A 57,671-nucleotide genomic window follows, 5' to 3' on the forward strand; every position below is an offset into this window, starting at 1 on the left:
GCGGGGCTAGACGGCGGGAAAAGAATGGTTTGGTACGGTGCCCGAACCGTCCAAGACGCAGGCGAAAAACCAAGTCGCGAGCGGGAACGCCGTAAAACACGGGATCAAACGCAAAAAGGCCGATGCGGGTGCATCGGCCTTTGGCGTTAAATGGTGGGCAGCAGCATTTCGCTACTGTCCACGAAGGCTCCCCCGGCAGGAATAGCACGACCACCGAAAGCACGGCAGAAACGGACGTTTCCGACGCAGTGGGTGCAGTCTTGGGTGCAGCAAATCAGAGCGACGATTCGCTTCGCGAATTGATCGAGATTTGGGGCGAGGTTTCACCCGAGATTCAGCACGCGATTCTTACGATCGCTCGACAGAGCAGGACGAGTTGACAACGCTTGTTACGCTCCGCGTTAAGAGCGTTCCGTCGCCAATTTCCAGGCGGCTGCAAGCCCCTCGGTGAGACCAAGTTGCTCAGCCCACTGATCGAGTTACTCTCGATCGACCCGCAGGAATTTCTTTTCCTGTAGGCCGATCCGCTTGTTGCGAATCCGCCAACGCCCGGTCGCAAACAGCGCCGGGCGTAGGCGGGGTGATTCAGTTAGAACCCAAGTGGGGCCAGCACGTGGCCGATCTCGAACTGGAAACCGTCGATCGATCGAGTGACCGCAAGCTAAAACATGTTGAACGGAAGATGAAAACGCAAACCGTCCAATGAGGCCCGGACTCCAGCAAGTCAGTTTCGGATGTACGGCACAATCTGCAATCCGCCGCTCGCTGGTGCTTGACGGATTGCGGCATCAAGTGGAATCGCGAAGGACAATGGAAAGAACGAAAAGATTTCCACGCCAAGCAGCCGCGATTCATTAAACTGCCACCCATGCGATATATATTTTTTTGTCCAACAATCTTATTTGGCTTGATCTGCGTTCCGCTTTTTCCAGCTCATTCAGACGAGCCCATCAGTGTTACCGGCGCACAAACATTCCTGACACGCCATCCGGACGCAGATGCAAACAACGACGGAATACTCACTAGCGAAGAAGAGCGAGCTTACTCGCGTCAGCTTGCGATGGACGCCCTCGGTGGAGACTACCGCTATCACAAAACCATGGTTCCCATGCGTGATGGGGTTCGATTGGCCACCGGTCTTTTCATCCCGACAAAGGCTGTTACGGAGAAGAGCAAACACTCCACCGTTCTTTGCCGTTCGGCATATGGCATTTGGGCTGCGGCGTTATTCGATAGCCAAAAGTTTGCCAACAAAGATCTGATCTACATCTGCCAGGACCTTCGCGGTGACGGGCAGTCGGAGGGGCATGGTACCGCCGATCTTTCCAGCTTCGACAACGAAATCAGCGACGGTTACGACACCATCGACTGGATCATCAATCAAGCTTGGTCCGACGGAAAGGTCGGCATGACCGGCCAGAGCGGCCACGGGTTTTCCGCCTACATGGCCTACCTCGCCAAGCACCCGAATCTGGTTGGTTGTGATACGAATATCAGCGGTGGCAGCGCTCACCTGTATTGGACGTTTCATAATGGAGTCAAACGTGAGATGTACTATGGATGGCTTGCTCAGCGCAACATCCCCATTCCACTCTGGCCCAAACCTAGCGTCGAACTTTTTGACCGAACCGCGTATCAGGAAACCCTGCGAGGTGCCGCCGATGGAAACGATACGGCATTCATCGCCCGCACCGGCTGGTACGACATCTTTTCCGAATCCGCGATCGACTACTTTCAACGATTTGCCCAGCATGGCAAGGTCTTCGTTCAAATCGATGCGTCGGGCCATGGCAGGATGGCCGGCAAGCCCTACCCGGCCAAGCCGATTCCTGTGGAATGGGAGCTGCCGGCGTTGACACGCATCCTTGACGATCCACGTCAAAATACGCCTGAGCGTTCCTATATCGTTTACTACTTGATGGGCGACACGACCGATCCGACGGCACCCGGCAATGGCTACCGGATCACACACGCTTGGCCGGTCCCTCACGAACCGATCCGCTACTATTTGACATCCGATGGGACCGTTGGCACTGAGCGACCAACCGAAGGCCAAGCATCACGATCGTTCCGATACGACCCGCGAGACCCCGTCCCTTCGGCGGGCGGTGATGTTTTTATTCATGAAGGTGTCGGACCGAAGGATCAGCGTGTTCTGAAAGACCGCAATGACGTTCTTCATTTTACGTCGGCGCCGCTGACCGAGCCGCTCGAGATCACCGGCAAGGTCCTCGCCGATCTGTACGTCAGTAGCGATGTCAGCGATACCACCTTCACGGCCAAGCTGGTCGACATTTATCCCGATGGCTACGAAGCCATTGTCCGAGATTCGATCATCATGGCCCGATTCCACCAGGGGTTCGACAAACAAGTCCCGATGCAAAAAGGGAAGGTATACAAGCTGACCATGGATATGTGGAGCACCGCATTGGTCTTCAACAAGGGGCACCGCCTCGGCGTTCAGATCTCCAGTAGCAATCATCCCAAATACGAAGTCCACCCAAACACGTTCGAACCTTCGGAATCATTTGACCAGTCCCCCGTCGCGACCCACACCATCCATTTATCGTCGCAGCACCCATCCAATATCGTGCTTCCCGTCGTCAGCCGCGAAGAGTAGGCCGAGAGAGAAAAGGCGTCGTTTCGAAAAAATGCTTCAGGGATGAATGGCACTGCCCGTTGGTTCAGGTGCAGCGAAAGACGGGTTCCGATTCGTTGGGTGCACGTTCGTGACCTTGATGGTAGGCATCGCGACGAGCACTTCTTCACCACTGATACCTCGATGTCGGCCGGCGAGGTGATCGGGAAACACTTGACTGCTAAGGCGGATCGGCGAGCACCTTTCCCGTTCGGTCGTCGACGCGGTGCATGCGATTGACACCTCCGAACGCACCATCGCCGGATTTCAGCGAGACCAACCAATAGGGGGCGTCAGGCACATTCGCGGCCACCATCGCGCGAAGGACAGCCAGATCATGCACACCGTTCTCGCTATACAACTTCGCATAGAACTCTTTTTCCCGACGAATCTTCGCCGAGTCAAAAAATACCGCCGAACACTTAGTGCCGGGCGGAATTTCACCAAGGTGTTCAATGACAATCATGATTGCCGCCTTCTGGTCGATTTCCCGTTTCGTCAACTCTTGCTCCCAACCCTTGACACTTGCATCGCTGAAAACCATCGCTTGCCGCACAATCGATGCGGACTCGCAGTCTACCTCAAAGCGATTGTTCGTTTCCGTGGATCTCGTGGATGCGTCCACAGTAAAAAAGTATCCGCTCGGTCAACGTCGTTTTACCCGAGTCGATATGAGCTGAGATGCCGATATTTCGAAGGCGTTCAATTCTGGTCATGAGAACATTCTCTATATTCGGTTTTGTCAGATGTGTTGAATGAATCGCAGCCAAGATGGTTCTCGTTCGCAGTCACACTGATTTTGCGGTAGCGAAACGCAACCTGCCTGCGATTCAGCGCGCTAGACTATCGCGGCGCGATCAGCAACCATTTGAGTGGCGCCACCACCGAAAAGAGAATTGCAATTGCTATAGAACCGCACGGCCAAATCCAAAAAAACGAGAAGGTTCCACAAGAACCAACCTGCTAGATACACCGGTGACCAAAAAGTTCGATAGCTCTCGGAGACTTGCACGAACCACGGCTGTGTCGCGTCGACGTTCACTTGCGCTTCGCAACTCACCAATTCATCAAACCGATCGTGCCGTTACGCTTATTGGTTGTCGGTTACATTGTGTACCCAGCCAATACGAATCACTCCCGAGAGCGAGATTCCGAGGTTACTTCGCGGAATGCCAGCGGGGCAACAGGCGTTCTCTCGCCTTACAAAAATCATGAATCCATCCCAACCCAACAATCCACTGCACGGTGTCACGCTCAAAGCGATCCTTGAGTACTTGGTCGCGGAGTACGGTTGGGAGCGGCTAGGCGAACGGATCAACATCCATTGCTTTACCTACGAGCCGAGCATCAACAGCAGCCTGAAATTTCTTCGCAAGACCGACTGGGCCCGGGCAAAGGTCGAACGACTGTACTTGGACTCGATCAGCTACGACAAGCGGAAGGGCAAGCACAAAACGAGCGACGGTGACGAAAAAAACGAAATGGGCAGCGTTTGGGATCGAGCGCGCAGGGACGAATGAAGATCGCCGGAGGCCTTCATGACGTTTCGCAGACACATGAACAGGATCGCAGGGCGAAGGCGGAGGCAATCCGGCTTTCGTGCCGGCAGAGGCAAGGCCAGAAAGAGTTTGGTGGTGACAATGTCCTTTCCGGTGGTGGTAAACTCTTTGGCGATGCGAGTACCGTTTCAATTCTAAAAGCTGCCGCGAATAACGTGATCGACCGCATTGCCATCTCCGGATACCGATCAATCCGTTCGATCATCCTGCGGCTTGGACAGTTGAACGTGGTGACGGGCGCGAACGGGTCGGGCAAGTCAAATTTGTACCGGGCGTTGCGTTTGATCGCGGATGCCGCCGATGGACGGCTCGCCGAATCGCTGGCTCGTGAAGGTGGGTTTGGTTCGGTGCGTTGGGCGGGACCGAAGAAGAGTGGCAATGATCCGGTGAGTCTGCGATTGGGTTTTACCGCTGATCCACTGAGTTACTGTTTCGACCTGGGGCTACCGCAACCGAGCGAATCGATGTTCGGCGGCGATCCGGAAATGAAACGCGAGTGCCTTTGGCGCGGCATCGGAATGGACGCAAAAAATCTTTGCGCGGACCGACGCGTGGGAACCCTTCGGTGTCGTGGCGCGAAGGGCAAGTGGCAAGACATTGACGTCCCATTACCCCGCCAGTCGAGCATGTTGTCGGAGTACGCCGACCCGTTAGCCGCGCCGGAGTTGATTCTGATACGCGAGACGCTTCGCCGTTGGCGTTTCTATGACACATTCCGTGTCGATGCTCTGTCACCGGCTCGGCGAGCATGTGCCGCGACGTTCACTCCGATCATGGCCAGCGATGGTGCCGACGTGCCCGCGGCCATTCAGACGATTCGTGAGATCGGTGATCGCGCGAGACTCGACCACACCATCGGTGACGCCTTTCCAGGTTCGGAGATCCGCATCTTTGGCACCGATGCCGGGATGCAATTAAGCCTCAAACAATCGGGGATGCTTCGCGATCTATCAGCCGCTGAACTATCCGATGGAACACTTCGATTTCTGTTGCTTGCCGCCGCTCTGCTGACGCCTCGGCCGCCGGAGTTGATGGTACTGAACGAACCCGAAAACAGTTTGCATCCCGATTTGATTGCCCCGCTTGCCCGCTTGATCGCTCTCGCCGCCGAGAACAGCCAAGTGATCGTGGTCAGTCACAACGCAGTCTTGGTCGACGAACTGGAGGCCGACGAAATCTGCGTTCCCATTCACCTGGAGAAGTCGGCGGGCGAAACGGTCTTACAAGACGCCGATTTGCTGAGCCAGTACGGGTGGAAATGGCCCGGTCGATAGGGGTTTTCGCTTGTAAATGCCGGAGTGATTTCCGAGCAAGCCCAAAGCCTCCTCCGATCCTTTCGCAGAAAAATCCGAAATTCTTAGTCATGAATGGGCTCGCCCGGATAAGTACAGATAGCGAGCATTCTTTCGATGGAGAAACGTGTGGACGAGACGACCCGACAGGCAACACGGCAATGGACGCTGGCTCAGCCGGCGGTTTCGGCATTTGTCACGTCGGTTGTCCGCGATTTTCGTGACCGCGACGATGTGCTGCAAGACGTCGCCGTGGCAGTGATCGAATCCTTTGACTCCTACGACCCAAACTTTCCGTTTGTTGCCTGGGCGATCGGCGTCGCCCGCAATCAGGTGGGACTGTATTTACGGGGAAGACGGCGCGACCGATTGGTGTTCGATGACGATACAGTGGCGTCGCTCGCGATTGCCATTGCTGACGTAGCACACGAAGAATCTGCTCGCATGGAACACCTAGACGACTGCATCCATTCCATGGAAAGCCGGGCGCGGTTATTGCTTGAACTGCGATACAAGCACGACATGAAGCCGGCCGCGATCGCAGGTCGCGTTGACATGACGGCGAATGCGGTCGCCAAGGCACTGCAGCGAGTTCGCGACCGGTTGCGCGAGTGTGTCGATCAAAAACACTCACAGGCGGGTGCTTCATGAGCCCCGACGTTCACAATCTGGTCGACGGGTATTTCGACGATTCGCTGTCCGATCAACAGTCGCAGCAGCTTAGTCGTTGGATCAACGCCGACCCCATGCACGCTCGACAGTTTGCGTCGGCTTTGATGCTGCATGACCGGTTGCGAAATCAGTTCAACGCTAACGACGAACATGCGGGCCAAGAACTCGGTGAGCCACCTGTTGTCTCGCTGGCAAAAAGTTTCGATGGCGGGTCGCGAATGAAACCACGACTCGTGTGGGCGACGACGGCGTGCCTTGTATTGCTATCCACATTCCTGTTTTGGCAAACCTTGGGAACGTCAACTGCGTCCGCAGCTATCCTTGAGCTCAATCGAATCATGGCTGCGAACGACCGTTCCCTGGATCGTACGTTTGCGATCTCGGTCCAGACGACAAGCATTCCTCTGCGAGACCCAGGACGATATTCTCCAGAACATGGACGTCCACCAAAACCTTCGCTCGACCAAGCCATCTTGGATGTGCGTGGTTCGGATCAGTTCGTTCTGCAGCGGAAGACCGTGCAAGGCGAACGGTTCATCACCGGAAGCAACGGCGTCACCAGTTGGGCCGTTCGACCTGATGGCCCCGTTCGATTCAGCCATGATTTAACGCGATTCAATCGAGACGTACCCGGACACGAATACGCGTTGCCAATCAACAACCTTCACGATGGTCTGGGTGCATTGCGGACCGCTTACGACCTGGAATTGCTGCCTGCGGACGCGGGCGAACCGGATGGCGGCCAGACCCGGCGGATGCTTGCTGTGAAAAAGCATGGGTATAGGGGGCCTGCTGAAGTCGAAATCACTTACGCCGCATCGAGTGGTCAGATCCGCCAAGTACGGTTCTTCGAGATGCCCTACGGGCCCGAGGATGTCACGCTGACGATGACTCTGGTCGACGATCATGCACTTCCCGCAGATCATTTTGATTATCAATCCCATCATGAACCCCATCGCAACGTGGAATTCGAGTAGATGACAAAGAAACAAACCTCGGTCTTGATTGTTGGAGTCGCCACCTTTGTTGGCGCGGTGGTCGTGGCCCAATACGCATGGCTATCGCCCGCGTTCAGCCAAGCTCCTGGAGGTAAGATTGGCAAGCCGCGAATCAGTGACACGGTGAAAGCGAACATGTACGCTGACAATTGGTTTGTCTTGTACATCAATGGCGAACTGACGGCGGTCGACTCGATCAAATTCATGCCGCACAACGTCGTCTCAGTCGACATCCTTCCGGCATATCCGATGACGATTGCCGTGATGGCGAAAGACAACGCGGATGCCAAGACCGGGATGGAATACGCCAACACCAACATCGGGGATGCTGGTTTCATTTTGAAGTTCGGCGATGGCACGGTCACCAACGCCAACTGGAAAGCCAAAGCGTACTCTCGCGGGCCAATCGATCACGACATGAAGAACCCGCGTGTCGAAACATCGCCAATCCCCGAGGACTGGACCACCGTCGACTTTGACGACACTTCTTGGGGAAACGCCAAGGTGTACACACAGCAGCAAGTGGGGCCCAAAGAACCGTTTTTTGAACACGACTTTCAAGGTGCTCAATTCATTTGGACCGACGACATCGAACTCGACAACACGGTCATCTTTCGGCACGTCGTGACCACACCGCCCGACGGAAAATCACGTCCCGATTTCACGAACCTCAACAACATCGTTCCCGACGGACCGCCCAGGAAACCACGCTCATGAGAATTCATTGCTTTGCGAAGGTCGGGTCGAAGATCATGAATGCTCAGTTGATTCTCGTCGTCGTCGTTGCGTACTGTTTGCTTGTCACAGCGGCGTCGAATTTGTCGGCGCATGAAGGTGGGCATCATGACGACTCTGGCTCGGCGACGGCAACTCGTACATGGTCGATCGTTGGGCGAAGCGAACACGTGCATGGGTCGTTCGTCTCGGCGACGGATGACCACGTCCAGATTCGCAACGACAACGGCCAACTCACACGCATCGCGATCGATCACTTGGTGTCATCGGACCAAACGTGGATCAAAACTCGAATGGCAGAGCTGCAAATGCTGAATCGGCAACAGGGCGTGCGGCTTGTCATGCAAAAAGAATCGGCGCCGTCCGATGGCGAAAATTCCATGCCAAAATTGGGACAGGACTTCAAACCCTTCGAGAAACTGCTTCAGCTTCGTTGGGACGACGACTATTTCTACGTTGGATCCAACGGACTGCCGGAACACACCATGATGGTCGGCATTCGCGCGTGGCAACAGCAAGTTCCGATTCCACAGAAGTACCTCGGTGCCAACGCTTGGCGAATTCCGCTGCACCCGGTGCCAGCGAAGAATCCGATGTCGACCAAGAACGATTTCCTGCGCGGGGCCATCGCGTTGGCAGTTAATGGCGTGCCGATCTTCAATCCGCTGAACAATCGAGGCGACGACGCGTTTCTGTTCGGTGAATTGGACGAGTACGGTGGCCACTGCGGCCGCGCCGATGACTATCACTACCACATCGCGCCAACGCATTTGGAAGAAGCAACAGGATCGGGCAATCCGATTGCCTACGCCTTGGATGGCTATCCGATCTTTGGTTACCAAGACGAGAAGGCGGCCGACTTCGCATCGCTCGACAATCTCGGTGGGCACAAAGATGCGTCAGGCAACTATCACTATCACGCGCAAAAGACTTATCCCTATCTCAACGGTGGCTTCTATGGCGAAGTTACCCGACGCGGTGGGCAAGTGGATCCGCAACCGCGTGCCGAACCCGTCCGCCCCGACTTGCGACCCCTGCGCGATGCAAAGATCACTGGCTTCAGCAGAATCGGCAACCGATTCGAATTGCAGTACGACGTGCAGGGCCGTCAAGGAACCGTGACCTATGTCTTGCAAGATGACGGCGGAATTGATTTTACGTTCAATGAACTGTCCGGAAAAACGCGAACCGAGTCTTACCGCAGCAGAATGGGTAAACCGTTCTTGCCGCAATCCAATGACTTGGGAGTCAATCTTGATTCGGACGGGCAACCTGTAAAGGCAATGCCTCGGTTGAGTGTCACCAGCCCTGCGTTTGCAGCGGGCGATGAAATGCCTATCGAGTTCACGGGTGATGGAGCCGGGGAATCGCCGCCCATTGCTTGGACGAAGGGGCCGCCGGGAACGCAGTGCTATGCAATCAATCTCTGGCATATCCCCGGCCCGGATGATGTGAAATCCTATTGGCTGCTGCACGGTATCCCGGCGGATGTGACGAGTTTGCCGCAGAACGTTCGCAGTGTTGGGACGGTGGGCACGAACGACAAAGGGAAACCGGAATACGACCCGATGAAATCGAAGGGCCCCGGTGTCAAGCAATACCACATCACGGTCTATGCGTTGTCGGAAACGCCAAACTTCCCATCCGCAAACGTCACACGCGAACAGCTACTGAAGAGCATCTCGGGAATCACGTTGGCCGAAGGCACATTGGACTTTCAATACACCCGAAACCGAACTGTTTCGAAAATAATCGTTCCCGGCGCGGTACTTTCCATGTTTGCCGCGGTTTCATTGTGGGTCGGTTCCCGTTGGCTCAGCTCTTGAGGGTGAACACGTGCGCCTGCCTGACCTCCCGCACAAATCTAGTGTCGGCTTGCTTCTCTGGACTTTATTCTTTTCAAAGGTTGCGTTTATGTCTCGACGTGTGGCTTCACTCCTGTTCTTGGCCGCCAGCGTAACGGTGTCGTCCCAAGTTTCGTACGCCGACTGGTCTCGTTTTCGAGGGCCGAACGGCTCCGGCATCGCCGAGTCGGATGCTCCGACGGAATTCGGTGCTGACAAGAACGTCCGTTGGAAACTGGAGCTACCTGGTCGCGGAATTTCCAGCCCGATCGTGGTCGGCGACAAAGTCTTTGTCACTTGCTATACCGGCTACGGAATGGGAGACGGCCAAGGCACGGTCGAAGATCTGATGCGTCATCTCGTCTGCGTTGACCGCGCATCCGGAAGGACGCTATGGACCAAAACTGTGAACGCCAAAATGCCGGAAGACGAGTTTCGTCCGCCAGGCGTGACAACCCACGGTTACGCAAGTAACACGCCGACGAGCGACGGCACGCTCGTCTATGCGTTCTTTGGAAAGTCGGGCGTCTATGCGTATGACATGGATGGCAACGAAGTTTGGAACCAGAGCGTTGGCGCAGAACCTAGTTTCAAGGGGTTCGGTTCGGCGGCAAGTCCGATTGTGTTCGAGGACTGTGTGATCGTGAACGCCGCTGACGAATCGCTGTCGATCGTTTGGTTGGACAAGGCGACCGGAAAAGAGAAGTTTCGCGCCACGGCCGAAGGGCTGGGCGAATGTTGGACGACGCCAATCGTTGTCAATCAGGGTGGCATCGACCACGTCATCGTTTCGGTGATCGGCGAAGTTTGGGGGCTGAACAACGCGACCGGCAAGCTCGCTTGGTACGCCAACGGAGTGAATTCTCGCAACGCTCAGGTCAGTGCGGTCGCCGGAAATGACGGCATCGTTTACGCGACGGGCGAGGAAGCTGTTGCGGTTCGCGTTGGCGGGAAGGACGACGTTTCGGATTCAAATACTGTTTGGGAAGGTCGTGTAAGGCCTCGCTATGCCACGCCCGTCGTTCTGGACGGACACCTATACTCGGTCAGCGGCTCGGTCTTCGAGTGTCTTGATGCTAAGACCGGCGATAGGGTTTTTCAGGAACGTCTGCCAGGCGCACCAGCGGGCGGTGACGAAGGTCGTCGCGGAGGCGGCGAATCAGGCGGTGGTCGTGGTGAACGAGGCTTCGGCGGACCGGGTGGCGGCGGTGGATTTGGTGGTGGCGGTGGCGGTGGCGGTGGTGGTGGTGACTATGCGTCCCCCGTCGTTGCAAACGGAAAAATCTACATCACCACCAACGCTGGTATGATTCATGTCGTCGAAGCAAAGCCTGAGTACAAGCTGCTGACATCGAATGATATGACGTTCGACGAAAGCGGTTTCGGTGCCACGCCAGCGATCAGCGATGGGAACCTATTCGTACGATCCAATACCCATCTCTATTGCATCGGCTCGGCTGAATAGGAATCGATCCGAGTGTCGAGAACGTGCCGACGAAGCGATCATGGATTCGCCGGGTTTCTAGCATCGACTTCGAGCAGGAGATCCTGGCTGAGGAATCTTAATGGCCAATCACGGCTTGCCGACACAGATCAGCTTTTTTGACGTCCTGTGGAACAGCTTGCCGTCGGCGAAAGTCGGGGTATTCATTGACCAAGTTTCGCCGCGCGGACCCAAGGGGTTCAAGGCAACAAAAGCACTCTCATCGAAATGTTTGGTGTTCGTTTTGAACGCGTAGCAATTGCCAATCATCGTTGTGAAAAAGAGTGTGTCGTTCACCTTGATCGGATTTCCGTTGAAGCACCACCACCAACCGTCCCGCTTTGAGCGAACATCCGAAATCAGATCCAGTCCTTTCGAATTGAGGCCCGTCGTCTTCAGTTCTTCGTTCCAAAGGTAGTCTCCGCGATCATTGAAGTGTACGGGGACTTCCATGATTTCTACTTTGCCAGTGATCAAGTTGACACGAGCAAAGCAATGCACCGGAAGCAGATCACGCCAACGTTTCATCAGCGGTTGCTTCAGATCGTCATTGAAGCACATGAAGTACAGGTGGTTGTCTGCGATAATATTCGTATACCAAGCGGGAAAGATACTCGATTTCGGCAGTGCGGTCAGGTCAAAGTTTTCGCGTAGGACGTACCGACCTAGGACTTGGTTGTAAACACGAAGATCCACGTTGGAACGCAAGTCGATTGTTTTCTGGATCTTACCGCTCGACGAGTTTAGAACCGTCAACCGGTTGTCGTCTTCCGAAATCCACACAGCAAAGTCTTTGTTGAAGCAGGCATTGCTCAGTGCGGTGTCGCCCTCGCCATCGAGGACCGTCTTCCAAATTCGTTTTCCGTTCGCCAGATCGATCATTGAGTAGCCACTGGGAGATTCCGGCACGTCGTGGTATCCACCGCGTCCAATCAAAACGCTTGGTTTGCCGATGGCGTCGAACGAATAACCTGGTGTGTTGTATTGCGTGATCGAGTCTTGGGATATCCATTTTTCCTTTCCGGTCTTCTTTTCGAGTCCGTACAAATAGTGCCACCCCGCTTGTCGATCTGCATCGTCGCCTTCGTACGGTTCAGCGTGAACCAGAGTGTCGTCGACGATGAACGGCTCGAACTGTTTGTTAAAAGGGAACGCCTTCTCCGGCTTCAGAATTTCATTTTCCGAACGCCAACTTCGCTCCCAAACAAACTTTCCCTGCCAGTCGAGACAGACCAGCTTTCCTCCCGCATTGGTAAACCAAACGAATTCTCCATCGGTTATCGGCGAGGGCGAGGTCAGGTCGCTGAATCCACCCATGTATCCCGTTTCGACGGCGCTGTCGATTCCATACTCCCAAACGGTCTCTCCGCTTGACGCGTCAAGACAAAGGGCTCGGATACTTGACGTCCTGTTTTCCTTTGGGTCGTCAGACTCCGATTTGCAAGGCTCCAAGATCGTCAGGAATAACCGGTCGTTCCAAACGACGATTCCACTTTGCCCGCTTTCCTCCATCGTCCTGGTCCATAACACATTGTCGCCAGTTGCGACGTTGAACGATGAAGGGACCTCTGCCTCCGTACGAGTACTCCAGTCGCCGTGTGGCCCGGCTGCTTGAGGCCAATCCTGGGCGATCGCGACGTTGCAGCAGAAGCAATCCAAAACGACAAACAGAGACAATGTGATCGTATTCATTTGCATCATTGCTAGTGTGAACCAGTTTCCACGGGGCCCGTGAATCGTCCCCGCGAACGAATCAAACATCGGAAATGGTGCCGGTGCTGCCGGCAAACTAGGTGGGCAGTCCATTCTGAAGCATCTTGCTACCGAGCGTTTTCCACAAAGAACTGCACGGTACGCTCGACAATCGCTTCTCGCGATGGATTGATGTCTGCGTCAACCCTGCGCCAGTTATGACCGGCGTTCTTGATGATCATGATCTCAACGGGTGCCTGAACGTCGTCTGCTTTTTGCTTCATGTGGTAAGCGTGCTTGACCGGAATGGTCGTGTCCTTGTCACCCTGAATCATCAGCAACGGCGGACTGGCTTTACTCAAGTAGTTGATCGGACTGATTTCCCGATAACGTGCCAGTTTATCAGTCGCATCTGCATCGGATCCGAGAATGCGGTCGGCAAACCGATCCTTGAAACCAGGACGGTCATCGTGATTGAACAGTTCCGTCTTTTCGAAATCACACGGGCCATACCAGGACACACCGGCGACCATACGGTACGGAACGTCGGCAAACGCTGCGTCGCCCGGCAATTGTTCGGGCGATGCCAGCAGGAGCATCTGTGTAATATGCCCGCCTGCGGAATCTCCCATCACAAAAATTTGCATGGGATCAATGCCGAGCGATTCACTGTTCTTTGCCAAGTAGCGAACGGCGTCTTTGCAATCGATGACGCAATCGCGCATCGTCACGCCGCTGTCTTTTTTTGCCAGTCGGTACGTCACGGGCGCTACCGCAAAACCTTCCTTGATCAACTGATCAAAGACAATTGCGAAAGACCCACTGGCGGCCTTGTATCGATTGCCTGCGGCCCATCCGCCACCGTGAGTAAAGACAATCACCGGACATTTGTCGGGGCGTTTGGTCGTCGGGTAGTACAGGTCGAGCGAGAGGTCTTTTCCCGAAATCTTTTTGTAGACAACTTCCAGCTTGCGTTCGCCGCCGGTCTCAAGATACTTGGCTCCCTTGGGCGCACGGGAAGCGTTGCTCTGACGCTGTGTTTCTTGAGCTGTGATTCCGCTGGTTGCCGTAACAGCCAACAGGATGGCAACGATCGTCTGAATTTTCATTATCTTGTATCCGTTAGGGACTGGCACGAGCTGATGACCCGCAAGACCATCTGGTTGGTCGTGAATCTACAAACATTTGCGGATCTGCGACTCGCCACCGACAATTGGCAGCGTTAACTGTGTCGTATCAAGATCGATCGTCAGTTCGGTTCCCGGTTCTGGCTGTAACGTAAAGTTGCGATCACTCGAAAAGATCATCAGCCCAATTTGTTGCCCTTTGGCGATCACTTGGTCGTCCGGTTGAAAGTCAAAAGACAATTCATAGAACTGGCCAGGGACCAGCGGCTCGCCTTCGGTAAGCGATCGGTGATTCTGTGGATCGGCCCAACCGCGTGTGATGATGTTGTCGGTGATCTTGGCGTTCTTGCTCTCGTCCCACGGCAACGAGACAATCCACGCAGATAGATTCGCAGCCGGCTTGCTGGATGCCATTCGAATTTTCAGACTCGCTAGCCCTGACAGGTGAACGGAGTCTTTCAATTCGGGCGTCACGTACATCAACCGATGTTCCGTGGTCTCAGCTTGCGAGAGTGACTCTCCGCTGAACGAAAAATTATCAATGAGCTTCTCTTTGCCGCCGCCCGCCTTGCGATCGAGCGACAGGTTCCCTCGTTTTGGCGAATTGCCAGAGAGATACAGTGCTATCGGCGACGCTTCCGGGTTTGGGTAGTCGTCGTAGGCCGTCGGCTTGTCGGGCTTGTCACCCTCGCGAACGATCCAAGCCTTGGCATCTTTCTCGACTCCGTTGTCGATACCCAGTAGATAGTGCGTGAACCAACGATTGATCATCGTTAGCGGAGGCGGTCCGCCGTGGCCGTCTTGGTGATAATAAATCTGAGTCGGGACTCCATTCTTGTTGAGCGCGTCATAGATTCGATAACTGTGCTCGGGCATAACGTTCCAATCGTTGAATCCGTGAGACATCAACACGGCCGCTTTCACATCATCAAGCTGATTCAAATAGTCTCGTCCCGCCCAGAACTCATTGTAGTCTCCGGTGTCACGCGCCATTCCTTTCGCCATCTCTTCATCGCGCACCTTGCAGTCACAGAATTCATCGCGATCGGGGTTGCCGCTATGGATGTAGTCATAGAGCACATCGATGTCCTCGCCCTGGTATCCACCGGGCGCCCGGACCAATCCGTTGCTGCGATAATAGTGGTAATAGGACGTATTGGGTGCGACGGGTACGATTGCTTCGAGCCCATCGACTCCCGTGGTCGCAGCCGCCAAAGGGATCGTGCCGTTGTACGAGGTGCCTGTCATGCCAACTTTTCTGGTCGACCAAAATGCTTTGACTTCGTCATCACCATCGACGCTGGTAAAACCCTTCGCGCGTCCACACAACCAATCGATGACAGCTTTGGGAGCAAGCGATTCATTCTTGCCACCAATCGTGGGACAGCCGTCCGACAAACCGGTCCCCGGTGACGACGAGTGAACCACGGCAAAACCGCGCGGAACCCAATCGCTGGTATGTCTCTTGGAGATGACCAAGCGATTGCTCTCACGTTTGACTTCCGGCCCAACCGTTCGCTGCGTCGGTTTCTGACCTATCTCCTGTCGCGGGTTCCAGAAAAAATCGGTTCCCGGCGCCGTTCCCGCAAAGTAGGGACTCGACACATAAACGACCGCGACTTTCAGCCCCTCGTATTCCGTCTGATACGGACGCGTCACATCGACATGCATCCGGTCAAGTTTTTCGTCGCCATCGGAATCAAAATCCGTTTCCACCCACAAGTCATGACGAATCCAACGGTCGGAATCCTTGAATGCGTCTGCGATCTGCGCTTCACCGTCTTTGATGACAGGGCCAACGGGCTTCTCTTCATCGTGACCGTTTTGGGCGGCGGCGTCTTGTTGGCCTTGATCGAGCGGCTTCGCGTTCAATGAATCCGTTGCCAATAGCGACAAAAACATGAACGAGACGGCGACAAACGGATGCGAGCATTTCATGGGCATTTCCAAAGTATTGGGCGAGGCGACGCAGTGTAGGATCGCCTGGACGGCCTATCTTGCTGATGGTTGCTGGGTAGAAGCCATGCGAAATGGCACGCGATTCTTTAGCGCACTACGTCCCGACGACTTCAGCTTTGCCAGTAAAGATTGAAGCTCGATCCGTTTGGCTTCTTCCGTGAAATACAAGTTATCCGTTTCACCCGGATCGACTTCTAAGTTGTAAAGCTGGCCCGGTGCGTCAGGAGATTTCTCGGGGATGGCCCACTCTTGCATGTTCTTCACGTCGTAGTTGTTCCCACCGGAACCCTGGTGATCCAAGTACTTCCAAGGCCCCTGACGAATTTGGAACTCGCCTCGAAAGCTCTGCGTCAGCAAGTGCGGGCGAACGGACCGTGATTCATCCTGATGTCCCAACATCACGGGCAACATGTCGAAGCTGTCTGTCGCTGCATCATCCGGCAGCGAAACGCCGACGACCGAAGCCAGGGTGGCAAAGATGTCGGTCGTGTTTGTCATCTGGGCCGATACCTGATGCGGCGGGATGTGTCCTGGCCATCGAGCGATGAAAGGCACGCGGTGGCCACCTTCCCATCCATCTCGCTTCATGCCTCGCCATCCGCCCGACGGATCGTGCTCGTGATCATGCCGCATCCAATTGACGTGAAGCGTTTCCGGTCCGTTGTCAGAATTGAACAGCACCAGAGTTTCGTCATCGATCCCCAGTTCTTTGACTAGGTCCAGCACGCGTCCGACCAATACGTCTAGCTCCCAAACAAAGTCCGCACGCGGCCCAGCTTCCGTTGCCCCATTGAACTCTTCGGCGGGCAAGACCGGCGCGTGAGCGATTTGAGTTGAGAGTACGGCAAAGAAAGGCTTGTCAGGCGTGTGCTGGCGATGGTCTTTGATGAACGCTTTCGTTTTTTCGAAAAACAAGAGGTCAGCGTTGATGAAGTCATAACCCGGTGACATCCATCCGGCATCATTGTCCCATCGCCACTTGCCGCCCGGATTGGGCAGGCGTTTTGGATCGTGCCGCTCGCTCGCAGGCGCCGCGACCTTGCCATTTTCGATGTAAACGTAAAGTGGATCGGTGTTCGGGCAGTTGGGAGTTACAAACGACTCGTCGAAACCGCGCGCGTTGGGACCATCCATCAGCGGCGTGCTTTTCTCGTAGTCGATCAGCAGCGAATTCTCGAAACCGCCGCCGAGACGTTCGCCTTCTTTGTCGAACCAGCTAAGTCCGACGTGCCACTTCCCGAACACTCCAGTTCGGTAGCCCTGTTGCTGCAGCATTTGAGCAACGGTCCGTGTTCCCGGTTTCAGGTAACTCGGTCCACCGGGCCCCTCGAATGCGCCACCGCCTCGGCCAGTAGAACGAAAGATCTGTTGTCCCGAGAACAAACCGTATCGGGACGGTGAACAAACCGTGGACGGGCTATGCGCATCGGTAAATCGGATGCCTTCGGCCGCCATTTGATCAAGTCGCGGCGTTTCGTAAGCAGCTTCGCTGTTGTAGCAGGACAGATCACCAAAGCCCAAGTCGTCGGCATAAATGACGATGATGTTCGGATGGTCCTCAGCCTGACTGATGACTGTCATCAAAAGCAGCACGACGATCGCCAAGGCTTTTCTTATTACTCTCGTTTGATCAAACACTGTTTTCTCGTTTGTGAATGTATTGGTCGATTAGCCACTTCGCTACCGAGGTCCGGGAGGTAGATTCTCGATCAGATATCGCAAAATCAGCATTCGCACGTGGACAACGGTGCCCGGCCCTTCGCGAAGTCCATGATCGCGATTGGGATACACCATGTAATCGAACGGCTTACCCAGTTCGATCAACCGATCGACGAGCCCTTCGATGATTTGAATATGCGTATTCGTTTCGCCGGAACCGGTGACGATCAATAGTTTACCCTTGAGGCCCTCGGCAAAGTTGATCGGCGCAGATCGCTCGTATCCATCGGCGTTGACTTCGCGGGTTCGCATGTAAATTTCTTGGAACCAGGCGTTGTAGAGCCAGGGTTGTGGCTTGGGCACCACGGCGATGCCGACGTGGTAGACATCCGGTTTGCGGAACATGGCGTTGAGTGTGTTGGAACCGCCACCGCTCCAACCCCAAATGCCGACTCGGTCCAAGTCGATGAACGGTTTCATTTCCGCAAGCTTCTGGATGCCGGCCGCTTGTTCGTCGGTCGACAGCGGGCCAAGGCTGCCGAAGATCGAACGTCGCCATGCTGCGCCTTTGGGTGCCGCCGTGCCACGGTTGTCGATGGACACCGTGATATATCCGTTGTCCGCAACGACGCGAAGGAAATCAATCTGCGCGGCGCCCCATTCGTCGAGAACCGTTTGCAAGTACGGCTCGCCGTAGACATATACGAAGACGGGATATTTCTTCGACTCGTCAAAGTCGCGTGGCTTCGTCAGTGATGCGTCCATCACGACTCCATCACCGATGTCGATCTGAACAAACTCGGTGGGCTGCACCTTCCGCTGTTGAAACTTTTCGCGAACCTCGCTGTGATCGTCCAGCACACGAACCACCCTATGATCTGGTAACTCAACCAGATCCACCACGGGAGGATCGTTCAACGTTGAATAAGTATGGATCGCCCACTTCGCATCCGGCGAAAATGCGTAGTCGTGTGTGCCGGATTGGCCTTCCGGCGTGATCCGCTGCAAGGTTCCGTTGCCGTCAAGCGGGACGCGGTAGAGATACTTCTGTGTCGCGTTTTCCGGGGAAGCGTAGAAATAGTACCAGCCACTCGCTTCATCGACGTAAGCTCGATCGATCAGATCGAATTTACCTGGGGTGAGGTTCGTTTCAGTCTTTCCGTCGCGGGAGAGCAACCACGCATGGCGCCATCCATCTTTCTCGCTGATGAAGACGAACGCTTCGCCATCGCCAATCCAATGTGCGCCCGAGTTGATTCCGTGGCTGCCGACGGCCCAAGCGTCATTGACTTCGCTGTAGATGCGATTGAGGTTTCCATCGGCCCCTCCACCAATCGAAGCGATCCAAAATTCGCGTTTGTCACGAAATCGACTCATCGTTTCGACCAGCAAGTCGTCGGAATCGCTAATCCAATCGACCTGTCCCAGATAGAAACCATCGTCGGAAACTTCGATTGGCAGCCAGCGGACTTTTTCGGTTGCCAAGTCGGCCACGCCAACACGCAGGGAAGGCAGCGTTCCGCCGACTCTGGCAAACCGATGTTCCGCAACACCGGGGTAAGATGGATCACCCGGAACAAGAACAGACCGCTGTTTGACGTCGGTGTTATCTGCTTCTACAAATGAAACATACTTGCCACTCGGACTCCAACGCAGATCGTGTAACGAGATATCGCGATCGCCGGCTTCTTCGGTCAAGTGAATTCGCTTGCCGCCATCGACATCACGTACAGAAACTCTGCGATTACGTGCTTCCGCGATACGACTTCCGTCCGGCGACAGGAGCTTTTCTTTGTCAGTATTCTCGACAAAGCTGCGTGTTCCGGATTCGACATCGTAGAGAGCGACAATGGGCTTGTTTGTCTTCGAGTCTTTTTCGCGCAGCTTGTATCCAGAGCTATTGGGAAGCCACTCGGGATCAAGGTCGGGAACGCGGAACTCGTTGCGATCGTAAATCGCGCGAAGCCGCTCGGAGGCTTCCGCCTGCCAAGCCGTATCTTGAGCTCGCACTTCGGCGACCAACGTAATGGGTAACGCGACCGCAGCAAGGAGAATGACGGAAGTGAATGGCTGTTTCATTGTGACTGCATGAGGTGTGAATGATCGATCAGGCTATTTGTAGAATTCCGGCTTCCTTGGCTTTACGCCCAGTTTTTGGTAGTTGAAGCCACCGGCAAGCGGTTTGTAATCGCCAACGACTTCGACGGACCGAACCTCGCTGATTTCCCCTTCCATGCCAACGCCCCAGTAGACCGCGTTCACGGTAAGTCGCCGGACGCCTTCGTTGGCAAAGTCCTCCGCCGATCCCATCGTGAAGTGAAAGATTTTCGCCGAACGATCCTGGCTTCCTCTCCAGGTTTTTATCCAAGCGATCGGAAGCGGCTCTTTCTTGGTGTTTGCCGGTGCGTCCGGTTCCAAGTTGACGAGCGGTTGTCCAAGAACCAGTGCCGTGCAGTCTTCAGGAAACGGATGCTGATCCGTGTGGCAGCGGTAAACGTCGGACGTGCCCCAGATCTCGCCGACCCCGGTCAGGATTGGATGATTCTTCTGGTCGTCAACAACAATGCCTCGAGTGGATTCACGGTGCCAACCGCCATGATGTCCCGAAAACGCACCACCAAGCAGTTCACGCAGGCCGACCACGCGATCGTTGACCACGTAGTCTTTCCCAAACTGGAATCCATGGTTGGCGGTGCGCAGCGCGATGATTGGTTTTCCAGAATCAAAGTAGTCATGGAAATGTTTCATTTGATCGTCCGGCAAATGCATGAAGCGGGACATCCAAATCAAACAATCGGCGTTGGATAGTTTATCGAGACCAGGAATATGGTGGCGCATTTCCTTGTCCTTGAATGGGGCCGGAATCGTTGGGTCAACCTCGCCGTTCTCGTTGACAGAAAACAGAACCGTGCAATCGAACCCATGATGCTTGGCAAGCACCTTGGCCAACATCGGCATCGATTGTTCGCTGCGATATTCCTGTTCAGCGGCAATCAGAACGACGTGCTTTCCCTTGCCTGGGCCAACGCCGCCCTTGAAATGCAACCACGGTTTCGACTGGCTTGAATCTCCGGAAGGAACTTTCGGTGCTGAATCAGTGTTGGGAATTTCGTTCAGCGTGTAGTACGCATTCGCATGCAGCAATTTGTCATCATCGCTGGACCGCATGTCGGGCAAGAAGAAGTCATGCACATGCCCTTGAACCAGTCCATTCACTTTGATCACCACGCTCATGGCATCGTCGGCGACATTGACCGCAGACACTTGGGGCTCTGTCTGATCCACTTCCGGACTACCGTAGGCTTGCCGATACATGTGGGTGAATGTTTTCAGTTGATAAGTCTGCGGCTGCGCCGCGATGTCGCGATCGACAGGCTTTGTGAACGCAAGCTCGAAACCTTGCGGCGTCGCCTTGATCTCTTTGATCTCGAACGGCATCAACCCGGTCCAGTCCAGTCGCTGGATGGCGTACGCTTTGGGGCCTCGTACCGGCCAGCCGCGATTGGTTCCTCCGGCGATCAAGCTCCCGTCCGGTGTGAACTGAACAGCCAACAATCCAGTATCGAATCCTTCGCGAAACGGATAGCACGCACCTTGCCAGACGCCGTTGACTTTCTCGGTCGTCGCCCGCATGACGACTCCTAGGCTGAAGTCGCCGATGAAAATCTGATTGGCAAACGGTCCGAACTTTCCGCCGGTGCGATCGACTTGGAAACCGGAAATCGAACGGCCCATCCTGATGTATGGAAAGACGACTGCGTAAGGCACAAGCTGTTTGACTCTTTTTCGTTCGGTTTCCAATCGCGAGGGCGTGTTCGGCTCAACCGGCACCGGTCCCATTTCGGGTGCCAATTCGTACCAGTTGAAGCTGATCGGATGGCCCATGAAACCGCCCGGTTCCAACACTTTCAAGCTGCACGAACCATTCCACGGTCCCTGGCTTTCGGCATAGAACATCACCCCGTGTTCGTTGGGGCCGATCCCGCATGGGCTGCGAATGCCACTGCAAATGGGGATGCTTTTGCCTTCGGGAGTGATCTTCAAGCACCAACCGCGAAACGGTTCATCAGAGTGATAAGACTTCGTCAAGCAAAGTGCGACCCACACGTTCCCGTCCGCATCCGGCTTGGAACCAAACGCAAACTCGTGGTAGTTCCCAAATCCCCAAGCATCGCTGATCGTGTCGAACCGATCGGCTCGGCCATCGCCATCGACGTCGGTGATTCGGCTCACCTCGGCTTGTTGAGTCGCGATGAAAGAACCATCGCGATACGCGAGCCCAAAAATCTCGTCGAGACCTTCGGCGAACTTAAAAAATTTCGGTTCGGGGTGTTCGTCAAACACACCATCGGCAACGAAGATGTCACCGCGCCGAGTCGCGATCGCTAGCGACTTTTCATCAGGCATGACTTCAAAGCTGCCCGCTTCGATCGCAAGTTCCTTTGGCAGCGGAACATCGACCAGTTCGTAGTATGCCGATTCCGCTTCACCGGTTCCCCAGTACTCGCCCAGCGGTTCAGCCTGAGGTGTACACGCAATCGTGATCGCGGCAAGCGTTTTAAACAAAATCGAGAACATGTTCGTCTTGGGGGTAAGCAATCTGTCGTGAATGCAAATTTTCTGGAAGGCCGTTTCGCCGTCACTCCCAGAGGTACTCGATCACGATTTCTTGGGTCTGCTGTGGGACAAGCTTCAACGGCAGATAAAGCAAATCTCCGTCAGCGATTTTGGGCGTCTGCCCTGAAACAACCTTGATCGTGAGACCTTTGCCGATTCGATAACCATCGCCAGTTTCCTTTTCGACCCTGCCACTTTGGGCTAGACGAAACCGAAGCTGGGCGAGTTCTTCGGGCGACGTCAACGAGACTCGCCGTCGCAATTGAATCTGGCCCGTTGTGTCGTCTTTGAACTCACGGAAGTAGTCTTCAACATCAATCGATCCGAATGCATATCGCATCGTTGGTCGCCGCTGCTTGTCGAGAAAATAGCCCTTGAATTGATGTGTAGACGGTCGGCGATTGTCCGTTATTATCGGTTTCGTCGCATCGATCAATTCAGGCCCCTTGGCCAATTGGATGGCCGGCCCCATCGGGCGAACATCGCCGCTGCCTTGTCCATACCACGCCGCTGCTGGGTCGACGAATTCACCTTTCCAAATCGTGGCCAGTCGCATTTGCTGTGCGTCGTAAGCCAAGTTCACTCCGCCCGGATAGCCAACGCCAATACCACGCTTGCCAATTTCCGGATACTGTCGCCGCAGCACTCTAGCTTCATCGGCAACAACAATTTCCAACGGCTCTTTGATGACACCCGCCGGAGCCCTGGCTTGCCGGCCTTCCAACAGGTATTGCCAGATCGATTCGACTTGGTCTTCGGGATCGCCAGCAATATCCGACCGGAGCGCGACCCCACCGGGCCAGTACGAAGGCATGACAGTGTTGGGGCTGAACTTTTGCGGAGCCAACATGTATTGGTAGAACCAATCTTTCTTGAGCCGCTGGGCCATCTCCGTCAGATCGACCGCAGGCATCGTGTCCGACAATTTGTACTGGTACGTGTGGCAGGCAGCACAGTTAAGCCCCTGATCGCCAACCAAATTCAGCCCAGTTTTGCGGCTCTCATTCAGATCGTGGGCGGTAGCGAACTTCGTTTCGGAGAGTTGGTCGGCTGCTTGAAACAGTTCCACTAAATGCTCGATGTTCTTCTCACCATACTTCGGCATTCGAGTTTTCATGTACGGTCGTATTGATCGTCCATTCACCAGGACATCCCGCATCCATTTCGGATTCAACTTGGCGCCAACCCCGGTTAGCGGTGGCGGGATTCTTCCCTGTTCGCCAAGATTCAGGTTGGTGGTTTGAAAGTGTTCATGGCGTTCCTCACTGACTCCGCCAAGGTTGTCGCGACTATGACAGGCAGTGCATCGCAACGACGCCAATGTGAAGTCGATCGTTTGCTGAGAATCCAACACACCGATTCCGTTGCTGAGTGCTGCCCTGATGTTTTTTGTCTCAACTTCGGAAAGACCAAAGTCAGGCCAATTGCCTGGTTCATTCGACAGACAACCCTTGCTGTTGTGTACGTCTGATAGTTTCACGAAACGGTCTGACGCGCTGTTTGAGTCGACAATACCAGCGTGGCATTCTGCGCAATTGAGTTTCGCGAAGAGTTGCTGCCCTTTGTTGGCAAGCTTTGCGTCAACGGCCCACGGTTTACCCATGACGGCGGTTAACATTTCGTCATTTTGAAGCAAGTAGCTGGCAAGAACGCTCGCTTCGCGATGAGTCAACTGCATGTTCGGCATCCGACCCGAAGGCCGCGCTGAGTGCGGATCTTCCAGGAATGCGACGAGGGCTTGTGAACTGTATTTTGTTCGTAGTTCTCCCATCGGAACGGAATCCATTCGAACCGAATCACTGCGCGGTTGCTCAACAGCGTCTTCGTCACGCGGCGAATGGCAGGCAACACATCCGACGCTGTGGAAAAGGCTGCGACCACTTTCAATTGAATCGTGATCAACCTCTGCTGCTTCTTCAGGCACGCGCGCGCCCGAGATCGACAACAGGAAGTGAACGATGGCTTCGGCGGCCTCGGTTCGTCCCGCCTGATCGATCTGCCCCATCAGCGAGGGCATGTTGGTTCCCGGTTTGGTTTGATGGGGATCCGAAATGAACCGAGCCAAGTATTGTGGACTTAGTCGTTGTGCGGACCACTTGAGGTTGGGGCCTTGATGCGCGACCGGTAAGGATTCCATCAACGACGATTCATGGCATGCTGCGCAGTTGCGTGCTTGGATCAGCACCAGGCCCTTCATTTCAGATGTAAGTTCTCGCACCGGAGCGGCTTGAACTTGAGTTGTTGCTTTGGCCGACCCGCGTTCTTTGACGTCGATGACGTATCGCAACAGATCCAGAAATTGCTGCCGACCGGACAATTGATCCGCCAGTCCGCTGGGCATGACGGAGACTCTGCCAGGAATCGTCTGCTCGATGTTCGCTTGTGGGACCCTGTATAGCTTGTCGATATTCTGGGTGTCGCGCAGTACGACCATGTTGTCATCCTGACTGACGACAAGGCCACTGATCACACGACCGCCCGCCGTCAGCACGTTCAAAGTTTCAAAGCCCTTTGAAATCGATTTGGAAGGATCCAGAATCGATTCAACCAGAGAGGCGTCAGCGACGTCTTTTCCTAGTTTGCCAAGGATCGGGGCAAGGCGATCCTTCTCAGACGCCGACTGATGGCACTTGGCGCAGTTAATATTTCCCTGATGAAAGAGAATGGCGCCGCGAACGATGTTCCCCGACTCACGTGCTTCAACGACCAGTTGTTCGGGAGGTTCCTGTTGCAATTGCTGCGTCAGCGTCAGCGGATTTGTCTGTGCCTCGGCGCATCGCAGCACAGAACTGAACACGATCGCGACAATGACGAGTCGATAACAACACCCCAATTTACTTAGCATCGAGCGGGAAACGAATGTACGATGGGCACTCTTGCCCGTCGCTAACATCTTGGGCAAGAGTGCCCGAGTTGCGACAGTTGTTTTCCGCTCAATCCTTGTTCTCCAGTACGACATCTCTGAACATATCCCTTTCGGATCAATCCGCATTTTCATCATAGTATTTGATGAACTTACAAAGCCCGTCGCACACCCTGCCCGCTGTTTCCTCGGTGTTCACACTCGCCGAATGGATTGCGTCTTGATTGTTATCTGGTCGAAAAATCCGGTGCATCGAATTGTTGACGCAGCCTGACAAACTCTGCCTCAAGCTTTTCTCGTGCTTGGCGATACTCTGGATCTGCATGGACGCTCTTCATTTCCAACGGATCCCGCTGAAGATCGAACATGTTCCACTCGCCGGTCTGCGGAATGTAGAACAACTTGTGTGTCTGCGTCCGCACACCGAAGTGCTGCGGGACCGCGTGCTCTCCCAACTCGTAATACGCGTAATAGAGAGAGCGACGCCACTGAGTGGGCTGCCCACGAAGCAACGGGACAAGCGATCTTCCCTGCACATCGTCTGGAATGTCGAGCCCTGCGACTTCAAGAAACGTCGGTGCGTAGTCGATGTTTTGGATCAGATCGTGGGGTTTCGATTGCGGCTGGATTACACCGGGCCAACGAACCAGAAATGGCATGCGAAATGACTCTTCAAACATCCATCGCTTGTCGTACCATCCGTGTTCACCAAGAAAAAAGCCTTGGTCGGACGAATAGATCACGATCGTGTTCTTGGCGAGATCATTATCATCAAGGTAAGCCAGCATGCGTCCCACGCTTTCGTCAACCGCTTTGACGGTGCTCAAGTAGTTTCGCATGTAGCGACGATACTTCCAACGCACGACATCGCGTTGGCTGAGTTTGCCTGATTTGAAATCGGTTAAGAACTGCTGGTTCCTTGGCCCGAAGTGGGCGTCCCATTCCTTCTTTTGTGCGTCGGTCATTCGGTTGTACTCAGGCGTCCCGTACCGATCCGGTCCGGGCAATTCCACGTCACCACGTTCGTCCTTTCGGATTTTTGCGTCGTATGCCCAATCGAAGTGCCGATCAATCTCCATTTCATTCGTCGCCAACGTTGTACTTCGATTCGCGTAGTCATCGAACAGCGTCGGAGGTTCGGGAATTGCGACATCATCGAATGAACCCAGATGCCGAAGCGCGGGGGCAAAGGTACGGTGCGGCGCTTTGTGTTGGCACATTAAGAAAAAGGGTTTCGACGCGTCGCGTGCATCCAACCACGCCACTGCCTTATCCGTTGTCACGTCCGTCGCGTAACCCTCGGATCGTGTTTGCGTCCCATCCATGTGCATGAACATCGGGTTGTAGTAATTGCCTTGACCAGGCAGCACTTCCCAATGGTCGAAGCCAACCGGATCAGAATTCAAATGCCACTTGCCAATCACAGCCGTGTTGTAGCCGCCTTTATGCAGTTCCTTGGCAACGGTCCACTGACTGGAATCAAAGTTGTTCCCGTTGCGCATGAATCCATTTTTGTGGCTGTGCTTGCCCGTCAAAATGTTGGCTCTGGATGGACCGCAGATCGAATTCGCACAAAACGAACTCAGGAAAACGGCCCCCTCGTTGGCGATTCGATCGATGTTGGGTGTGGGTGCAACTTCAGCGAGCGGACCCCCGTAGGCAGAAATCGCATTGACCGCATGATCATCCGAGAACAAGAACAGAATGTTTGGCCGATCATCCGCTTCGGTCGACAAAGCCAGGGGGCCCAACGCGACGACCAGAAGTAGAAATATGCGAAGAGGCATCGAGGATTCTTGGTGAGAGGGTCGATTATGCTGTCGCCGACCGGGCTCGGCGACGACCCGTCCAATCGAGAAATGGTTGAGCGGGAATTTGATCGGTGGATTATAGCTTCGCACGACAGGCTAACGTAACTGAACAACCTTCGAGAAACGTCCCTGAGTCCCTGAGATAATCAAGGATTTGCCTTCGCACGCTCCTCGCATTCGGCTAGAGCATGTGAGGGAACCGACGTTTATCGATCGACGAAACCTTCAACATCATCCACGACCACCTTCGGGCGTTCGTCTGCGTCGCGAACCGTCATCTGGACATTCTTAAATTCAATATTCTTTGCATGACGGATGTAAGCACCCCAAGCCGGCAGCACACCAAAGAAGAACTGCTCCGGATAGCGATCGATGTCTTCGGGAACGGTTCGACGTGCATCTTCTTTCGTTCCGTTTCCTGGGTAAGAGATCTTAATGTTTTCCAAGACAACGTTCTCGACAAAGTGGCCGGGGATGCCCGTGATCATGATCGGCCCGGCTTTCGACTTCTCGTTATCCGTCACGCCTGGGGTAGTATCCACTTTGAGATTTTTATAGACCGCCTCAGCGGCTTTCGCTCGATCCTCGATGATGACCTCGGCCACCACATCGCTGACTCGGATGTTTTTCAGTGTCCCGACCGTAGCGCTGCCTTGTTCTTCGCCAAAGGTGCTGCCCCGATTTCCCAAACGCATGAAGAGGGGACAGCCCACGTCTTTCATTGTGATTCTTGAGATATCGACATTTTCTAGGCGTCCGCCGTCTACTGATTGCAGCTTGATAGCGCCCATAGGGCAGTCATGAAAATAGCAGTTGGTCACCGTTACATCGATGAACCCGCCGCGCGACGACGACCCAAGCTTCAACGCGGCCGTGTTGCTGTCCATCCGGCATCCACGCACGACAATGTTTCGGCAGGGGTTCTTTGAACTCTTCAAGCAGATCGCGTCGTCTCCGGTGCTGAGATCACAGTTCTCGATCAGCACATTCTCACATCCGTCCAGATCAAGTCCGTCATTGTTAAAGTTGTTATTACGGAATCGCACGGTAACGGCACTGAAGTGAACGTTCGTGCAATCGATCAAGTGCAGCCCCCAAAAGGCTGGGCGTGTGTAGGTGACCCCTGAAAAGGCGAGATCATCACAGCTTTCCAAACGCATCAGCCGTGGCCGGATGCCAGAGTTTTTACCGCCCTTCCGGTTCCGTGGAAAATGCTGGTGAGTGCCCCTGCCATCGATGACGCCAAGTCCTTCGATGGTGATGTTCTTTGCGTTTTCAGCGTAGATCAAGCAATGGGCATCGCCCTCTCGCGGCCTGCTGAGGCTCTCGGTTGGGTAGTCAGCCACATCGGTGCTACCAAGCAAACGAGCGCCGTAGTCGAGCGAGAGGGTGATATTGCTTTTCAAAACGATCGTGCCGATTTGAAAATCGCCAGCAGGCACCCGAACGACGCCGCCTCCGGCATCGTGACAGGCATCGATGGTCTTTTGCACCGCTGCCGTCTCAATGGCTACGCCGTCGCCGACCGCGCCAAAGCTCTTGATACTAAAGACCCTGTTGGCGGCCGATTCGTCGCGGTCTGCAAACGTGTTTTGGGTGCCAACAACACATGACAAAACGACCCCGACCAGAATCAAGTTACCGATTCGCATGGCAGGCGATTGATGATGGATCCGTGTTCCCAATGGATTCTGCTTTTGGATTGTCGGTTTCGGAACGAGGTTCAATACTCACACGATGAAGTGAAGCCGAAATGAACGGTATTCGGCAACGAAGCGTTTTCGTTTCGCTATGCATTATCGCAGTGCGTTACCGCTCCTGCGGATCCGCAAGGTTGATTTTTCGTTGATCCGTGCCGGTCGTGTGTACGTCACCGAGTTCCACTCGGATTGTTTCGGCTTGCTTTTGCAAGCGAGCGACGACCTCTGGATATCGATCCGCGACGTTGTGTTTCTCGCTAACGTCGTTGTCGATATCAAAAAGTCGTCGTTCTTTTAGCGTCACGAAACCTCTGCCCTTCAAGGGTTTCTTGGACCAAAAAGGTTGGTCCTTGGCGGTGCGAGGCAGATGCAGCTTCCAGTTGCCTTCGCGGACCGCCTGCAGATTCGTGCCGTTGTAGTAGTAAAGAAACTTGTGCGGCGTTGCGGTCTCTTTGCCTTGCAGAATGGGAAGGATGTTGTGTCCGTCGATCTTACGATCACTCGGTTTCTTCACGCGGGCCAGTTCGCAAAAAAGCGGCAGTAAATCCATGCTGGCCAGCGTGACGTCAGACACTTGATTGGGCGCAATCTTTCCCGGCCATCGAAAGATTGCGGGCACGCGATGTCCACCTTCCATTGTGCAGTACTTGCCACCGTTCAAACCGCCCGTTGAACCAGCCGTGGTCGGCCCATTGTCGGAAGTGAAGACCACCAGCGTGTTGTCGTCGAGGCCAGCATCGCGGATCGCTTGCATGATGCGCCCCGTACTGTGATCCAGTTCATTGATGAAGTCGCCATACTTTCCCTTTTTTGATGTGCCGACGAAGTCTTTACTGGGCAACAGTGGGGAATGCACGATGTGGTGCGAAACATAGATAAAGAACGGACTCTCTTTTTGTCGCTTGATAAAGCTGACGACTTCATCGGTATATCGCTTTGTCAATTCTTCGCACGGGACCTTCAACTGTTCGACCTGTTTGCCGCGATACAGCGTGTTGTAGTTTGGCCCGCGGGACTTTGCGTAGTTGCTGGGGATGCCGAGGTATTCATCGAAGCCGGCATCGATCGGATGGGAACCTTCGACCTCCATCCCCAAATGCCACTTGCCCACCATCAACGAGCGATAGCCGGCGGGCTTGAGCAGTTCGGGGATGGTGATCTCTTCGGATGTGAGTCCGTAGTGATTGTATTTCGGATCTGATTCGTGTCGCGCGACTGGCATTCCGCATCGCATCGGGTAGCGACCGGTCAGGAGCGAGGCTCGCGAGGGACTGCACACATTGGCGGGAACGAAAAAATCTGTGCTGCGAAATCCTTCCGCCGCCAGCGCATCAAGATGCGGAGTGTCGGCACCCGTCGGGCCGTAGCAACGAATGTCACCGAATCCGAGATCGTCGGCGAAGATAACGACGATGTTCGGCGGTCGCTCCGCGGCACTCACGAATGAGCATGCGAGGAATACTAGAACCAGGCTTTGTCCCCAAACAGACGGTCTTCGCGCGGGATGGGCTTCAACGGCCGCGGGAGGCCGGCGCACATGGTCACTGACCGAAGTCATGTGTTTCTTTTCATTTTGAAAGTGGTTTCGGATTTTCAACGAAAGCGGCCGGCCGGCTGTTGTCGGCAATGTCGTTAGCAAACGCTTGCAGGTGCGCGCTGAGTTTCTGCGTGACTTCCGGATTCGATTCGATGACATTTTTCTTCTCGCCGATATCATTTTTCAAGTCATAGAGCTGTGCGGGCTTTCCTTTGTTTACATGAAGTTTCCATTTCCCAGACCGCACCGCCTGCAACTTGTTTCCGCCGTGATAGAAGAACGCTTTGTGCGGTGTTTGGGCGTCGCCGATGAGCGTCGGCCAGATGTCTTTGCCATCAATGACCCGATCGGTGGGGATTGCTGCGCCGGCCAGCTTCGCGAAAGTCGGCAGCAAATCCATCGTCGTCATGAGTTCATCGTTCGGTTTGCCTGACGGAATCTTTCCCGGCCAACGGACGACGGTGGGCTCGCGCATTCCACCCTCGAAAGTGGTCCCCTTGTTGCCTCGCAGTGGGCCGGCGTTGGCAAAGAGGGACTTCTTCGGGGGGCCATTGTCGGACGTGAAAAGGACGAATGTGTTTTCGTCGAGTCCGCTGGCCTTGAGAGTGTCGAGGATCGTCCCGACGGACCAGTCGATTTCGGCAATGGCTTGACGGTAAATCTCGTCCCGCGTCTTGTAGTCGATATTGCCATCCTCTGCTTTGAGCGTCGCCACAATGTCGTCGGAGACGCCTTCCATGAATGGCGGCGAAACGTGAAGCGGCGCATGGGGAATGGGATGCGGGACGTAAAGAAAGAAAGGCTCGTCTTTGTGTCTCTCGATGAATGAGACCGCGTGCTCGGTAATTCGCTTTGTCAGATAATCGGCGTCGGGATCCATCTCGATGACCTGCTCATTTTCCAGCAGCGCCAGCGGCGGGAACTTGTAGTGATCCTGGCGTGGATGAAACGGATGAATGTCGTGACTGAACGGAATCCCAAAGAATTCATCGAACCCTTGTCGCGTCGGCAGAAACTCCGGCTGATCCCCGAGATGCCACTTACCGAACATCCCCGTTTTGTAACCCGCAGTCTTCAGAACTTCGGCGATCGTCACTTCATCCGGATTCAATCCCTTCCGGTCTCCGGCCAGCAGCACTCCGAAGTTAGACCCCATCGCCATGCCGATTCGCTTCGGATAGCAGCCGGTCATCAAAGCGGCGCGAGACGGAGTGCAGACCGGGGCGGCAACATAGAAACTGGTCAGCTTCATTCCTTCCGCCGCCATCTGATCAATGCGCGGTGTGCTAACGTGTTTGCCGCCGAAGCAACTGAGGTCTCCGTAGCCCTGATCGTCCGTGAAGATGACGACGAAATTTGGCGAGCGCGTCGGCGCATCGATGGCCTCGCCCCTGCTTGCCGAGTCTTTCTTCGGTGCCGGCTTACCCTTCCTGGGAACGCGTTTCGGTTTCGGCGGCGCGTAACGGGCAAGCAACTCGCTCATCTCCTTGACCACTTCGGGAAATTCGTTGTACAGGTTGCGAGTTTGGTTCACATCCGCTTCGAGATCGTACAACTGAGCGGGCGGCGCGTCCTTCTTGATCCGGCCGTCCTCGATATCGCTGTTCACGCTTCCGACGAACGATGCACAGACGGGTCCGCCGGCAGCATGCACCCCCGGTTTGCCATTGAATCCTCCCTCGCCTTGAGCACCGATATAGACCCACCTCCCGTTGCGAACGGTAAGGTGAGTGGGTTTATGGGGAGAAACAACCAGGGTGTCTCGCAACGGAGATTCTGGTTCACCCATCATTGCAGGCAGAACATTCACACTGTCGGCAATCTGCTCTTGGCTCAAGGTCTGCTCTGTTAGTGCGGCAAAGGTGGCCAACATATCCACGCTACTGATCAACTGCGTTGAAGTGGTGCCCGGCTGTATGTGCCCGGGCCAACGAGCGATGAACGGTACACGATGCCCACCTTCCCAAGCACCAAACTTAAACCCCAGCAAGTCACCGTTGCCCCGGTGGCCCAATCGGAAGGCTTCTTGGCCGCCGCGATTGAACATCCCGCCGTTATCACTGGTGAAAAGGACCAGCGTATTGTCCGCGACACCTTTCTCTTTCAGCGTCTCCATGACCTCGCCAACGATCCAATCTAACTCGTGGACGAAGTCACCATACAGGCCGCACTGACTGGTCCCCTGAAACCGCCGAGCCGGCGTGAACGGATGATGGATGTTGGTCGTGGAGAGGTAGAGAAAAAAAGGTTTGTCCGACTGCTCACGAATCCATTGAGTTGACCGCTCGGCCAACGTCGTCCCCAAGGTGAAGTCGTTGTAGAGCTTATGTGCCGCAGCGGCGCCGCTAAAGTAGTTGGGAACTCGCTGGCCGTGCTCGTCGGTCAGCGGGGTGATCGCAGTGGCCTTGTCGGTCGGCTTGCGGCCCAAATAGACAAGCGGGTCGTTCGAGTCGCGAGCAAAGACACGATCATTTTCCACAAAGACGTACGGCGGCGCGCTGTTGACCAGCGGCACGCCAAAGAAATAATCGAAACCGAGATCCAGGGGGCCTGGCCGCAACGGTTGCTTCCAGTCGTTCGTCTTCGTGCCGAATCCCAGATGCCATTTTCCGAAAGCCGCCGTGCTGTAACCGCTGTTCTTGAACACATCGGCGATGGTCAGTTTTTCGGCATCAACAAGCAGCGGCGACGTGATCGGCGCGGGACCCCAAATGTTCTTGCGCACCGGATACTCGCCCGTCAGCAGGCCGTAGCGTGACGGGGTGCAGACCGCCGACGCCGAATGCGCATCCGTGAACCGGCGACCTTCGGCCGCAAGCTGATCGATGTTGGGTGTTTGCAGCTTCGTCGCGCCATAGCAACCAAGGTCGCCGTAGCCGAGATCATCGGCAAAGATGAGCACGACATTGGGAGGACTCGGGTTTGCCGAGGCCGGCGGGGCCGGCGGGGCCGACCAAGCCAATCCTGATGAGCATCCCATCACATACGATGCCAGCGCGAATACAAAAACACAGGGTTGGAACTTCATTGTCATCGTGCTCTACGCGAGGTGAATGTTTTGGAGTGAGTGGAAGCTAAGTGCCCGAAAAAAACGAGCAACTGTTTACGGCTGAGCTTCATTTGACCAAGTTACTGACGTCTGGCGGGGACGTGGTCGGTCGGGTAGTCCCTTCGTTCCAAAAAACGAAACGATCGCCGCGTTGGGTTGATAATTCGAGCTGGCCTTCATGCTGGTGCGACGCGGTGGGGTTCGAAACCGCAAACCAGCGGAACTTATTCATCGGCAAGGCTACCGTGACGTCGCCGCCACGGGTCGAAACAATCGACACGCATTGGCACTGGCCGCCGTGGAGTTCCCCGCTGACCAGGAAACCGCCTTCGCCACGGAAGTTTGCAAAGCGTACGTCGGGCCACGCAGTTGGGACGGCCGGAAAAACGGCCAAGCGACCACCGTGACTTTGCAGAACCATTTCCTGCATGGCCGTCGCCCCATGTAGCGGCGTTTCCATCACCGGCAGACCGATCTCGGAATAAAATGTGTTGGGTTTTAAATACGGTCGCAATTGATTGAGATACTCAAGGGCCTGGTCGCCATCGCCAAGCAGCGATGCCATGCACGAACCGGCGGTGTGCGAGTAACCTGCGATGCCGCGCCCGAACGAACGCCAATGCTTCAAGCTCCGCTCGATCAAGTCGCGGTCCTGTTGCAAATCCGGCGTCAGGGTGCGAAGCGGATAAATCGCCATCAAGTGCGACCAATGTCGATGCCCGCCGGTCAACCAAACATCGCCACCAACGGCGCGTCCGGTGTCATTGCTCTGCACAGTGACAAGGTTGTCTCGCAAATCTCGCCAAACTGCCACCAGCGGTTTGTCGGATTCGTTCAAACCTTTCTCGTCGGCAAGTTCCAGCAAGCGACCGATTCCCCAGTGCAACAAATCCAAATCGTACGTACAGTCACTCGCGAGTCGGTACTCGGGACTGTACGTCTTGGGCAGATGCCAGCGATCATCGTGGCCGAGCTGGAGAAAATGTCGATAGTAGTTGACCGCACGCACCAGCAGCGGAAACAGAGTCTCGTCTCGAACGGTCGTATCGTTCCAGTAACGATATTCGAGATCGACGTTGTGCAGTGCCCACAACAGATTGCCGCATTCGGCACCAATCCGTGGGTCCATCCCGACGCGACCACCGGGCTCGCCCACATGAGCGATCAAGTCCCATCCCGACGACGAACGGCCGAGGGCTGACGAATCCATGCGATAGGCTTCCGCGACGTTAAGTCGAAGGTTGCCTTGGTTTCGGTTGAGTTGATAGCGGAGCGCCGACACCGCGCCGCGGCGATTCGCGGTCAGCCCGCCCAGATGCGATAGCTGCGCGTTGAGGTTCCACCATGTTGCGTTCCAAGCCGTCGGCTGAAGCCAGGGACCTTGGTTATCGATGATCCATCCTTCGTCACGCGTGGCGCATCCGAGCTTGTATTGCTGGATCCAATAGAAACGATCCCAAAACGGGTCGCCGGTTTCCAGGAAACTCTGTTGGTAGTAGCGATGCCACCAATGTTCATGCTGGGCGATCCAATCGACAAGGTCCGCCTCGCGAGCTCGGCGCACTGCGGCGATCGCATCTTTCGCCGCTGACCGATCGGGAAAGCTATGTTGCACGCTTAGCCACAGCCGCGTTCGTTGGCCTTTCGATTCGACGAACCAAGCCACCCCGGTTTGTCCGCCCGCAATCAAGTCCTGAACTGCGACATGAACACCATCGTCACGAACCAAAGTCTTGACCTCGGGATGTGGCGGCGTCCGAGGCGTCTTTGCACGGACGGCGCGAGGATTACGAGGGACTTCGGGAACGTATTCAAACCGCGCTTCCGATAGCTCGCCCGTCGTGTTCAGCTCACAAAAAATGACGGGTTCTTTGGCGTGAACGATTGCTTTCCAGGTTGCCTGTCCATGGGGCGAACGCAGAGTCCCAGACGCCTCGGCATTCCATAACGAGACACGTGTTTCCCCGCCAGTCAAATCCGCGGGCAAGTTCAACGTCAAGTGTCCAATGAAATGCCGACCTCGGTTGAGAACCTCGACATGCTTTTCCGACAGATCGTCCTGTTCCCATGGTCGATGGTCGTGCGCGGCCGAACAACCCACATCGAAACGAAGCGTACGGGGGCCCGTTTGATAGACCAGCGTGCCCTGTTCACCGTTTCCAGCGAAGGGTGCCGCGTCCCAACGATCCGGTATGGTTGCAGTTATTAAATCGTGCGAGGAAAGAAACGTTGGCCAGTCGACCGTCCGCCAATTCTGGTCCGCCAACGCGACGCGTGGCGTTGCCAAACCGACACAGCACGCATAGACGCTGAGCAGGCACAGCAACAATGCGAGTTTCTGTCTCATAGAGTCTTCATTTTAAACATGAGCAAACGATGGCGTTCGTCGGGATCGCTCGATGGCCGAAGTCGAACTTCGGATCGGTTGTGAATTTATCGAACGATGCGGCAATACAAGCACGACCCAGGAGTGATGCATTTTAATCCGACAACTCGGATCGTTTGCATCAAAGTCGCCGCGACACAGCGATGCCAATTCGTCTCCACCATAACCGAACCCGGTGCGCCTCATTTGGATTCTTCGACTGTCGATTCTTGCTTGCGGGAGACAGCAGCAAGCGGCCTGACGTGCAAATCGCAACGCCATGTTTGCGCAAATCGTTATCTGGGTGTCGCAAAAGCCGTCAGGCAATCGTGGTTTTTCACTGGGGTCTCGCAGATTGCCGCTCACTATGGAGCCCTCGGGGGATAGACTCGGACGCGGGTAAGAATGTAGCTGGGCGTCATCCACGATTTCTTTTTTGAAACTGAGTCTCGACCAAAGCAAGCTTGGTTACTTACCCACACCGGTTCGAGGTTCGAAATAAATTTTGTTTTCGCTTTCAGGAGCACCGAAATGAAGAACAGATTGAAGCGTGAGGGATTCACCCTCGTCGAACTTCTCGTCGTCATCGCGATCATCGGCGTGTTGGTAGGGCTGCTATTGCCCGCGGTCCAAGCGGCGCGTGAAGCCGCACGTCGGATGAGTTGCAGCAACAACTTCAAGCAACTTGGGCTGGCAATTCACAACTATCATTCTGCCTACAAGCGATTGCCAATGCACCAAGGTGGGACGCATGGGGTGGGATCGTGGCGTGCAGACAATGGTAATAACCAATTGGACCTGTCTAGCTTGGTGGGAATGACGCCGTTCATGGAGCAGCAGGCGCTTTGGGAGCAGATCAGCAATCCGTATTCGGTGACGGAAGGAACGGCTGGTTTGGGCAATATCTACAACCCGATGGGACCATGGCCAGGTCGACCTCTCAACTCAGGGGCCAATGCCAACGGCGGTTTCTATGGTCCGTGGATGGCCAACATCCCAACGCTTCGTTGCCCGAGTGACCCAGGCCAAGGCCTACCTGCCCAAGGACGTACAAACTATGGCCCGTGTCTAGGTGATTCGTTGGACACCACCTGGGGCGGTTATCGGATTCGAAACACGGGCGCTCAGCAGACTGGCGGTAACCCGTTGTACTACGTTCGCGTCAGGGCTTCTCAGCGAGGCTTCTTCAAGAATCAGCGATTCATCCGTTTTCGAGATGTACTTGATGGACTCTCCAACACCATTGCCATGGGAGAGATCGTCACTGACCTAGGTGACCGAGATGTTCGTACCCATTCGGCTGACGGTGCAAACAACCTGTTGGGCCTGAACGGCAATACCTCGTGTGAACAGTTTAGAGATCCTCTGCGTCCAAGGTTTTGGAGCACGACGGCTCCCCTGGTTGGAAACGCCGAGCAACGACGGGGATTCAAATGGGCTTACGGTGGTCCAATCAACCAGCAAGTTAACACCATTTTGCCACCCAATTCTGTCCTCTGCATCAACAACACGAACATCGTTTCCATTGCCATCGCAAGCGCGTCTAGCCGCCATCAAGGCGGAGCGCACATCTTGATGGGTGATGGTGCTGTGAAATTTATCACTGACTCCATCGAAGCCGGCGACCCAAATCGCGGACAAGTTGGTGCGCATCCGGCGCACAATGATCCGCTGTCCGTGCCCGGTGCGGCAAGTCCCTATGGGTTATGGGGTGCACTGGGCACCGCAGCCACCAGTGAAGTTATTGATGAGGAGATCTGATCAATGAAAACGTTCAACGGATTCAAAATAGTTGCCGGGCTCGCCTTGGCAGTTGGCCTGTGTTTCGTTTCCGGATGCGGAAGTTCTGAGCCTGAATTTTCGGCAAGCAGTTCTGAAGTAGAAGCTTTTTTACAAGCGAATCCCGAATCGGCAAATGCGGATATGGAGCCGCCGCCGGACCCAGAAATGTAGGGCCTCTTGCTCATAGCGAGCGAGGTCTCCTGAACTGCAAATCGCAGTTGACGAGGGCCACAACTTCTGTGCTCCTCGCAACTGCGTTATTGCGGGAATGAGTTTGATTGCGATGTTGGCAAACGCTACTTCTTCTGAAACGAATAGCGGACCGTGCCGTCAGGTGCGTGATGATTGAACGTGACTACGGGCTCACCTGTTTCTCGTGATACATTCACGGAAAGGAAGCCGCCAAGGATTTTCAGATACTTGTGGTATTCATTGCGAAACTCTTCGCTGTAGCCGCTTGCGTGCTTGTCTGAACTTGGACCGCAAGAGAACTCCGTGGCCCCTGTCGTTGGATCAACGGAGTGATACTGCCAATGGCGATCACCGCAAATGACAAAGGCGTTTTCCTGGCTACCAAGGAATTCACGTATCTGATTGCCTTCAAATGCAAACTCTTTGTTCGCGTGATTGTCATTCTTCCCTTTGCGATCAGGACCGACGACCGGAGTCGGACTGATGAGCACGCGAAAGGTTGCGTCTGATTCGGCGAAGCTCTTAAAGAACCACTCTTTCTGCTGGGCGCCCCAGATGGACGGCTCTTGATCCGGCCCCTCGGGATGGACGTCCCGGAAATCGCGGCCTTCCATCATCCACACTTGCAAGTCTTTGCCCCATCGAACCGTCTTGTAGGGTCGAGTGCGTGGAAACTGTTCTTCAAAAATGGCAATCCCTTCGTCCCAGGTCAGGGTTCCATAGACATCGTCGGGGTCACAGTCATCCATTAGAGTATCATGATCATCCTTGATGAAGTAGCTGCTAACGTTGTTGTGAAAGCTTCGAATGTACGGCATTGAAAACAGGCGATTCATTTTGTAACGGGCAAGTTCCTTGCTCAGGGCATAAGGATCATCTCGGTCGTAGTATTCAATGTCTCCCGTGTGAACAAAGAAGTGCGGATCGATCTTCTTGAGCATCGTTTCGTAAATGACATGACCATTCTCCGCGTCGTCACGGCGGGGATAGTCGCCGCAGGTTACGACAACGAAATCGATGTCCTGAACATCATCTGCCTTGGGCGCTGTTCGAAAGCCGCCGTCGACCGCGACGGTGCTGCTTGCGTCCTTTCCTTCCGCTTCCAAAACGTAATCCGTATTTGCCGATAGTCCCGTCAGCGAAAATTGACGTGTAAAATCCTTCTGCGAATCCACACGCATCCAGTCTGTGACGGTCTTGTTTCCACGCTGTCCCTTTGGCCAATATCGCAGACGCACCTCTCCGTCAGCCCCAGGCACGCTTCCTTCCATATCCGCGAGCGTCTTTCCGGGTGGAAACTGATGGCTTCCGTCTGCCCGCGCCGGCTCTTCTTTCGTGGGGTTTGTTGTTTTAAGAAACTTGGTGCCCGAGCGTGTTCGTTCGGGCTGTGCCGTCAATCGCGTCCAGACTTTCGCAGTATCGCTGGTCACATCCCCGATCTTCATTCCGTTCGCCATGAAGACGTCTGCGTGAAGAGGGTATGCAGCCGTGATCAAAGTACAAAAGGCAAGCAAGCGTTTGATGCTCATGAGACGGTATCCGCTGGACGAATGAAGGAAATGGTGAGACTTTCAAGATCGCAATGCTTACTTTTTCTTCCGCGGAACTTTGTCGATGGCTTTCTCAACAAGCCAGATGTTCCGGAACTTTACTGGCGATCCATGCTCTTGCAATACGATGGGCGAGAGCGGTTCTTCCGGATAGGCCGCGTACTTGTTTCTGCGTAGCGACAGTTTGAAGTTGTCGTGGATCAGTTTGCCGTTGAGCCGCACGGTGACACGGGCCGCGTCGCTCTCGTTTGCAAAGCCAGCCGCGCCAATTCGAGCGGCTTGAAAATCCAAATCGATCGTCTGCCATTCGCCCGGTGCCAGAGCTGCGTTCACGCTGGGAGCACGGATTTGATAGATAGCGCCACAGTCGGTCAGCCCGGCCCGGTCCTTCGGTGTGGGGTTGAGAATTTGCAGTTCATATAACGGCCCAAAGAAGACGCCACTATTGCCTTGGCCGCCATCACGCGGCAACTGGAACTCCAAATGAAGGTGGTAGTCGCCGAATTTTTCCTTCGTGCAAATGAACTGCTTCCGTTTCTTGCCTCGGAATTCAAAAACGATCTCCATCGCGTTCTCGTCGACCAGTTTCCATTGAACCTCTTTTTGGTCGGCTTTGGGATTGATCGCCTGGAACGAAAACGGTTCCCAGGCATCGAAGTTCGATCCATCGAACAGCACCACCGCCCCAGCGGGCGCGGCGAGACCGAGTGTCGATGCGCCCGACGACTCTTGCGCATTCGTCGGAACGGCAAAGAACAGGACACTCGTTATGCAAACCCAAACGGAATGTAAAAAATCGCGGCGAGGAAGCAGATAGCATCGAAGTTTGTTTAGTTGGTTCATGCGTTTCTCGATTCAATCATGGGGCGTTCTTGGAGCGCTGAGCCACTCATCAAGCTGCGCCGCTAACGAAGCGACCAGTTCTGTGTGGTCATCCAACACATTTCGGTTTTCGTTCGGGTCGGATTCAACATCGAACAACTCCACCGGCTTTCCGCTTAAAGCGAGCATCTTCCATTTGCCTCGCATGACGACTTCGGTCGCATATGGCTTTGGCTTTGGGTAGTGCCGTTGAATGTTTCTATACAAATCGAGTTGCCAAAACACGGTCCCCCTTGTTTCGACAGTCGGTGGACGTTCGCCCTTCATGTGAGGCAACAAGCTCAGTCCATCGATTGGCAAGTCGCTCGGCAGTTCGATTCCGGCCGCATCGCAGACCGTGGGCAACAGATCATTGGTGTGCCCAAAAGTATCTGATGCCTGACCGGCCGGGATCGCTGCTGGCCAACGCACCAAAAACGGAACGCGAAGTCCGCCGTCATGCAAGTCGGTCTTACCGCCCTTTAGATCGCCAATGAATCCTTCAAAGGCGGCTCCATTGTCGCTGGTGAATAGGACAAGTGTATTGTCCGCGATTTCCAGGTCATCGAGCTTGCCCAGGATCTGGCCGACTTTGGCGTCCATGTGCTGCACCATCGATCGAAAGCGATGCTGATCTTCACTGATGCCGTCCACCGCGGTGCCCGACCAATGGGGCTCGGGCGCGGGTTCGTAGGGCTTGTGCGGCACGAGCCACCACATATTGATAAAGAACGGTTGGGGGTCCGCCGAGAACTTTTCGATCAACTCGATCGCAAAATCGCCATTGGCATCGGTCAAGTGCTTTGAATAGTACGGATCACCTTCGCCAACATGCTGGTCGTTGCGAAGCAGCACCGTTCCGCCTTGGCGAAAGAGAGTTTGCTCACGACCCATGCGGCCGCGAATCGGCTGTTGTTCGATCTGAGTTTGATAAAACTCGAAGCCGTGCTGGCGGGGGCCGGGCTGGTCTTCCAGTCGCTTGCCGTCGGCGTCGACATGCAAACCGCCTAAGTGCCATTTGCCGACGTGGCCGGTGTGGTAGCCGGCACCCTTCAGGATTTCGGCAACCGTCGTCGCCGATTCCGGGAGCCATCGATTCACGTCGTTGAAGTGCTTTGTGATTCCGAATCGCAGTGGATATCGACCGGTCAATATCGATGCCCGCGTGGGCGTGCACACCGCCGAACCAGCGTAGAACCGCGTAAACTTCTGTCCTTCCTTGGCAAGCCGATCAAGGTTCGGTGTATTGACGGCAGGACTGCCGAAGCATGAAAGGTCTCGATAACCCAGGTCGTCGGCCAACAACAAAATGATATTGGGACTCTCCCCTGCGTTTACCAAGCCCGTCGTGCCGTTGAACACGAAAACGAAGACCAGAAACTTCGTGATTGAGTGTATCGTCGAGCCCATCGTAGACTGCCTTTCTAGTTTGTCTTTCGTTTCACATATTGCGTAAGGACCTGCAACAATCGCACGATCCTAACTTTTGGTTTTTCCAAACAACGAGTCAATGCGAACGCTTGTACTCGGTTTTTCCGAAACGATTGGAGTTCAGCGGCGCCGCGTTACGAAAGCAAATCGGGGAAATTCCCGGTGGCTCCAGCAAAGCTGTTGGTTTCCATTCCCAATTGTTGCAACATTGTGACGAAGACGCGCGTGAGTGGTTGGTCTTCTTGTTCAATCTTTTTCGTGTACGGTTCGGGGCCCCCACTCCAGGCTCCGCTGATCGGATTGGATCCCGCATAGTTCAGATACTTGCCATGCTTGATTTCCATGTTGCGTCCACCCGCAAGGACGAGCGGATAATTGCGAGAAAGATGAAACGCGCTTGATGCGGAACCGAACAGCAGTAGCGTGTTATCCAGCATGGAGCCGGTGCCGGCTGGTTCCGGAGTTTCCTTTAGCCGGGTCGTGAATCGGGCGAATTCTTCATTAAGAAATCGGCAATATTTCCCAAGGTTTTCCCAGCCACCGGGATTCTTCGTGTCGTGCGTCAACTGATGTGCGAGATTGAACCCGACGGCGCGGGCGAGACGATCGCTGACGCCGGCGCCGTTTTCTCGCCCGATCTGATAAGTCGCAACACGAGTCGAATCGGTTTTAAACGCGAGATAGATCATGTCTAACATGGTCTGCACATACAGCCGTGGCGACTCGGGCGAGATGTCCGCTTCCATTTTGGCCCGGTCGACGGTTGGCAGTGGCCGGTTGACCCACTCTCTTGCTTTCTGGACGCGGATCTCGGCTTCGCGAACGGAGTCCAGGTACTCATCGAACCGCAGCCGGTCATCGGACGACAGGATGCTGCGAAGATCGTTTGCGTCTTCTAACATTTCATCCAAAGCACTCTCGTTGTTCGCCAATCGGCGAGCGGCATCGACGTTGCTCTTGACGAAAAGCATGTCGAAAATACGCTTCGGGCTTTGTTCCGCAGGGATCGCCCGGCCCGCGCGATTGAATGAAAGCGTTTGGGCAGCGCGCGGAGTTCCGATACCACCGTCGGTCGACATCACCAGCGATGAAAACCGCGTTTGATCACCGACGTGCTCGGCGTAAACCTGATCCAGAGAGACCGCGTTCTTGTACGGTCCATCGCGACGAATTTCGGCCGCCGTCAGAAACTGGTCGGCGTTGCGGTGGCCGTGTACTTTGCGAGCACCCGGGTGCGAAAATCCCGACAACACGGTTAAATCGTCACGCAGTGGCTCGAAGGCATCGGTACACTTCGTAAACGTAAATTCCGTTCCCCCACCATGCGGAAACCATGACCAATCCTGGTACGCAGGATCTTCGCGCAGCGGCATCGGGACGCCGTCGGGGAAGTAGATACAGGCCATCCGTTTCGGATTTTCCCGGCCGGCCGAGTTCGACGCCGAAAGAGGCAGATTGGAACTCAGCAGCGGAAGTGCCAGCGCCGCACCAGATCCTCGCAGAAACCGACGACGATCAAGTCGATTGAAGTTGAATGCCATTTGTCTTGTCGTTGTCCGTCGCGAAATTGAATGTTTCTCAGTAGTGGATCAGTTATTGTACATCTTCACTATCTCGTTTGGAAAAGCTCACTGGTCACAAGGCACATCACCAAGGTTTTGATGCCGTCGCCCGAATCTCGAACTCGCCCGGTAATATCCCTGATTCCCGCGCGGTCTGCGAACTCCAGTCGTCGACCCAACGCATACGTTGCCATTTTTTCAACGGTCGCCTTCACAAACTGTTCGTGGCGCTGCTGAATCAGGTGTTCTTTGAGTCCCTTCATTCCGTCCAGGCGGGCGCCGTTGGGCAGGACGCTTGTTGCGTCTACGACCTTCCCGTCGATCTGATCACGCCAGCATCCCATTGCATCGTAGTTCTCGAATGCGATCCCCCACGGATCAATCTTCTGATGGCACGACATGCACGCGGCATGATTGCGATGGTCCTCGATGCGTTCTTTCAAAGTCATCTTTGCGATCGCTGGATCGGTGAGGTCGATCTCGGGGACGGCCGGAGGAGGCGGTGGTGGGGGATCGTTGAGAAGGTTCGTCAACAACCACACGCCTCGCTTGACCGGGTGTGAGTCTTTGCCATCGGAGGTCATCGTTAGCAAACCAGCCTGAGTCAACAGACCGCCACGATCCGGCTCACTTGGCGAGGGAACGCGGCGAAAATGATTCCCCTGAACTCCAGAGATTCCATAGTGCTGGGCAAGTCGCTCGTTGACGACCAAGTAGTCACAGTCGATGAAATCCAGAACGCTCGAATCACGCCGAAGCATATCAGCAAACAGAGCGATGGGTTCTCGCTTCATCGATTCCAAAAGTGCTTCATCAAAACCGTCGTCACCTTGGGTGGGGCTCAAGAATTCAAGCGGCTGCATTTTCAGCCACTGCATGACGAAGTGTTCGGTAAAACGAGTTGCTCGTGGATCGGCCAACATGCGGTCGACTTGCTGACGCAGAATTCCGTGATCGCCGAGACGACCTTCGGAAGCGAGCTTGAGTAGCGTGTCGTCGGGCAAACTAGACCAAAGAAACAACGACAACCGGGTCGCCAACTCATTTTGCGACAGTTGATCTTTCTGTTTGCCTTGCTGTTCATCCTGATCGCCGGGTAACACATAAAGGAACTTTGGCGAAGTCAGAATGGTTGCGAGCACTTCGACGATCGTTTCCTGAAAATTCGTGTTGTTGCGTCGCAAATGCTGGAACAGGCGCAGTTTTCGATCGATGTCACGGGTCGTCGGAGAACGACGCCAGGCGCGCGACATGAAGGCGGCGACAATCTCTCGCGCGTACGCGATTTCGTCATGCGAGTTCTCGCTTTCCATGAAGACATTGCGGTGGGAACGCGGTGGCCAGTCGTCGTAGATCGGCGCGGCAACTTCCACGTAGTCGATCAGAATCGCCGGACTTTCTGTGGCGGTATCGGAACCGTCGTTCCCGATCGTGCTGTTTGTAAAACGAATGTACTCCGACGGGCTCGGTTGATCGCCAAGTTCAAACTCGCCACGATAGGTATTGCGGTGCTCAATCTCGCTAAGCGGGATATCCCATTGGTAAATTTCCGGCTGACCGTAGGGAGCCAGAATGGGAACGTCGTGCCGACTAACACGTTCGATCGATCGCCCTTGATCGGTTGCCTGAAAGCCAAAGTGCAGCTGTAGACTCGGAGCACGCTTTCCAACATTCTCAGCACGCGACGCTCGAACGCGCACGCGCATCGTGCCTTCGTCTGGCAACCTGTCGCCGAGTTCAACGGTCAGTGCTTGCCGCTGGCCCGGTTGCACGACGGCGAAATGGGAACCAGGTTTGGGAATCGACTTGAATGTATCTCTGTGACGGAACGCATAGCCTGCTTTGCGATAATCCCAATCGGTCTCTACTCGCAGCCCTGTTGAAAGTTCTAGGTAATGCGACCTATCGGCAGATGCCTGAAAACGTTGTTTCAGACGTTCGATTTCCGCGACTTGCTTATCCGGCATCTCGGCAAACTTCTTTCTGGCCGCTTCGACGTCACGATCAAGTCGCACCTTTTCGCGTTCGAACGCGGCCTTCATCGGAATCGCCCAGTGCACCACAACCGGCCGGTCACCGCGAACCGTGATTCGGCGCAATGCCTTCAGTGCAAGCTGGTGATAAGTCTCGACTTGCTTCACGGACATGTGCAACGAATCGGCATTGTTCTCGAAGGCGTCGTCCTCGCTAGCTTCCGCCGGAAGATCACCTGCGAATGTCCACGGCACACCAAGCATGTCCTGCAGAGCGTAGTTGTATTCGTAGCGAGTCAGCCGCCGGAACGAAGAGCGATTGCCACTGGCCTTGCTCAGTCTCTCTGCTGCTTGAATCTCAATGGAGAGCCAATCAACGATGCGGATTCGATCATCGTCGGCCAGTTCGCTTGACTCCGGTGGCGGCATCTCGCCTTTGCTGACAACCGAGAACACCTCCAACCACCAAGCGATGTCTTTGCCGCCGACGAGGTCGGGATCCAGTTGGTCCGCGCGAAAGTTCCCTTCGACGTTATCCTCGCTGTGACAATCGAAACATGCTTTCTTCAGAAGTGGCTTGATCGATTTTTCGTAACGCTGCGGATCACGGTTGCGGCTCGCGCTGATGGAATCCAAAACCCGCTCCGTGGCAACGACTGCGTTTGCACCGCTTGTCTTCTCGTTAGACTGGATCTGCGCATCGACAGAACTCTGTGCAACAAGACACAGAGCCACTAGGACCATGGCCCGTAGACAGGGGGATCTTGCCTGGTGCTGAGGCGTGAATCGAGGTAGGAGCATTGCCGCGGAGGAGGGAAGGGGAAGTGGCGACATCAGGGACCCCGATTGTACCACTGGAATCACCCAACATCAGTAATTCCTTCGATCAAAAACCCTATTTCACCAAGAGTTCGATCTTGTCGACGATGCCAACCATGTGCGACCGCAAATCCTTTTCTTGAAGCTTGGCTCCTGGCGCCTTCTTAAGGTATTGATCCAGGAACAGTAGCGTTGCGGCACGCGATACAGCCTGAACATCGTCTTGACGATTGTTTGCGAAATTGAGTCGCCGCTCTTTGCTTCCCGTGGAATCTGAAAAATGCAGGTGCGCCGCGTTGTTGATCCACAGCAGATAGCGATCGCCGCTGGGCCAATATTGAAAGCTGTGTTTGCGATGGATCGGGACAAAGCCTTGCTGTTTGTCCAGGCTTCCAGAAATGCCGAGCAGGGGTACAGCAATGGAACGATAGCTACTTTCCAAAAAGAACGGTTCGCCCGGTCCCTGCGGCGACAATGCGACTCCGCACAGCACTCGCTTGTCTGAAAGATCAGGCCCCAAACCCTGTCCGCTTCCAACTTTCGGATCCAGCCAATCCAGCGCAGGACGGGCACCACAGACGGCGAGCGTGGTATAGGCTCCGAACGAATGCCCCATCATACCAATGCGGTTAACGTCGGACTTGCCCTGCAGACTCGGATGCGTCGTGTCCAATCGCGTCAACTGATCGATGGCGAAGCTAACGTCTTTGGGGCGACCGAGAACTTCACCGGCATTGCGAGTCATTGCGGCGATGGTCTTGCCAACTCGCAGCCCACCAGCAGCGGCCTGTTCCGTATTGCTGCCGAGATGCTCCAAACAAACAGCGAGGTAACCGTGGGTTGCCAGGTGATGCGCCTGAGCAAAATTGGAATTTAGATTTCCGCCGGCACCATGCGAGACGATCACGACCGGAAACGGCCCCGCCCCAACAGGCACGTGCAACTTCATGGGAACGATGCGCCCCGAACGTGCCACATCGGCGAGTTCCAACAACTCGATTTCGGTCGTGTCGTACTCGCCGGGCGCAGGCTGCGCATGCGAGACGCCGGGAAATGCTGCGATGGCAATGAAAGCGACCAGCGAGATTGCGATAGGCTTCATGATGCTTCCTGGTGTGAGATTCGAGGCAATCCGTCACCCGCGATCGGGTTCGCCGTCCTTGTGGATTGTAGTGCGTCCAGCCGAGCGTGAACTTTTCGGGCAACCTGTGTTCCAGCGTTCCGCGAGAGAGACACAAGACGCATGCAAAATCCGCAACGCTCCTTCTTTTCAGTTGCGTCTTCGCGAATGCACTTTGGAAAGTACTGTGTGGCCGACCGTTTGCGCCGCGCGGCGATGACACCATGCCCATTCTAAACTCGAGGCGAGCGAAGCCTTCGCTGTCGATCACATGGTGCAACCAGAATCGTTCACATTGCTTGTTGTTCAAAGCATCAGGTGTATTCAAGGAAATTTCACCACCACGCACCTTCGGCCTCAACCAGAACTCCGACGTGCCCGATCGTCTTGCGGTTGCGGTCCAGGGGTTTCTCCTTGATCATTGGGGGGATCGCTTCACGGCTGCAAAAAATCGTACGCAAATGATGCTTTTGCGTAGTGAACGTGGTGAGCGTGAAGATAGAATCCAGCGCGTATCCGACTTGCTTATCGTTCTCTTGTCAAAACCCTTCTTTCTCAAATCCGTGACACAGACTCTTGAATACTGAGCAAACCGATCAGCAAATCAATCACGAAGCACCGAACAGATTTCCGGGTTCGAAACGCAACTTCACCGTCGGCCGATGGGCCGCCTGCGTTGTCGTTGTCGGATTGGCGATGTCATTTGCCGCTGGCAAGTGGGCAAAGTCGACCGATCTGATTGACAAGATTGCGATCGAACAAACGGTCGAAGACGGCAAATCATGGGTCGTCATCGATATGGAAAAGATCGATACCGAAACCCTGCCGGTTTGGAACGAGACGGATGCCGAAGGCTTGACGGCAGACGAATTGGCCACCAAGGTTTTTCGCGATGCTGATGGTCGGCCGATACGCGTCGTTCGATCGAGCCACTTTCGATGGTGGTCGTTTTTACCCGCGATCATGGCCGTGGCGATGTGTTTGCTCACGAAAGAACCGATGATTTCGCTGCTCGCGGGTGTGGTATCGGGCGGATTGCTGCTCGGGCAATACAACATCGTCGATGAAGTGCTGATGCCGTCGATGGCCAGCGTCAGTGGTGCGGGCATCCTGCTGCTCTATCTTTGGTTGTTGGGCGCGTTGATGGGGATCTGGTCTCGCAACGGCGCCGCAGAAGCGTTCGCAAACTGGGCGACTCGCCATTTCGTTCGCGGCCCCCGTTCGGCAAAATTGGTCGCCTGGGGATTGGGAGTTCTGTTTTTCCAAGGCGGAACGATCAGCACCGTCTTGGTGGGCACGACGGTCCGGCCGGTCGCCGATCGCCAACGAATCAGCCACGAGGAACTGTCGTACATCGTCGACTCGACGGCATCACCGATTGCGATCTTGTTGGCGTTCAACGCCTGGCCCTTGTACGTGCAAACATTGATCTTCGTACCGGGCGTCACGTTTCTGGCGACCGAGTCCGATCGGCTGAGTTTCTTCTTCGGATCGCTACCGCTTAGTTTTTACGCCTGGTTCGCAGTGCTCGGCACGCTGCTGTTGTCCGTTGAAAAGGCTCCGTTCCTTGGAAAACGAATGCGTGCCGCCATCGAACGATCCAGGACGACGGGCCAGCTCGATCGCCCCGGCAGCGACCCCATGCTGTCGACCGAACTGCAAGCCAGCCAGACACCCGAAGGCTACGTCCCATCGCTGCTGGAATTTGTCTTGCCATTAGGAATGTTGACCGGGATCGCGGTCGGCACTTTTTGGTTTTCCGGATCACCGCAAGTCCGCGTTGCGTTTGCCGTCGCTGTTGTGGTGGCCGCGATCACGTCACTGATTCGCGGGATGTCGCTGACCGATTTGATGCTTGGCATCAACAACGGCTTGAAGGGCGTGGTGGTCGCTTCGGTGATCCTGCTGCTTGCCGTCACGCTGGGAAGCATCACACGTGACACAGGCGCGGCGTACTACTTGACCAGCGGACTCGGGGATACCGTCCCCTACATGCTGTTGCCGGGATTGTTGTTCGTTTTGACGGTTGCGATTGCGTTTTCGACAGGCACGAGTTGGGGAACTTACGCGGTCGCGTTTCCGTTAGCGATGCCGCTGGCGATCTCCGTTGCCGCGTCAGCCGACTTAAGCAACCCACAACTGTTTGTCGCAATCTGTTTCGCATCGGTGCTCAACGGCAGCGTCATGGGCGACCAGTGTTCGCCGATATCGGACACGACAGTCTTGAGTTCGATGACAACAGGCGCCGATTTGATGGACCACGTACTCACCCAAATGATCCCCGCCACCGCTGCAGCTGGCATTGCACTGGTCCTGTGGACCGCGCTCGCGTTGACGTGCTAATTGAGTTTTGCACGACACACGCTACTGCAACTGCACACCCACTTGCAGGAACTGTGCATCTGCCTAGCGGAAACGGGTCGAACGAAGATAAAGTTTCAGTCATCTGCAAATGATTAAAATGCAGGAGGAGTGGCCGTTGTCGACCATCGCCTACGATGGCACAACTACTCGGTGCACTCGATCTGAAACAGGTCGGGAAACTTGAGCATCCGAAATGCATCGATTGCGGCTACCGCATGATTCAATTGCATCGGAGTGCGGGTCGACCGAAACTGCTGCGGTGCTTTGGATTGCCAACCCGGCTCCGCTGTCGGCCACGAATGGCACGTAGATAACTTCTAAGCACGACTTTTTCCGTTCGGGCAGCCTGCCTGAACGGATGTCAGTTTGCGCCCAAACAGTACCAGTGATTGGCGCCTCAAACGGTACCAGTTGATCCCACACCCCGGCCCCTTGTCCGATGGTGGGTTTTCATATCCGAAAACCCACCGACGAGGGCCTCATGGCGGATCAACTGGCGATGGACAAGTCCCTTGCAATCAGCAACTTACGCGACGCCGGTTACTCTCAGCGGCGAATCGCAAAGACCCTTGGCGTCTCTCGTGGGGCCGTTCGGCGGCACTTGGCTGGCGAGAGTTCAAACAGGACCATAGCGCCAACGGCTCCCATCGCTCTGGCGCCAACCGGGTCGGCGGATTCAAACAGTACCACAGCGCCAACCGGGTCTGACCAGTCTCAGGCGACCGATTCAGCGGCGGTCGGCAACAGTCAGTGCGAGCCGTTTCGCGACATCGTCATCCAGAAATGCCAAGCCGGTTTGTCCGCCCGCCGCATCCATCAAGACCTCGTCGCTGATCACGGGGCCGATGTCAGTTATTGGTCGGTCAATCGGTTCGTTCAAGCACTCGGCAGAACCACCGAGTTGCCGTTTCGGAGGATGGAAGTCCGGCCCGGCGAAGAGTTGCAAGTCGACTTTGGAACCGGTGCGAAGATCCGAAACCCCGATGGAACTTACCGGCGAACGCACGTCTTTCGAGCTGTCCTGAGTCACTCACGAAAGGGCTACAGCGAAGCGGTCTTTCGACAAGACACAGAGAGCTTCATTCGGGCCTTGGAGAACTGCTTCTGGGCGATCGGCGGAGTGCCCCAGCGAGTCGTCTTTGACAATGCCAAGTGCGCCGTCAAAACGCCCGACTGGCATGACCCCGAATTGAATCCCAAGCTGGTCGATTTCTGCAAGCACTATGGGTGCGCATTCCTGCCAACACGAGTACGAACACCACGCCACAAAGGCAAGGTCGAACGCGGTGTCGACTATGTGCAAGAGAACGCGTTGCGTGGCCGGGAGTTTGAAACACTCGCGGCGCAAAACGATCACCTGCATCATTGGGAGAGCAGGGTCGCCGATACTCGCATTCACGGCACCACGCGGAAGCAAGTTTTGGCCTGTTTTATAGATGTCGAAAAGCCATCGCTTGCCAATCTTCCCTCGACCCGTTTCGAGTTCTATCACGAGGCCAAGCGAAAGGTTTCTCGCGGCGGACACATCTCGATCAACCGTTCCTTTTACAGTGTCCCGCCGGAGTATCTGGGCCGCGACATATGGGTTCGCCATGACAGTCACCTGGTGAGGATCTTCGATGAGAACCTTCGTCACATCGCCACGCACACAATCATCGAGCCAGGTCGTTTTCAAACCGACGCCGGTCACATCGCTTCGCAAAAGATCAGTCCGATCGAACGCGGGATCGCCCATTTACACAACAAAATGCGACTCATTGGACCCTCGGCGAACCAGTGGGCCGATGCCGTCGTGGCGGGTCGCGGTGTCGAGGCCGCCCGGGTGTTGCAAGGCGTTTTGGCAATGAGCCGCATGCACAGTGGCGATGCGATCGACGCCGCCTGCGGCATCGCGGTTCGCAGTGGCGCGATCAACTGCCGGATCATTCGCACGCTACTGAGGCGTCAGCCCGAGACGACGCAAACGACCATGGAGTTCATGGAAGATCACCCGATCATCCGTCCGATCGTTGAGTACGCAAAGTTCATTCACACCAAAGTCCAAGAAGGAATCTATCAATCAATAAGATCATCACCCCCATGCTGACGAAGCTACGACTGAGCGGCATGAACGAATCGCTCGAGGTTCGTCTTCACGAAGCGTCCGCAACTGGCCTGACGCATCTCGAGTTCTTTGAGTTGATGCTGCAGGATGAGATCCACATTCGTGACGATCGTCAGATCACTCGGCGAATCAAAAAGGCGGGCTTCCGAGACGTTCGCAAGCTGGAAGATTTTGACTTCAGTTTCAACCCGACGATCAAGAAAAGCATGGTGTTTGAGCTGGCCACGGGGCGGTTCGTCCGTGAACGTCGTGACGTGCTCTGGCTAGGGCCACCGGGAACCGGAAAAAGCCACTTGGCTCAAGCGATCGGGCTGTCGCTGATCCGTGCCGGGATGACGGTGTATTACCGCAGCATCTTTGATGTCGTTCGTGACTTCCTTCACGACGAAGCGCTCGATGGTCACGAGAGGATCTTGAAGCGTTATCTCGAACCGGACTTGTTGATCATCGACGACATGGGCATGAAGCAACTTCCCAAGCGAAGCGGCGAGTACTTGTTCGAGGTAATCATGCGTCGGCACGACGTCCGCAGCACGATGATGACGAGCAACCGCCCGCTGGAGGAATGGGGCAAGTTGATCGGGGACGTGCCCAGTGCGACGGCGATTCTGGACCGTTTCCTGCACCACAGCGACGTGATGCAAATCACCGGCCGGAGCTACCGTATGGGAAATCAGCCAAAAACTTCAAACAGTACCAAAGCGCCAACCGGGTCGGCGACCGAAGAAGCTTAAGTCAAACAGTACCACCAGGTCGCTTCGCGGCCCGGCCTCACCAACTGGTACCGTTTGAATCGCCAATGAGTGGTACTGTTTCAGGCGCAAATTGACACCACGCCGTAGACTCCACATCCGATGCTGATGAAGGCGGAGCCCAGCCAAGCCACGATAGGCAAAAATGAACGCCGCCGAAAATCGTGTTTCTGTTGGATCACATGGCGGCCCATGATCACGGACGCGACAAGCCAGGTCATCAGTGTCAACAGAATGACGAAGAGAAACCTGATGCTGTTGATCAGGTGCGTCGTCTCATCCGGGCTCAAGGCACGTTGGATTCCCGCGAACGAAATCGGAGCAGCGATGGCCCAAAGGCTCGACACGCACGCGGTTGCAGAGACCGCCAAAGCAGATAGATAAAAAAACAGCCCCGACTTTCGGTGCCAAGCACCGCCCTTGCGAGTGAGTGCCGCAACCCAGAATAGAGTCAGCCCGACACACCCCGTGACGATGTGGGCGGTTCGAAGCAAACCGTGAGCGGAGGTGAATTCCATCATCGTTTTTCCTTTCGCAGACGGTCACTTAGGACATCCAAAGCCCAATTGCACCACTTGATCCGAGTTTCAGTCGTCATCGTGGCCAACCGAAGGCCCAAAGCACCGTGCAGGTCATCAGACGAACGACGTGACAACGGTCGCGCCGACTCACCTTGGTCGATCATCTGAAACGTCAGCAGCGATGCTTCAAAACGTTCCTTGAGCTTTTCAATGAAGCGAAACGTCGTCGCTATATCGGCCGCTTCATGAAGAGAGACCAATTGGGCGATCCAAGCTGATCGCTCGATCGAGAACTCGGGGTCACTCTGAAGCCACCGAATCAATTCACGCTTCCCCTTCGCGGTTCGCGTGAAGGTCTTCTGCGACGGCCCAAGATGCGGCTCCCATTCATCCCGCTTGACCAGTCCGTCGGACTCGAGACTCTTGAGCGTTCGATACAACTGTGCCTGATCGGCCGCCCAGAAATGGCGAATCGTTTGCTCGATAACGCGATTCAAGTCGTAGCCAGAAACGGGCTCGCGGGTTAACGCGAGCAATATGTAGCGAAGACTCATAAGCCTACTACAGGACCTGTCCCATAGTAATGCAAGTCAGATTGCACGACGAATACGAGAGTCCTTCCAATTGACGCAAAAACACGCCGAATTGGCGATGCTGGGCAGCACTCTCACGCCAAAAGGTGAGGCGTGTTGATCACGTTGGCGGTGGCAACGCCTAACATGCTGGCTTTCGACGGTGTGCCGTCGGCGTCCAGCGCGAACAGCATCCACGTCCCAGGGATCATGATGTTGGCATTCAGTGTTGTAACTTGGATCGTGCTATCGTCGATCACGGTGAAGCTGAGATTCACGAAACGCGTGTCGTTGTTGACCGCGTGAGTGGATGCTCCGCTTCGGACCGCAGTGATTCGCTGGATGACACTAGCGTCTTCGACCGTGATCGTGAACGTGTCGCTATTGTCGACGTTCGATGGCGCAGCGGTGATCACTGGACGAACCGCCAACGTGCCGTCAGCGGCGTAAAGATAGTCGGGCGCGTAGAACTCAGCATTCAGATTCTTCAGCGGGCCTGGAGCCCCACCGCCGGCTACCCAGACGGTTCCGTCGGGCAACAGAATATGGGACGAGTGATACAGGCGAGCCAGTTCGACGTCCTCGACCACTTCGACTTGGTTGGTCGTCGGATCCCAGATCTCGGTTGCATAAACGGCAGTGCCAAGAACATTGAACTGGCTGCTGCCACCGGTGATCAAGACACGGCCGTCCGGCAACATGCTCATGCCACCGTCGCGTCGGGCGGAAAGAACATTCGCGACTGCGGTAAACGTTGGGTTCGTCGCGCTGAGGTCCCCGACATAGATCTTTGCATTGGTACCAACGAACGCAATCTTGTCGACGTCGTACATGACGCCGGGGGACCCATTGTGGTGAGGGACACCGGCGGTACCGATCTGTTGCGAGCTGCCGGCCCCGGCAGTGTTGATCCTGTACATGGCGCCGCTGTTGGACATCGTCACCACACTGCTGTCGCTGGTCACCCAAGTCTTGGGATAGTAGTAGTTGATGTTCATGTTGACGCCGGTCAGTGTTCGCCATCCCGTCGTCGCGTTGAACACTTCGGGAATATCTTTTCCGCCACCGGTTCCGCCTAGAACCAGGATCTCGCCGTTGGGAAGCGTGACACTGCTGCCGTACCAGCGATCGTACGCCATTTCGCCTTGGGTCGCGTCGCGTAGGGTTCGATTCGCATAGTCGAACACAAGCACATCGTTGACGGCCGTGTTGACCGTTCCACCTTCGCCTCGTGCGTCACCGCCAAAAATCATAACGTTGCCCGATACCGGATCGATCGACATGTTCGAGCAAAAGATGTCCGTGTCGGTCGTGTTGGGAAGAATCTCTTCAACACCGGTTTCGGGGTCGTAAATGCTGTACACGAACTGAGCACTTTGCATACCCAGTTCGGTCGTACCAAAGCTAAACACTTTTCCATCGGGCAAGACGATGGAGTGAATAGGGACCAATCCGAGCGGCTCAACGTCGCTCCATTCTCCATTGCCTTCCGAATCGGTATCGATCAAGTAGCTCGCGTTGGCGAATTGGAGGAAGCCGGCGCTATGAAGCGTTTCGGACTCACGAAATCCAGGAATGATCCCATCGGCGGCAGTCCATGTTCCGGTTGAGTAAACGGCTGGGCTCTCGGTTTGATAGGCCTTTCCGTCGACCGAGATGTAGTCGACATCCAAATTCTCGTCGATTCCCAAAACCGGATTCCACTCGTCGCTAATGAATTGAACTCGGATATCCGCAGCATCAACGGTGGTGGAATGTATATAAGCGAACGTTTGGAAATCGCTTGTTGACGATGCGGTGAATGTGCGGACAACCTGCCCATCAACCACCAGATTGAAACGCTCTGTGCCCTCGTGTCCACGCGCGTGGACCAGAATCCGGGATCCATCATTTGTGTTGCTGGCGAATTGAAAGTAGCCTGCGCCGTGCAATTCTTCGCCCCGCCCAAATCCTGGCACGATCCCATCGGCGGCGGTCCAGGTTCCGGTCGAGTAAACCGAAGGATCCTCGGTCTGGAAGCTCTCGCCATCAATCGTGATGTAGTCGACGGTCAGATTTTCATCGATTCCATTGGCGGGATCCCATCGGTCGCTTGGGAACTGGATTCGCACATCATCAGCGATGACGTTTTCAGTGTGGGTGTAGGTAAAGGACCGAAGCTGAGTCGTCGCCGTGAAGGATGCGACGTTTCGACCATCGATCCGCAAGTTGAACTGTTCCGTGCCCTCGTCACCTCGCGCGAATATTTCGATCTCGGATCCGGAACCGATTCCGATGATTGGAAATTGGAAGTACCCGTCGGAGTGCAGGAATTCACTTTCCCGAAAACCGGGAACGATACCGTCTTCGGGTTTCCAAGTGCCGGTCGAGAAGACGTCAGGAGATTCCGTCTGCAGCGTCACTCCCTCGATCGTAACGCTGTCGACACGCAGATTGCGGTCGGCTTCGGTCACTTCATCGTACTGGTCGTTGGTGAAGTCAACGCGAATCTGACTGGACCGCGCATTGGTGGTTGTTTGATAGGTGAAATCTTGAAGCTGGGTGCCGATACTCTCGAACGTCGCCACGGTGATCCCGTCAATTTGCAACGACATATTTTCCTCGCCGGTTGATCCTTGGGCGCGGATCGTGATCGGCATCACGCCGGCGTAGCTCTGTCGCGTCAGAGCGTCGAAGGCCAATCCGGATTCGATCGCGCCAACGCTGCGTTCCAGGATCCAGTCACCGTCCAAAGACTGAGCGCCTGTTTTGTCGGTCGATGCCGCTACATCGGCGCCCGTCAACTTGGCGATCTCGTTGATCAAATTCAGTCCGCTTTCGTCTGCACCGGTTTCACATCCGTAGATCAGGATGTCGGCCGTTTCGGTCAGTGAGTTCGACCAACTCCGTAGGCTTGCCTGTCGCTGCTGAAGCACTTCTGCGTCGACCAACTGATTGCCCAATTGAATCTGCCCTGCTCGGCCATGGGCAACGATGTGAACGCTGGCGACATTGTTTCGCTGAGAAAGCAATTTGGTAATTTGGCCCAGGCCGTCTTGATTGGGTTGCAGCAACACCAACTCGTGATCCGCCGACAAACCGTTCAATAATGGGCTGATGTCGTCGATGCTGGGATCGACGAAAACAATGTGATTCGATTGTGTTTGGGCAACGCTCGACTGAGAGACTTCGCAAGCGGGTGCAACTTCAGCAGCTTGGCTGATCGCGGCTCCGCAATCGGCGGCCAGCATCAATCGTTTTTCAAACGTGTCGGCGCTCCAATTTGGCGATCGACGGGCGACTGCGTGGTGACTTTTGGACAAGGTGCGAAGGGAACGTTTCATAGGTCGTCAGACTCATCGAAGAACATTTGGCGGGACACACGCGGCAATCACCTGAAGGGGACTTGATAGGTTGTCTCACCCTTCATGATCCGCGTTGGAGCGGCGATCCATCGCCCAGCCGCACGAAGCGGCGCTAGAAATGATAACTAGATCCACGCGAGACGCCCGACTTTGCACGCAAAAAGTCCGATATCCGTTATTAAAACTTCTTCGTTTTGCATGAGCGCCATCAAAAAGCAGACGAATTTCAAGCACACCTTCTCATATGGCCCTGAGAATCCTTCACTCGACTGAAGGGCGACCGAAACATTGTTTGCGTTGCATGCCAATAGTCGTCCCAGGAATATTGCCCGCTTCTATTCTTCTTGTTAGATCGTTCCCCATTCGCCCAACCGAATGAATGCGGCCAACAGATGGCACTGTGATCTGCCAATGGAGAAGGAGATCGAGGCACCCCATCGCTATGCGAGGAAGAGGCGGCGGAACGCAACGACGCCCCCTAAAGCCAGAAGGACAAGCGACGACGGCTCCGGGACCGCGGTGGCGTTGAGCCGCACGTTGTCGAAGTCCACTTCCAGATGCGCACCCGGATACATTAAATCAATCTGATTCAAATTCACCAAGCGAATGCCCAAGGCCTGGCCAAGCAGCGAGTGAGTGTCGCCCGTTGTGAACGACAGACTGCTGGTACCGAAATCGCCCTCAGCAATCGAACCGCTTAGCGAATTGTCGTCCTGATCTAAAACCGCGCCACCGGCGAGCAGGTCGACGCGATACCCAGGAAAACCATTGAGATTAAAATCGTCGCCGTTCTGGGCGATACCCGATGCGATGTTGCCGATCTCGACGTCTAGCTGGTAGTGAGTGTTCGCCTGCAACGTCGCGCTTAACGTCTGCTGCATGCCGTATTCGCCTTGGCCGCCGCTTCCCGCGAAATTGAACGCGATGCCGACGCGCTGACCCTCAGCGGCACCTGCGGTGAAGTTCGTCGGCGCGTTGGGGGTCAACGTTCCGATGTAGTACGTCGCACCCGCGCCGCCGCCGGCGGCGATGCCGTCGGGATCATACAAGTCCCAGCCATTGAGCGGTCCAAACGTAAACTCGTTGAACGGCGACTCGCCACTGATATCCTCGAAGCCTGAATT

At 55.2% G+C, this 57,671-nt stretch carries 37 protein-coding genes and 1 pseudogene (1 of these 38 running past the window's edge); 14 read left to right on the plus strand and 24 right to left on the minus strand.

Going from position 1 to position 57,671, the window contains the following annotated elements; translation table 11 throughout:
• Positions 1–868 precede the first annotated feature (868 nt).
• Positions 869–2,620: a CocE/NonD family hydrolase gene (locus tag Poly51_RS14505; protein ID WP_146458545.1), complete on the plus strand. Its 1,752-nt coding sequence runs from the start codon at positions 869–871 to the stop codon at positions 2,618–2,620.
• Between the two features lie 199 nt (positions 2,621–2,819).
• Here the strand turns inward: Poly51_RS14505 and Poly51_RS14510 are convergent, their stop codons facing one another.
• Together Poly51_RS14510 and Poly51_RS14515 are read right to left on the minus strand one after the other, a co-directional pair.
• Complete coding sequence (locus Poly51_RS14510; RefSeq protein WP_246114510.1) at positions 2,820–3,104, minus strand: hypothetical protein; 285 nt, start codon at positions 3,102–3,104, stop codon at positions 2,820–2,822.
• Positions 3,105–3,243: 139 nt separating this feature from the next.
• Positions 3,244–3,354 (minus strand): annotated as a pseudogene (locus Poly51_RS14515) (GTP-binding protein); the annotation flags it as partial.
• Positions 3,355–3,849: 495 nt separating this feature from the next.
• On the opposite strand from Poly51_RS14515, the gene Poly51_RS14520 reads away from it, so the two are divergent.
• From Poly51_RS14520 to Poly51_RS14550, 7 genes are all read left to right on the plus strand, one after another.
• Positions 3,850–4,158, plus strand: a complete 309-nt coding sequence (locus Poly51_RS14520; RefSeq protein ID WP_222435867.1) for a VF530 family protein — start codon at positions 3,850–3,852, stop codon at positions 4,156–4,158.
• Positions 4,155–5,471: an AAA family ATPase gene (locus Poly51_RS14525; protein WP_246114511.1), complete on the plus strand. Its 1,317-nt coding sequence runs from the start codon at positions 4,155–4,157 to the stop codon at positions 5,469–5,471. The genes Poly51_RS14520 and Poly51_RS14525 overlap by 4 nt, the downstream gene beginning before the upstream one ends.
• 147 nt (positions 5,472–5,618) lie before the next feature.
• The gene (locus Poly51_RS14530; RefSeq protein WP_146459157.1) at positions 5,619–6,140 is read left to right on the plus strand and encodes a sigma-70 family RNA polymerase sigma factor; all 522 of its coding nucleotides are present in this window, start codon (positions 5,619–5,621) and stop codon (positions 6,138–6,140) included.
• Complete coding sequence (locus tag Poly51_RS14535; protein WP_146458548.1) at positions 6,137–7,138, plus strand: hypothetical protein; 1,002 nt, start codon at positions 6,137–6,139, stop codon at positions 7,136–7,138. The genes Poly51_RS14530 and Poly51_RS14535 overlap by 4 nt, the downstream gene beginning before the upstream one ends.
• Positions 7,139–7,876, plus strand: coding sequence for a hypothetical protein (locus tag Poly51_RS14540; RefSeq protein ID WP_246114513.1), 738 nt, complete (start codon positions 7,139–7,141; stop codon positions 7,874–7,876). It begins immediately after the preceding gene.
• Positions 7,873–9,720 (plus strand): YHYH protein, encoded by a 1,848-nt coding sequence (locus Poly51_RS14545; protein WP_146458549.1) that lies wholly within the window; start codon positions 7,873–7,875, stop codon positions 9,718–9,720. The genes Poly51_RS14540 and Poly51_RS14545 overlap by 4 nt, the downstream gene beginning before the upstream one ends.
• Before the next feature lie 88 nt (positions 9,721–9,808).
• On the plus strand, positions 9,809–11,203 hold the full coding sequence (locus tag Poly51_RS14550) for an outer membrane protein assembly factor BamB family protein (protein ID WP_146458550.1): 1,395 nt from the start codon (positions 9,809–9,811) through the stop codon (positions 11,201–11,203).
• A gap of 108 nt (positions 11,204–11,311) precedes the next feature.
• Here Poly51_RS14550 and Poly51_RS14555 read toward each other — a convergent pair whose 3' ends face one another.
• The 12 genes from Poly51_RS14555 to Poly51_RS14610 form a co-directional block, all read right to left on the minus strand.
• Positions 11,312–12,913, minus strand: coding sequence for an outer membrane protein assembly factor BamB family protein (locus Poly51_RS14555; protein WP_186775566.1), 1,602 nt, complete (start codon positions 12,911–12,913; stop codon positions 11,312–11,314).
• Positions 12,914–13,041: 128 nt separating this feature from the next.
• Positions 13,042–14,022, minus strand: coding sequence for an alpha/beta hydrolase (locus Poly51_RS14560; RefSeq protein WP_146458552.1), 981 nt, complete (start codon positions 14,020–14,022; stop codon positions 13,042–13,044).
• 66 nt (positions 14,023–14,088) lie between these two features.
• Positions 14,089–15,978, minus strand: coding sequence for a Xaa-Pro dipeptidyl-peptidase (locus Poly51_RS14565; protein WP_246114514.1), 1,890 nt, complete (start codon positions 15,976–15,978; stop codon positions 14,089–14,091).
• A 54-nt stretch (positions 15,979–16,032) separates the two neighbouring features.
• Positions 16,033–17,580 (minus strand): sulfatase family protein, encoded by a 1,548-nt coding sequence (locus tag Poly51_RS14570; RefSeq protein WP_146458553.1) that lies wholly within the window; start codon positions 17,578–17,580, stop codon positions 16,033–16,035.
• A 99-nt stretch (positions 17,581–17,679) separates the two neighbouring features.
• On the minus strand, positions 17,680–19,737 hold the full coding sequence (locus tag Poly51_RS14575; RefSeq protein ID WP_146458554.1) for a S9 family peptidase: 2,058 nt from the start codon (positions 19,735–19,737) through the stop codon (positions 17,680–17,682).
• A 33-nt stretch (positions 19,738–19,770) separates the two neighbouring features.
• Positions 19,771–22,236: a ThuA domain-containing protein gene (locus Poly51_RS14580; RefSeq protein WP_146458555.1), complete on the minus strand. Its 2,466-nt coding sequence runs from the start codon at positions 22,234–22,236 to the stop codon at positions 19,771–19,773.
• Positions 22,237–22,297: 61 nt separating this feature from the next.
• Entirely contained in the window at positions 22,298–25,120 is a 2,823-nt protein-coding gene (locus Poly51_RS14585) for a c-type cytochrome (RefSeq protein WP_186775567.1), read from the minus strand.
• A gap of 245 nt (positions 25,121–25,365) precedes the next feature.
• Positions 25,366–26,925: a sulfatase family protein gene (locus Poly51_RS14590; RefSeq protein WP_146458557.1), complete on the minus strand. Its 1,560-nt coding sequence runs from the start codon at positions 26,923–26,925 to the stop codon at positions 25,366–25,368.
• A 230-nt stretch (positions 26,926–27,155) separates the two neighbouring features.
• Complete coding sequence (locus Poly51_RS14595) at positions 27,156–28,601, minus strand: glycoside hydrolase family 28 protein (protein WP_146458558.1); 1,446 nt, start codon at positions 28,599–28,601, stop codon at positions 27,156–27,158.
• A gap of 157 nt (positions 28,602–28,758) precedes the next feature.
• Positions 28,759–30,090 carry a sulfatase family protein gene (locus Poly51_RS14600; RefSeq protein WP_390621786.1) on the minus strand — a complete coding sequence of 444 codons (1,332 nt, stop codon included), beginning with the start codon at positions 30,088–30,090 and terminating at the stop codon, positions 28,759–28,761.
• A gap of 127 nt (positions 30,091–30,217) precedes the next feature.
• On the minus strand, positions 30,218–33,220 hold the full coding sequence (locus tag Poly51_RS14605) for a sulfatase-like hydrolase/transferase (RefSeq protein WP_246114515.1): 3,003 nt from the start codon (positions 33,218–33,220) through the stop codon (positions 30,218–30,220).
• An 82-nt stretch (positions 33,221–33,302) separates the two neighbouring features.
• Entirely contained in the window at positions 33,303–35,582 is a 2,280-nt protein-coding gene (locus Poly51_RS14610) for a glycosyl hydrolase family 95 catalytic domain-containing protein (protein WP_246114516.1), read from the minus strand.
• Between the two features lie 549 nt (positions 35,583–36,131).
• Here Poly51_RS14610 and Poly51_RS14615 point away from each other — a divergent pair.
• Both Poly51_RS14615 and Poly51_RS14620 read left to right on the plus strand, forming a co-directional pair.
• Complete coding sequence (locus tag Poly51_RS14615) at positions 36,132–37,361, plus strand: DUF1559 domain-containing protein (protein WP_146458560.1); 1,230 nt, start codon at positions 36,132–36,134, stop codon at positions 37,359–37,361.
• 3 nt (positions 37,362–37,364) lie between these two features.
• A complete protein-coding gene (locus Poly51_RS14620) occupies positions 37,365–37,553 on the plus strand; it encodes a hypothetical protein (protein ID WP_146458561.1) in 189 nt (62 codons plus the stop codon).
• Between the two features lie 125 nt (positions 37,554–37,678).
• Here the strand turns inward: Poly51_RS14620 and Poly51_RS14625 are convergent, their stop codons facing one another.
• From Poly51_RS14625 to Poly51_RS14650, 6 genes are all read right to left on the minus strand, one after another.
• On the minus strand, positions 37,679–39,103 hold the full coding sequence (locus Poly51_RS14625) for an alkaline phosphatase D family protein (RefSeq protein WP_246114517.1): 1,425 nt from the start codon (positions 39,101–39,103) through the stop codon (positions 37,679–37,681).
• 57 nt (positions 39,104–39,160) lie between these two features.
• The gene (locus tag Poly51_RS14630; RefSeq protein ID WP_146458562.1) at positions 39,161–39,967 is read right to left on the minus strand and encodes a 3-keto-disaccharide hydrolase; all 807 of its coding nucleotides are present in this window, start codon (positions 39,965–39,967) and stop codon (positions 39,161–39,163) included.
• 12 nt (positions 39,968–39,979) lie between these two features.
• Complete coding sequence (locus tag Poly51_RS14635; RefSeq protein ID WP_146458563.1) at positions 39,980–41,395, minus strand: sulfatase family protein; 1,416 nt, start codon at positions 41,393–41,395, stop codon at positions 39,980–39,982.
• Between the two features lie 155 nt (positions 41,396–41,550).
• Positions 41,551–42,957 (minus strand): DUF1552 domain-containing protein, encoded by a 1,407-nt coding sequence (locus Poly51_RS14640; protein ID WP_146458564.1) that lies wholly within the window; start codon positions 42,955–42,957, stop codon positions 41,551–41,553.
• A 68-nt stretch (positions 42,958–43,025) separates the two neighbouring features.
• Complete coding sequence (locus tag Poly51_RS14645; protein WP_186775568.1) at positions 43,026–45,695, minus strand: DUF1592 domain-containing protein; 2,670 nt, start codon at positions 45,693–45,695, stop codon at positions 43,026–43,028.
• A gap of 151 nt (positions 45,696–45,846) precedes the next feature.
• Positions 45,847–46,872 carry an alpha/beta hydrolase family protein gene (locus Poly51_RS14650; protein WP_146458566.1) on the minus strand — a complete coding sequence of 342 codons (1,026 nt, stop codon included), beginning with the start codon at positions 46,870–46,872 and terminating at the stop codon, positions 45,847–45,849.
• A 242-nt stretch (positions 46,873–47,114) separates the two neighbouring features.
• Here Poly51_RS14650 and Poly51_RS14655 point away from each other — a divergent pair, with 242 nt between their 5' ends.
• The 4 genes from Poly51_RS14655 (at position 47,115) to istB (ending at position 52,092) form a co-directional block, all read left to right on the plus strand.
• Complete coding sequence (locus tag Poly51_RS14655) at positions 47,115–47,477, plus strand: hypothetical protein (RefSeq protein ID WP_146458567.1); 363 nt, start codon at positions 47,115–47,117, stop codon at positions 47,475–47,477.
• A complete protein-coding gene (locus Poly51_RS14660; RefSeq protein WP_222435868.1) occupies positions 47,467–49,233 on the plus strand; it encodes a Na+/H+ antiporter NhaC family protein in 1,767 nt (588 codons plus the stop codon). The genes Poly51_RS14655 and Poly51_RS14660 overlap by 11 nt, the downstream gene beginning before the upstream one ends.
• Before the next feature lie 502 nt (positions 49,234–49,735).
• Positions 49,736–51,340, plus strand: coding sequence for an IS21 family transposase (istA, locus tag Poly51_RS14665; RefSeq protein ID WP_186775569.1), 1,605 nt, complete (start codon positions 49,736–49,738; stop codon positions 51,338–51,340).
• Positions 51,334–52,092 (plus strand): IS21-like element helper ATPase IstB, encoded by a 759-nt coding sequence (istB, locus tag Poly51_RS14670; protein ID WP_222435869.1) that lies wholly within the window; start codon positions 51,334–51,336, stop codon positions 52,090–52,092. The genes istA and istB overlap by 7 nt, the downstream gene beginning before the upstream one ends.
• An 80-nt stretch (positions 52,093–52,172) precedes the next feature.
• Here the strand turns inward: istB and Poly51_RS14675 are convergent, their stop codons facing one another.
• The 4 genes from Poly51_RS14675 to Poly51_RS14690 all read right to left on the minus strand — a co-directional run.
• Complete coding sequence (locus Poly51_RS14675) at positions 52,173–52,631, minus strand: hypothetical protein (protein WP_146458569.1); 459 nt, start codon at positions 52,629–52,631, stop codon at positions 52,173–52,175.
• Positions 52,628–53,185, minus strand: coding sequence for a PadR family transcriptional regulator (locus Poly51_RS14680; RefSeq protein ID WP_146458570.1), 558 nt, complete (start codon positions 53,183–53,185; stop codon positions 52,628–52,630). The genes Poly51_RS14675 and Poly51_RS14680 overlap by 4 nt, the downstream gene beginning before the upstream one ends.
• 113 nt (positions 53,186–53,298) lie before the next feature.
• Positions 53,299–56,526, minus strand: coding sequence for a DUF4347 domain-containing protein (locus Poly51_RS14685; RefSeq protein WP_146458571.1), 3,228 nt, complete (start codon positions 56,524–56,526; stop codon positions 53,299–53,301).
• A gap of 461 nt (positions 56,527–56,987) precedes the next feature.
• A protein-coding gene (locus tag Poly51_RS14690; protein ID WP_146458572.1) for a PEP-CTERM sorting domain-containing protein crosses the window boundary here: on the minus strand, positions 56,988–57,671 show its 3' portion. Its footprint extends 90 nt past the window's final position; the window shows 684 of its 774 coding nt (coding positions 91–774); its start codon lies off the right edge, out of view; it ends in the stop codon at positions 56,988–56,990.

Source organism: Rubripirellula tenax (assembly GCF_007860125.1).
GTDB lineage: Bacteria > Planctomycetota > Planctomycetia > Pirellulales > Pirellulaceae > Rubripirellula > Rubripirellula tenax.

Coding starts and splice junctions, on each gene's coding strand:
- Poly51_RS14505 (WP_146458545.1), top strand. CDS start 869: ATGCGATATATATTTTTTTGTCCAACAATCTTATTTGGCTTGATCTGC.
- Poly51_RS14510 (WP_246114510.1), bottom strand. CDS start 3,104: ATGATTGTCATTGAACACCTTGGTGAAATTCCGCCCGGCACTAAGTGT.
- Poly51_RS14520 (WP_222435867.1), top strand. CDS start 3,850: ATGAATCCATCCCAACCCAACAATCCACTGCACGGTGTCACGCTCAAA.
- Poly51_RS14525 (WP_246114511.1), top strand. CDS start 4,155: ATGAAGATCGCCGGAGGCCTTCATGACGTTTCGCAGACACATGAACAG.
- Poly51_RS14535 (WP_146458548.1), top strand. CDS start 6,137: ATGAGCCCCGACGTTCACAATCTGGTCGACGGGTATTTCGACGATTCG.
- Poly51_RS14540 (WP_246114513.1), top strand. CDS start 7,139: ATGACAAAGAAACAAACCTCGGTCTTGATTGTTGGAGTCGCCACCTTT.
- Poly51_RS14545 (WP_146458549.1), top strand. CDS start 7,873: ATGAGAATTCATTGCTTTGCGAAGGTCGGGTCGAAGATCATGAATGCT.
- Poly51_RS14550 (WP_146458550.1), top strand. CDS start 9,809: ATGTCTCGACGTGTGGCTTCACTCCTGTTCTTGGCCGCCAGCGTAACG.
- Poly51_RS14555 (WP_186775566.1), bottom strand. CDS start 12,913: ATGAATACGATCACATTGTCTCTGTTTGTCGTTTTGGATTGCTTCTGC.
- Poly51_RS14560 (WP_146458552.1), bottom strand. CDS start 14,022: ATGAAAATTCAGACGATCGTTGCCATCCTGTTGGCTGTTACGGCAACC.
- Poly51_RS14565 (WP_246114514.1), bottom strand. CDS start 15,978: ATGAAATGCTCGCATCCGTTTGTCGCCGTCTCGTTCATGTTTTTGTCG.
- Poly51_RS14570 (WP_146458553.1), bottom strand. CDS start 17,580: ATGACAGTCATCAGTCAGGCTGAGGACCATCCGAACATCATCGTCATT.
- Poly51_RS14575 (WP_146458554.1), bottom strand. CDS start 19,737: ATGAAACAGCCATTCACTTCCGTCATTCTCCTTGCTGCGGTCGCGTTA.
- Poly51_RS14580 (WP_146458555.1), bottom strand. CDS start 22,236: ATGTTCTCGATTTTGTTTAAAACGCTTGCCGCGATCACGATTGCGTGT.
- Poly51_RS14585 (WP_186775567.1), bottom strand. CDS start 25,120: ATGCTAAGTAAATTGGGGTGTTGTTATCGACTCGTCATTGTCGCGATC.
- Poly51_RS14590 (WP_146458557.1), bottom strand. CDS start 26,925: ATGCCTCTTCGCATATTTCTACTTCTGGTCGTCGCGTTGGGCCCCCTG.
- Poly51_RS14595 (WP_146458558.1), bottom strand. CDS start 28,601: ATGCGAATCGGTAACTTGATTCTGGTCGGGGTCGTTTTGTCATGTGTT.
- Poly51_RS14605 (WP_246114515.1), bottom strand. CDS start 33,220: ATGACAATGAAGTTCCAACCCTGTGTTTTTGTATTCGCGCTGGCATCG.
- Poly51_RS14610 (WP_246114516.1), bottom strand. CDS start 35,582: ATGAGACAGAAACTCGCATTGTTGCTGTGCCTGCTCAGCGTCTATGCG.
- Poly51_RS14615 (WP_146458560.1), top strand. CDS start 36,132: ATGAAGAACAGATTGAAGCGTGAGGGATTCACCCTCGTCGAACTTCTC.
- Poly51_RS14620 (WP_146458561.1), top strand. CDS start 37,365: ATGAAAACGTTCAACGGATTCAAAATAGTTGCCGGGCTCGCCTTGGCA.
- Poly51_RS14625 (WP_246114517.1), bottom strand. CDS start 39,103: ATGAGCATCAAACGCTTGCTTGCCTTTTGTACTTTGATCACGGCTGCA.
- Poly51_RS14630 (WP_146458562.1), bottom strand. CDS start 39,967: ATGAACCAACTAAACAAACTTCGATGCTATCTGCTTCCTCGCCGCGAT.
- Poly51_RS14635 (WP_146458563.1), bottom strand. CDS start 41,395: ATGGGCTCGACGATACACTCAATCACGAAGTTTCTGGTCTTCGTTTTC.
- Poly51_RS14640 (WP_146458564.1), bottom strand. CDS start 42,957: ATGGCATTCAACTTCAATCGACTTGATCGTCGTCGGTTTCTGCGAGGA.
- Poly51_RS14645 (WP_186775568.1), bottom strand. CDS start 45,695: ATGGTCCTAGTGGCTCTGTGTCTTGTTGCACAGAGTTCTGTCGATGCG.
- Poly51_RS14650 (WP_146458566.1), bottom strand. CDS start 46,872: ATGAAGCCTATCGCAATCTCGCTGGTCGCTTTCATTGCCATCGCAGCA.
- Poly51_RS14655 (WP_146458567.1), top strand. CDS start 47,115: ATGCCCATTCTAAACTCGAGGCGAGCGAAGCCTTCGCTGTCGATCACA.
- istA (WP_186775569.1), top strand. CDS start 49,736: ATGGCGGATCAACTGGCGATGGACAAGTCCCTTGCAATCAGCAACTTA.
- istB (WP_222435869.1), top strand. CDS start 51,334: ATGCTGACGAAGCTACGACTGAGCGGCATGAACGAATCGCTCGAGGTT.
- Poly51_RS14675 (WP_146458569.1), bottom strand. CDS start 52,631: ATGATGGAATTCACCTCCGCTCACGGTTTGCTTCGAACCGCCCACATC.
- Poly51_RS14680 (WP_146458570.1), bottom strand. CDS start 53,185: ATGAGTCTTCGCTACATATTGCTCGCGTTAACCCGCGAGCCCGTTTCT.
- Poly51_RS14685 (WP_146458571.1), bottom strand. CDS start 56,526: ATGAAACGTTCCCTTCGCACCTTGTCCAAAAGTCACCACGCAGTCGCC.